Origin of the sequence: Novosphingobium olei (assembly GCF_012927405.1) — a bacterium.
Lineage (GTDB): Bacteria > Pseudomonadota > Alphaproteobacteria > Sphingomonadales > Sphingomonadaceae > Novosphingobium > Novosphingobium olei.
In genome coordinates this window covers 55800-112048 of record NZ_JABBGM010000003.1, presented here as the reverse complement: position 1 = coordinate 112048, position 56249 = coordinate 55800, and the positions used below count along the sequence as shown (strand labels likewise).

The following is a 56249-nucleotide window of genomic DNA, read 5'->3' as shown; positions in this document are numbered from 1 at the left end:
AACGACGACGTGCCCACCCTGCAGAAGTTCTCGACCGAAGCCTGCCGCGACAAGTTCGCCGTCGCCGCCGCCACGCCGCAGATCGTTTCGGCCTATGACGTCGATCTCAAGCAGGGCGGCGTCTCGACCGGCCTCACCAAGCGCACCAGCTATGTCATCGATCGCAAGGGCAAGGTCGTGCTGGTCCACTCCGACATGGACTATCGCGATCACGTCAAGCTGACGCTCGCCGCCGTCCAGAAGCTCAAGACCGCGCGCTAAACCGATTGCCGCCAGACACCCGTGACCCCGGATCAAGTCCGGGGTCACGCAGATGATGCGGCACCTGCAGCTTCCAGCCGGCCCACTGTATACCCACCCCCCTTTACAAGGCGCGCCGCTCCGCTAAGCGGCGTCCTTCGAATTTTCGAGCCGGAGTGCAACGACATGCGTGCCGAAGGGCAGGCCCACATCGACCGCATCAACGCCGCATTGGCGCTGGTGCGCAAGTTCCTCGACTGGGACCGCGCCGTGCGCCGTCTCGACGAGCTGAACGCGCGCGTCGAGGATCCCAAGCTGTGGGACGATCCGAAGAAGGCCGAGGAAGTGATGCGCGAGCGTCGCCGCCTCGAAGCCGCGATCGGCGCGGTCAACCAGATCGGCCAGGAAATGGCCGATGCGATCGAGTTCGTCGAACTGGGCGAGATGGAAGGCGATGACGATACCATCGCCGAAGGCCTCTCCACGCTCGCCGCGCTGGCCGAACGGGCCGACAACGACAAGATCCAGGCGCTGCTGGCGGGCGAGGCGGATGCCAACAACGCCTTCCTCGAAGTCCACGCGGGCGCGGGCGGCACCGAAAGCCAGGACTGGGCCGAAATGCTCCAGCGCATGTACACGCGCTGGGCCGAACGCCACGGCTACAAGGTCGAACTGCTCGATTACCACGCGGGCGAAGCGGCCGGGATCAAGAGCGCCACGCTGCTGATCAAGGGCGAGAACGCCTATGGCTATGCCAAGACCGAAAGCGGCGTGCACCGCCTCGTGCGGATCAGCCCGTATGACAGCTCGGCCCGCCGCCACACCTCGTTCAGCTCGGTCTGGGTCTATCCCGAAATCGACGACAATATCGAGATCGAGATCAACCCCGCCGACCTGAAGATCGACACCTACCGCGCATCGGGCGCCGGTGGCCAGCACGTGAACACCACCGATTCGGCGGTGCGCATCACCCACGTGCCTTCGGGCATCATCGTGGCGAGCCAGATCGACCGTTCGCAGCACAAGAACCGCGCCACCGCGATGGGCATGCTGAAGGCGCGGCTCTACGAAGCCGAGCTTGCCAAGCGCGAGGCGGCGGCCAGCGGCGAATACCAGGCCAAGACCGAGATCGGCTGGGGCCACCAGATCCGCTCCTACGTGCTGCAGCCCTATCAGCAGGTGAAGGACCTGCGCACCGGCGTGGTCTCGACCAACCCGACCGACGTGCTCGACGGCGCGCTCGATCCGTTCATGGCCGCGGCGCTTTCGCAGAAGGTCACCGGCGAAAAGGTCGACGTTTCGGACGACGATTGATGGTTGTCAGGCGCGGCAGGGCGGACATGCCCTTCCGGGCCGTGCCGAAATGTGGCGAGTTTTTGGCAAAGGGCGCGGCATCCTCTTTCGTTTGCGCGCAATTGCTCCTAAGCGGCAGGCAATCAGCGGACTTGCTGGCGGGGACCGCTGGCTGGCAGGTTTACGGTGCCCGGTGGCTCGGATCGGGCACAGCGGGGCAGGGTTGAAAGAAGGCTATGTCTGGTTTCAAGGGTTTGAGTCCGATTCTCTATGGTGGCCGCGAAGTGTGGCCGCTGGTCGAAGGCGGCAAGGGCGTCGCGGCGACCAACCACATGAGCTCGGGCGCCTGGGCGGCCGCTGGTGGCATCGGCACGGTCAGCGCGGTCAATGCCGATAGCTACGACGCCGAAGGCAAGATCGTGCCGCAGGTCTATGCCCAGCTCACCCGCAAGGAACGCCACGAACAGCTGATCCGCTATGCCATCGATGGCGCGGTCGAACAGGTGAAGCGCGCTTACGACATTTCGTCGGGCAAGGGCGCGATCAACATCAACGTGCTGTGGGAAATGGGCGGGGCGCAGGCCGTGCTCGAAGGCGTGCTGGAAAAGACCCGCGGCCTCGTCACTGGCGTCACCTGCGGCGCGGGCATGCCCTACAAGCTGTCGGAAATCGCGCAGCGCTTCAACGTGCACTACCTGCCGATCGTCTCGTCCGGACGCGCGTTCCGGGCGCTCTGGAAGCGCGCCTACAGCAAGGTGCCTGAGCTTCTTGCCGCCGTGGTCTATGAAGATCCGTGGCTCGCCGGCGGGCACAACGGCCTGTCGAACGCCGAAGACCCGAAGAAGCCCGAAGATCCCTATCCCCGCGTCAAGGCGCTGCGCGATGTGATGCGCGCCGAAGGCGTGTCGGACGATGTGCCGATCGTGATGGCGGGCGGCGTGTGGTTCCTGCGCGAATGGAACGATTGGATCGACAATCCCGAGCTTGGCAAGATCGCCTTCCAGTTCGGCACGCGGCCCTTGTTGACCGAGGAAAGCCCGATCCCGCAGGCGTGGAAGGACCACCTGCGCACGCTGGAGCCGGGCGACGTCCTGCTTCACCGCTTCTCGCCAACCGGCTTCTATTCCTCGGCCGTCCGCAATCCCTTCCTGCGCAGCCTCGAAGCGCGTTCGGAACGCCAGATCCCCTATTCCAAGGTCAGCGCGGGCGAACACACCGTCCAGCTCGATGTCGGGGTGAAGGGCAAGAACTTCTGGGTCACCCCCACCGATCTCGGCCGCGCGCGCGCCTGGCACGGTGCAGGCTTCACCGATGCGCTGCGCACGCCCGATGACACGATCGTCTTCGTGACCCCGGCCGAGCGCGAGGAAATCCGCAAGGATCAGGCCGATTGCATGGGCTGCCTGTCGCACTGCGGATTCTCGTCGTGGAAGGACCACGACGATTACACCACCGGACGCCTCGCCGATCCGCGCAGCTTCTGCATCCAGAAGACCTTGCAGGACATCGCCCACGGTGGCCCCATCGACGAAAACCTGATGTTCGCGGGCCACGCCGCCTACCGCTTCAAGCAGGATCCGTTCTATTCCAACGGCTTCACCCCCACGGTGAAGCAGCTCGTCGACCGCATCCTGACCGGCGATTGAGCGTGCGGCTGCCCCCTCTTCCCGTACGCGGAAGGGGGCGGCGCCCTTCGGGCGATTGACAGGAATCGCCATTCTAATTTAAAAGTCGTGTCGTTCGCTTCGGCGGACACAGCCTGGTGATCGGCACCCGCGCTTCTGCGGCTGGCCGGTCTGGGATGGCGTCGCATTACGCGCGCCAGCTGCAGGCCCCACAGCGTTTAGGCGGGATGATCCCGCGTGGTGGGTGCGGGCATGCAGGATTGATACGACAAGCACAGTTGCGCGCCCGCTCCCCGTGATCGGAGGAGAGTGATCGCATGTCCGCATTTGTCCGCAACGCATGGTACATGGCCGCCTGGAGCCAGGAAGTGCCGAACGACGGCTTCCTGCCGCGCACGCTGCTGGGCGAACCCTGGTTGATCCTGAAGGCCAGCGATGGCGCCCACGTCATGATGGCCGACCGATGCCCGCACCGCTTCGTGCCCTTGAGCCGGGGCAGGCGCGTCGGCGATGCCGTTGCCTGCGGCTACCACGGGTTGACCTTCGGCACCGATGGCGCCTGCGTGTTCAATCCGTTCGGTCGCGAAGTCCCGCCCGAAGCCCGGGTGCGCACGCTGCCTCTGATCGAACGCCACGGCGGCCTGTGGTTCTGGCCCGGTGATGCCGAAAAGGCCGATCCCGCCACGATCCCCGACTTCGCCTTCATCGACGATGAACACGATGCGCGCGATTGGCTGGTGATGGATGTCGGCTACGAACTGATCTCCGACAATCTGCTCGATCTCAGCCATGCCGAATTCCTCCACGTCGAAACCTTCGGCGTGAACGGGTCGCTGTTCGAATGCGGCAAGCAGACGGTCGAAACCGACGAGACCGGGGCGATCTGGAACAAGTGGGACATGGACTCCAGCCGCGCACCCGCCTGGACCGTGCCGATGCTGGGGGAAGGCGCACGGGTCGATCAGTGGCTCCACATCCGCTGGCACGCGCCGGCCTCGCTCGCGCTGTTCATCGGCCTTGCGCACGAAGGCACCGGACGCACGCAGCCGGTTGTGCCGCCGATGGCCAACCCGCACATCCTGACGCCGAAGAACGAGACGGAAACGCACTACTTCTTCACCCGCGGCCATGGTGCCGAAGCCGAAGCGATGGCGCGCAAGGTCTTCCTGGAAGAGGATGAACCCATGATCCGCGCGCAGCAGGCGGCCATGGCGGGGCAGGATTTTTGGGCGCTGCGTCCGGTGATCCTGCCGTCGGATGCCGCCGCGATCCGCGCGCGGCGCAAGCTGATGCAGATGCGCCGTGAAGAGGCTGCGCCGGACGCGGCTTAGCCGCACGCGGCTTAGCCGCACGCAGGCATGGGTTGCGTATGCAAGGTGCATCCGCAACCGCCTCCAACCCCTTTCCTACAGGCGGGCACGGCCCTAAAATCACGCCCGCCATCGGAAAGATGCCGTCTAATCAGCGGCTTGCCCGTCGCGCCTTGTGTCGGCGGGCGAAATCGCGATTTTCCTCTTTGAAGTCTGTCAACTTTGTCAACTTGGCGGATTTGGAAGGGCGCCTTTCGGTGTCTTTCGCCCGCGCTCGGCCCGCCGCGACTCAGTCGAATTCCCAGGCCCGCTCGCCGTGGCTGATGATGTCGAGCCCCTCGCGTTCCTCGTCCTCGGTCACCCGCATCGGGATCACCATGGCCACCATCAGCGAAGCGATCACCGTCGCCACCGCACTCCACAGCGCCACTACGCCCACGCCCACCAACTGGGCGATCAGCTGCCGGCTCATCCACATGCCTTCGGCATAGCCCGTGCCGCCCAGCTTGGGCGAAATGAAGACCGCCAGCAGGATCGAACCGGTGATCCCGCCCATCCCGTGCACGGCGAAGACGTCGAGCGAATCGTCGATTTCCAGCTTGAACTTCACCAGCAGGATCATCGGGTAGCACACCGCCACCGACGCCAGCCCCAGCAGGATGGCCGCGCCCGGCGCGATGAACCCGGCGGCCGGGGTCACCGTGGCAAGGCCCGCGATGGCGCCGGTGGCAAAGCCGATCGAGGTCGGTTTGCCCACAGCGATCCGCTCGACGAGGATCCACGCGAGCGCGGCGGTGCAGGCGGCCAGATGGGTGTTGATGATCGCGGCGGCCGCATCGTCGTTGGCGGCCAGCGCCGATCCGCCGTTGAAGCCGAACCAGCCGACCCACAGCAGCGCCGCGCCCGCCATGGTCAGCGCCGGGCTGTGCGGCAGCATCAGCGTCTTGGGAAATCCGTTGCGCTTGCCCAGCAGCAGCGCCACGACCAGCGCGGAAACGCCCGCCGTGGTGTGGACCACGATGCCGCCCGCGAAATCCAGCGTGCCGAACTTGCTGGCAAGCCAGCCGCCGCCCCACACCCAGTGCGCCACCGGGGCGTAGACGATCAGGCTCCACAGCGCGGCAAAGCCGACCACCCAGCCGAAGCGGGCGCGATCGACCCAGGCGCCGACCATCAGCGCCGGCGTGATCAGCGCGAAAGCCATCTGGAACAGCGCGAAGGCGCTTTCGGGCACGTCTGTCGCATTGCGCACGTTGCCCAGATTCAGCAGCATCCAGGCGTTGCCGCCGCCCAGCCAGCCGTTGCTGACATCGCCGAACGCCAGGGTGTATCCGCACACGACCCAGATGATCGAGGCCACCGCCGCGATCGCGCCGGTTTGGACCATCACGGCCAGGAAGCCCTTGGCGCGCACCAGCCCGCCGTAGAACAGGGTGAGGCCGGGCGCCGCCATCATCAGCACCAGCGCGGCCGAAACGAGGATCCAGGCGGTATCGCCGCTGTCGGCGATGTCGACGTCGCTGGTCAGGCCGGCGGTCTGCGCATGGGCCAGCAACGGAAACGCGACCAAAGCGGCAGCCAGTGCCGCGCCCAGAACCTTGCGCATGGTGATGACGTTCTCCCTCTTGCCCGGTGGCGGCAAGGCACACCGGACAGCCGACCCTCTCTGGTCGCGCGGTCTAGGCAACGATCTGGCGTGCCGCAAGTATTACGCGCACGATCGTTGTGTGTGATCGGGACAGGTCGGCGCCGGTCCGCGGGGAGCGTCAGGCCCAGCCTTCGAGCACCTGGTCGGGCGGGCGGTGACCATCGGCCCAGAAGCGGATGTTGGCGATGACCTTTTCGCCCGAGGCGATGCGCCCTTCGAAGGTCGCGCTGCCCATGTGCGGCAGGATCGCCACATTGTGGTGCGACAGCAGGCGCGGATCGACCGAGGGTTCATGCTCGAACACATCGAGCCCCGCGCCGCCGATGCGCCCTTCGACCAGCGCGGCAATCAGCGCCTCTTCCTCGATCAGGCGGCCCCGCGCGGTGTTCACGATGTAGGCGTGCGGCTTCATCAGCGCGATCCGCCGCGCATCGATCATGTGGTGGGTTTCGGGGCTGGCCGGGCAGTGCAGGCTCAGCACGTCCGCTTCTGCCACCAGCGCGTCGAGATCGGGTTCGAACCGCGCGCCGAGCATGTTCTCCAGCCCTTCGGGCAGGCGGTGGCGGTTGTGGTAGACCACGGCAAGCCCGAAGGCGCGGGCGCGGTGGGCCACCGCCTGACCGATCCGGCCCATGCCGACAATGCCGAGCACCTTGCCCCCAAGGCGGTGGCCGAGCAGCGTGGAGGGCGCCCAGCCTTCCCAGTTGCCCGCCCGCAGCACGCGGCCGCCGTGGTTGAGCCGGCGCATCACCGAAATGATCAGCGCCAGCGTCATGTCGGCGGTATCGTCGGTGAACACGCCGGGAGTGTTGGTGACGGGAATGCGCCGGGCACGGGCGGCGGCAAGGTCGATGTGTTCGGTCCCGGCGCCGAAGTTGGCGATCAGGCCGAACTGCGGGCCGGCGGCGGCGATCAGTTCGGCGTCGATGGTATCGGTAACGGTCGGCACCAGCACGTGGGCGCTGGCCAGCGCTGCGGCCAGCGCGGCGCGGTCCATCGGGGTGTCGGTGGTGTTGAGCGTCACGTCGAACAGCTCGGCCATCCGCGCCTCCGTTTCCGGCAGCAGACGGCGGGTCACCACGACGCGCGGCTTGCCGTCCACGCGGCGGGCGGGGCGATAATCGGCGGGGGCGGCAGACTGGCTCATCGTGGATCTTCGCTAAGCCGCTTGGCGAGTCCCGGTCAAGCCGCGACCTGCGTGTTGCGAAGTGCCCGATCGCGAAGACCGTGGAACAAGTCCGCAGCAGGGCATTGTCATGATCGATCAGCGGTGTATCGGATGGAATCGCATGCAAGCCTTCTCGATCGTGTCCAAGCGCCGTGCGCTGCTTCCTCTTTTCGCAGGTCTGTCGCTGGCGCTTGCCGCGGGCGCTCCGGCCCGTGCCGAGGACGACAGCGGCGTTCCCTACTGGGTGTCGCTGCGCAAGCAGCCGGCCAACCTGCGCGTGGGTCCGGGCCGCGAATACCGGATCAGCTGGGTCTACGTGCGGCCGGGCGTGCCGCTCAAGGTGCTGCGCGTGATGGGCGGCTGGCGCCTGATCCAGGACCCGGACGGCGCGCGCGGCTGGATGCTGGCGCAGTTCCTGACGCGCACCCGCACCGGCATCGTCAAGGGCGGAGAAGCCGCGATCCGCGAGAACAAGGACGGGTCCGGCAAGCTGATGTGGCGCGCCGCGCCCGGGGTCGTCGCCAAGCTGGACGATTGCGACAGCGGCTGGTGCAAGGCCGACATCGATGGCCGCAAGGGCTATATCGAAGCCGACAAGGTGTGGGGCGCAGGCAACCCCTGAGCTGCGATCCGCGCGCAAGGTGCCTGAAGTGGTAAGGTCAGCCCTTCGACAGGCTCAGGGCGGGCGGAGTTGTGAGGCGGCCCTTTGACAGACTGCTCAGGGCAAGCGGATTGCGCTAATCGTTTGCATTCCTAAACCGCACGCATCCCTTGACCGTCCGTGCTGAGCTTGTCGAAGCACTGCATTTCTTCGTCAGCGACGGGCCCGTGGCAAGCGGCTTCGGGCGAGGTGCCGGCAACCGCCCTTGCGAGCGATTGCCGGCCATCCGGATCAGACCAGTTCGACCGCGATCGCGGTGGCTTCGCCGCCGCCGATGCACAGGCTGGCAACGCCCTTCTTGAGGCCCTTGTGCTTGAGCGCGCCGATCAGCGTGGTGACGATGCGTGCGCCCGAGGCACCGAGCGGGTGGCCGAGCGCGGTGGCGCCGCCGTGGACGTTGATCTTGTCATGCGGGATGCCGAGATCGTGCATCGCAAACATGGCGACGCAGGCGAAGGCTTCGTTGACTTCGAACAGGTCAACGTCGGCAACGCTCCAGCCGGCCTTGGCGAGGACCTTCTGGATGGCGCTGACCGGCGCGGTGGTGAACTTGGCCGGTTCCTGCGCGTGCGCATCGATCGCGACGACCTTGGCAACCGGGGTCAGGCCCTTGGCCTTGGCGGTGCTTTCGCGCGTCAGCACGAGCGCGGCCGCGCCGTCCGAGATCGACGAGGACGAGGCGGCGGTGATCGTGCCGTCCTTGCCGAAGGCGGGCTTCAGCGTGGGGATCTTGTCGGGGCGGCCCTTGCCGGGCTGTTCGTCGGTATCGACGACGACTTCGCCGCTGCGCGTCTTGACCGTGACGGGCACCACTTCGCTGGCAAAGCCGCCATTGGCGATGGCCGCCTGCGCGCGCGACAGCGACGCAATGGCGTATTCGTCCTGCTGGGTGCGGGTCAGCTGGTATTCGTCGGCGGTGGCCTGCGCGAAGGTGCCCATGGCGCCGCCCTGATAGGCATCTTCCAGGCCATCGAGGAACATGTGGTCATAGGCCGTGTCATGGCCGATGCGTGCGCCCGAGCGGTGCTTCTTGAGCAGGTAGGGGGCGTTGGTCATCGATTCCATGCCGCCTGCCACGATCAGGTCGGCGCTGCCCGCGGCGATGGCTTCGGCAGCCATCATCACGGTCATCATGCCCGAACCGCAGACCTTGTTGACGGTGGTCGCTTCGACCGACTTGGGCAGGCCCGCCTTGATCGCGGCCTGGCGGGCCGGTGCCTGGCCAAGGCCGGCGGGCAGCACGCAGCCCATGTAGATGCGTTCGATGTCTTCTCCGGCAACGCCCGCGCGCTCGACCGCGGCCTTCACCGCCGTGGCGCCGAGATCGGTCGCCGCGACATCGGCGAAAACACCCTGCATGCCGCCCATCGGGGTGCGCGCATACGAGAGGATGACGACGGGATCGGCGGCGGAGAACTGGGCCATGGCGCGGGTTCCTTGGTGTGGTAGAACGACGGCCGAGTGGCCGATCATCTGGCGATCTAATGGTGCGGCGCAACAATTGCAAATGACAGGGCGACCGATCAGGGGGATGTCGTGAAGGGGCGGGCAGGGTGATCGCGGGCGTGGATGCTACCTCGGTGCAAGGGACGGCCGCGCTGATTGCGGGGGCCGGGGTGCTGGGCGCAATCGTCGGTTCGTTCCTTGGCGCCACGCTGGCGCGGCTGCCCGCGGGACGGTCGGTCGTGACCGGACGATCGGCGTGCGACGGCTGTGGCAAGACATTGAGCGCAAGGGAACTGGTGCCCGTGCTTTCGTGGCTGGCGCAAGGCGGCAAGTGCCGCGCCTGCGGTGCGCCGATCGGGGCGTGGCAGCTGGGGGCCGAAATCGGCGCGGCGCTGGTGGCGATGGGCGCGGTGGCGTTTGCGATGCAGGGCACGGTGCTGGCGGCCATGCTGCTGGGCTGGCAACTGCTGCTTCTGGCGCTGCTCGATGCCCGGCACATGTGGTTACCACGTATGCTGACCGCCTTGCTTGTCGCCAGCGGAGTCGCGGTGGCGGCGACACACGCCTACGCGATCGGGGATCTGCTGCCGCTGGAGCTGGCGCTGCTGGGTGGCGCGCTGGGCTTTGCGGCGCTGTGGCTGGTGGCCTTTGCCTATCGCCGAGTGCGCGGGCGCGAGGGGATGGGCGGGGGCGATCCGCCGCTGATGGGCGCGATCGGGGTGTGGCTGGGGCCGCAAGGGGTGATCCTGACAATTCTGGGCGGCACCCTGATCGGCCTTGTTGCGGTCCTTGCGCTTTTTGTGGCCGGGCGTAAACTATCTGCTGATAGCGTCCTGCCGCTCGGAACCTGCCTTGCCATTGCGGCCTGGCCGCTGTTCGTGTGGGGCGGCGGGGTCTGATACGAAAACGTTCTGAGAGACAAACGGGGAGCGAGCGATGGACGTGATGGGCAAGGACGCGATGCAGGGCATTCTCGACCGGCAGCGCAAGGCGTTCACCGCGGCCCGGCCCGAGGCGCTTTCGGTGCGCAACGACCGGCTGGAGCGCTGCTTCACGCTGATGAAGGAACATGGCGAGGACTTTGCCCGGGCGATGAGCGCCGATTTCGGCCATCGCAGCCACGAACAGTCGATGATGACCGACATCATGCCTTCGGTCAGCCTGTTGCGCTATTGCCAGAAGAACCTGAAGAAGTGGTCGAAGCCCGAGAAGCGGCACGTCAACTTCCCGCTGGGTCTGCTGGGTGCCAAGGCCGAGGTCCGCTACGAACCCAAGGGCGTGATCGGCGTCGTCGCGCCATGGAACTTCCCGGTGCAGCTGACCATGGGGCCGCTGATCCAGAGCTTTGCCGCGGGCAACCGGGTGATGATCAAGCCGTCCGAGTTTACTGAACGCACGTCGGACCTGATGGCCGAGCTGTTCCCCAAGTATTTTGCGGAAGAGGAAGTCGCGGTCGTGCTGGGCGGGGCGGACGTGGCGCAGGCGTTCTGTTCGCTGCCGTTCGACCACCTGCTGTTCACCGGAGCGACCGGCATCGGCAAGCACGTGCTGCACGCGGCGGCCGACAACCTGGTGCCGGTGACGCTGGAACTGGGTGGCAAGAGCCCGACGATCCTGTCGCGCAGCGCCGACATCAAGCGCAGCGCCGAGCGGATCGGCCTTGGCAAGATGATGAACGCTGGGCAGATCTGCCTTGCGCCCGACTACATGCTGGTGCCCGAGGAGCTGGAGGGCCAGGCGATCGACGCGGTGCGCGAAGGCGTGAGCGCGATGTATCCCACGCTGCTCGACAACGACGACTATACCTCGGTCGTCAATGCGCGGCACCGCCAGCGGCTGCAGGGCCTGATCGACGATGCGCTCGACAAGGGGGCAGAGGCGGTGGTGGTGAACCCCGGCAACGAGAACTTCGAGACCACCAACGGCAACAAGATGCCGCTGACCATCCTGCGTGGCGTGAACGACGGCATGAAGGTGATGCAGGAGGAGATCTTCGGCCCGGTGCTACCGGTGAAGACCTATCGCGGCATCGACGAGGCGATCGACTACATCAACGCGCACGACCGCCCGCTGGGGCTGTACTACTTCGGCGAGGACGAGGGCGAGCGCGAGCGGGTGCTGACCAGGACGATTTCGGGCGGGGTCACCGTCAACGACGTGATCTTCCACGTATCGGCCGACGACCTGCCGTTCGGCGGGGTGGGGCCTTCGGGCATGGGCAGCTACCACGGGCCGGAAGGCTTCAAGACGTTCAGCCACGCGCGTTCCGTCTATCGCCAGCCGAAGTTCGACCTCGCCAAGATGGCTGGGCTGAAGCCGCCCTATGGCGCGGCGACGCAGCGCACGCTGAAGATGCAGCTGAAGTAGGCGCGCCGGGGCACGGGGGCTTTCCGGGCGGCAGAAGGGCGGCCCTTGGACAGGCACAGGGCGGGCGGCTGGCTCCAGGGGGCGGTTGGCAGTGCACGGAAGGAGGCATGATTGCGGCCGTTGCCCACGCGGGCAGCGGCCGTAATCATGTGGACCAATGGTTAAAAGGGCAGGGGTTTGAGCGCATATTGCGGCGCACCCCACTTGCGCGTGAGGCACGGCGGGACTAGGGCGCGGTCCAAACAATTGCCCTGAACACCAGCAACGCGAGTCAGGCCCTTGGTCGATCAAACCGCCCTTCTGGCAGAATACCTTCCGATCCTGATCTTCCTCGGGATCGCGCTCGCACTTTCGACGGCATTCGTGTTCCTGCCGATGGGCGTTGCCCGGTTGACCGGCACGCACAATCCGAATGCCGAAAAGCTGTCGGAATACGAGTGCGGCTTCCCCGCGTTCGAGGATCCGCGCAGCCAGTTCGATGTGCGGTTCTACCTCGTCGCGATCCTGTTCATCATCTTCGATCTTGAAGCGGCGTTCCTGTTTCCCTGGGCGGTAAGCCTGAAGGAAACCGGCTGGGCCGGCTGGACGACGATGATGGTGTTCCTGGGCGAACTGGTGATCGGCTTCATCTACGCCTGGAAGAAGGGCGCGCTGGACTGGGAATGAGCAACATGGCCACCACTTCTTCTTCGCTGATCACCACGCCGCAGGGTGCGGTCACGGCGCCCGACCAGTCGTTCTTCGACAGCCTCAACGCCGAGGTCAACGACAAGGGCTTCCTCGTCACCTCGACCGAGGAGCTGTTCCAGTGGGCCCGCACCGGCTCGCTGTGGTGGATGACCTTCGGCCTTGCCTGCTGCGCGGTCGAGATGATCCACGTGAACATGCCGCGCTATGACATGGAACGCTTCGGCGTTGCCCCGCGCGCTTCCCCGCGCCAGTCGGACGTGATGATCGTGGCCGGCACGCTGTGCAACAAGATGGCCCCGGCGCTGCGCAAGGTCTACGACCAGATGTCGGACCCCAAGTACGTGATCTCGATGGGTAGCTGCGCCAATGGCGGCGGCTATTACCACTACAGCTATTCGGTGGTGCGCGGCTGCGACCGCATCGTGCCCGTGGACATCTACGTCCCCGGCTGCCCGCCGACCGCCGAGGCGCTGCTGTACGGCGTGATGCAGCTGCAGCGGAAGATCCGCCGCGCCGGCACGCTGGAACGCTGAGGGAAGGGGAGCCATGGCCGTTCTTCACTCCGCCCCGCGCTATGCCTCGTTCGAAGGCGTGCTCGACGAACTGACCGGTGCGCTGGGCGACATGGTCGTCGCATCGCGCGAGGAATATGGCGAGATCGTCATCAACGTGGTGCGCGAACGCGTCGAGGACGCGCTTCGCAAGCTTCGCGACGAACACCAGTTCCAGCAGCTGATGGACATTGCCGGCGCCGACTATCCGACGCGGCTCGATCGCTTCGACGTGGTCTATTGCCTGCTTTCGGTGACGCGCAACCTGCGCCTGATCGTCAAGACGACGACCGACGAGGCGACCCCGGTGCCGACCGTGACCACGCTGTGGCCCAACGCCGGCTGGTACGAGCGCGAAGTCTACGACATGTACGGCGTGCTGTTCGCCGGCAACACTGACCTGCGCCGCATCCTGACCGACTACGGTTTCGAAGGGCACCCCTTCCGCAAGGACTTCCCGCTGACCGGCTATGTCGAGCTGCGCTATTCCGAGGAAGACAAGCGCGTGGTCTATGAGCCGGTCGAGCTTGCGCAGGACCTGCGCCAGTTCGATTTCATGAGCCCGTGGGAAGGCGCCGACTACGTGCTGCCGGGCGATGAAAAGGCCGTGCCGCCGCCGCCCGCGCCTGCGCCGGTTGCAACTGCACCGGTAACGCGCGGGCCGGCCGAGGCGGACAAGCCGAAGACAACCGACACGCCCGCCCAGACCGGCGCTGGCGACAAGGCGAACGCCGAAGCGGCCAAGGACGGGGAAGGCAAGGACGGGGGCAAGGCTCCCGAAGCGCCCGCGCCGACCGAGAGCCGTCCCGACGCCGACAAGGGAGGCAAGGCATGAGCTTCTCGCTCGAACAGTCGCCCACCACCGGCGACGAGGTCATCACCAACTACACGATCAACTTTGGGCCCCAGCACCCGGCGGCGCACGGCGTGCTGCGCATGGTGATGGAGCTTGATGGCGAGATCATCGAGCGCATCGATCCGCACGTCGGCCTGCTGCATCGCGGCACCGAAAAGCTGATCGAGCACAAGACCTACCTGCAGGCGCTGCCGTACTTCGACCGGCTGGACTACTGCTCGCCGCTTGGGATGGAGCACAGCTACGTCCTCGCGGTCGAAAAGCTGCTCAACCTCGGAGTGCCGCTGCGCGCCCAGTACCTGCGCGTGCTGTTCGCGGAGCTGACCCGCATCTGCAACCACATGCTCAACATGGGGTCGCACGTGATGGACGTCGGCGCGATGACGCCGAACCTGTGGCTGTTCGAAATCCGCGAGGACTGCCTCAACTTCTTCGAACGCGCGAGCGGCGCGCGCATGCACTCGGCCTGGTTCCGCCCCGGCGGCGTCCACCAGGACGTGCCGGAAAAGCTGCTGGTCGATATCGGCGAGTGGATCGACACGCGCCTGTTCCCGCTGTTCGAAGACGCGATGAGCCTTGTCGTCGACAACCGCATCTTCAAGCAGCGCAACGTCGACATCGCGATCGTGAGCAAGGAAGACGCGCTGGCCTGGGGCTTCTCCGGCCCGATGATCCGCGCCGCCGGCATCCCGTGGGACCTGCGCAAGAGCCAGCCCTACGACGTCTATGACCGGATGGAGTTCGACATTCCCGTCGGCACCAATTCGGACTGCTACGACCGGTTCATGGTGCGCGTGGAAGAAGTGCGCCAGTCTGCCCGGATCATGAAGCAGTGCCTGGCGCAGATGCCGCAAGGGCCCATCGCCAGCACCGACCGCAAGGTTGTGCCGCCCAAGCGCGCCGAGATGAAGCAGTCGATGGAATCGCTGATCCATCACTTCAAGCTCTACACCGAAGGCTTCCACGTTCCGGCGGGCGAAGTCTATGTCGCCACCGAAAGCCCCAAGGGCGAATTCGGCGTCTATCTGGTCAGCGACGGCAGCAACAAGCCGTACCGCTGCAAGATCCGCCCGACCGCGTTTTCGCACCTGCAGGCGATGGACTTCATGTCCAAGGGCCACATGCTGCCCGACGCGACCGCCATTCTCGGCGCGATCGACGTGGTGTTCGGGGAGTGCGACCGTTGAGCAACCTCGACACTGCCAAGGCGATGATCGCCGCGTACAACGCGCAGGACGTCGACACCTACGTCAGTCACATGACCGACGATGCCTGCGAGGCGAACTATCGCGGGGATGTGGTGCGTGAGGGCAGGGAAGGCACGCGTTCCGGTCTTGCCGCCGCGTTCGCGCGCTGGCCGCAGAACCATGCCGAGATCAGGGAAGCGCAGGCCATCGGCAACTATGTGCTGATGCGCGAGCACGTGACGCGCGGCCCCGCCACCGATGGTTCGGCGCTGGTCGAACCGTTCGACGTGATCGCGGTCTATTCTTTCGAGGGCGACAAGTGCTCTCGCGTGGAGTTCATCCGGTGAAGCAAGATCCCACCCGCCAGCTTTCGATCCTCGCCTGCGTGACCGGGCTTCTGCTCGCCGCCGTGTGGTTCCTGGCCCTCGCCAACCAGGCCGATACGCCCGACTGGATGCCGATGATGATCGCGGCCATCGGCGGTTTCGAGCTGTTCCTGTTCGGCCAGGACTTCTGGATGAAGCGGGCAGGGGAGCGCTGAGGACTTATGGCTGATCGTCATCCCGAACCCGACAGCCCCGAGCTGCGCGCGCGCTGGGGCAACTTTGCCTGGACCGAGGCCAATGCGGCCAAGGCCAAGGAGATCATTACGCGCTATCCCGAAGGGCGCCAGCGCTCGGCGGTGATGCCGCTGCTCGATCTGGCCCAGCGCCAGGTCGGCGCGGAGGAGAACACGCAAGGGTGGCTGCCGCTGCCGGTGATGGAATACGTCGCCGCGCAGCTCGACATGCCGATCATCCGCGTGCTCGAAGTCGCGACCTTCTACACCATGTACAACATCCAGCCGGTCGGACGCTTCCACGTGCAGGTCTGCGGCACCACGCCGTGCATGCTGCGCGGCAGCGACGACGTCATGGCCGCGTGCAAGGCGAAGGGCATGAAGAAGGGGCATACCACCCCCGACGGCCTGTTCACGCTGACCGAGGTGGAATGCATGGGCAACTGCGCCTCGGCCCCGATGGTGCAGATCAACGACGACAATTACGAGGACCTCACCGCCGAGCGGGTGACGCACATCCTCGACGAGCTTGCCGCCGGCCGCCAGCCGAAGACGGGCACGCAAGAGCCGGGCCGCCACACGGTGGAGCCCGCCGGCGCACTGTCGAGCCTGACCGCGATGGTGAGCGAAAACCACGATTACCGAGGGGAGTGGTAAGATGTCCCTGCAGGACAAGGACCGCATCTTCACCAACGTCTACGGCTATCAGCCGTGGAACCTGAAGGCTGCGCAGGCGCGCGGCGATTGGGACAACACCAAGGCGCTGCTGGAACGCGGGCAGGACGCGATCATCCAGGAAGTGAAGGATTCGGGCCTTCGCGGCCGTGGCGGTGCGGGCTTCCCCACCGGCATGAAGTGGTCGTTCATGCCCAAGGAAAGCAAGGACGGGCGTCCGAGCTTCCTGGTGATCAACGCCGACGAATCCGAGCCCGGTTCGTGCAAGGACCGCGAGATCATCCGCCACGATCCGCACAAGCTGCTGGAAGGCGCGCTGGTCGCCGGGTTCGCGATGCGCGCGCGGGCGGCCTACATCTACATTCGTGGCGAATATATCCGCGAAGCCGAGACGCTGTTCGCGGCGCGTGACGAAGCCTATGCGGCGGGCCTGCTGGGCAAGAACGCCTGCGGTTCGGGCTATGACTTCGACGTCTTCGTCCATCGCGGCGCGGGCGCCTACATCTGCGGCGAAGAGACCGCGATGATCGAAAGCCTTGAAGGCAAGAAGGGCCAGCCCCGCCTGAAGCCGCCGTTCCCGGCAGGTGCGGGTCTCTATGGCTGCCCGACCACGGTCAACAACGTCGAGTCCATCGCCGTCGCCCCCACCATCCTGCGTCGCGGCGCGGGCTGGTTCTCGTCCTTCGGGAACGAGAACAACCGTGGAACCAAGCTCTTCCAGATCAGCGGCCACGTGAACAAGCCCTGCGTCGTCGAAGAGGCGATGTCGATCTCGTTCGAGGAGCTGATCGAGAAGCACTGCGGCGGCATTCGCGGCGGCTGGGACAACCTGCTGGCGGTGATCCCTGGCGGTTCCTCGGTGCCGCTGGTGCCGGGTGAGCAGATCCGCCACGTGGCCATGGACTTCGATGGGTTGAAGGCAGTCGGCTCGGGCCTTGGCACCGCCGCCGTCATCGTCATGGACAAGTCCACCGACATCGTCCGTGCGATCAGCCGCCTGTCGTACTTCTACAAGCATGAAAGCTGCGGCCAGTGCACGCCCTGCCGCGAAGGCACCGGCTGGATGTGGCGCGTGATGGAGCGCCTGCGCACCGGTGACGCCGACGTGGCCGAGATCGACATGTTGCAGGAAGTCACCAAGCAGGTCGAAGGCCACACGATCTGCGCCCTGGGCGACGCGGCCGCTTGGCCGATCCAGGGCCTGATCCGCCACTTCCGCCCCGAAATCGAACGCCGCATCACGGAGCGCGCGGGCGACGTGCGGGAGGCGGCGGAGTGAGGTTGAGAGATTTCCTGATCGGAGGGCTAGCTTTTCTGGGCGCTATCGTCCCAGCGGCAGCACAGTCCAACCGAGAAGCGGACATGGGTTCTTTGTTGACGCATCCCAAGCGCGCGCGGATCGATGATCTGCGCATGAGCGACGAAGAGCGCCCGCGGTATCTTCTCGAAGAATTCTCTCGGTGCGAGGTGGATCGGGACAAGACACGTGTTGCGGCTGCTCTGAAGCTGCCCCGTGGGCAGGATTCGAAGGCCTTGCAGCTGGCGGCTCGCGAAGATTGCCTTGAATATGGTGCGCTGAAGTTCTCGGACGTACTGTATCGTGGCACGCTTTTCGGTGAGCTTTATCGCCGTCAGAAGGGCAACCATGGGGACATGACGTTGCTGGTTCCCGTGGTGCCGCTAGACTGGTCCGCTCCGCCTCCGCCGCCGAGCGCCGGGGAAGATATCCTGTCGCACTATTTCCTTTTGTGGATGACCGATTGCGTGGCGAAGCGCAAACCGGCTGCCGTGGAAGGGGTGGTCTTGAATTCGGCTGGCAGCAAACAGCAGGCAGCAGCTTTTGCTGAGGTAATTCCTGAACTTGGACCATGTGTCCCGCAAAACCAGACGCTGACGCTGACTCGCGCCACGCTTGAGGCAGCATTTGGCGAATATCTTTACAGATCGCTTGTGCCGGCAATCAGCGCACCGGCAGGGAAGGCAGGGTAATGCCCAAGGTCAAAGTAGACGGCGTCGAACTCGAGGTCCCGCAGGGTGCTACGGTCCTGCAGGCGTGCGAGCTGGCCGGCAAGGAAATCCCCCGCTTCTGCTATCACGAACGGCTGAGCATTGCCGGCAACTGCCGCATGTGCCTGGTCGAGGTGAAGCCCGGGCCGCCCAAGCCGCAGGCAAGCTGCGCGCTTCCGGCGACCGAGGGCCAGGAAATCCGCACGGATTCCGAAATGGTCAAGAAAGCGCGCGAAGGGGTGATGGAGTTCCTGCTCATCAACCACCCGCTCGACTGCCCGATCTGCGACCAGGGCGGCGAATGCGACCTGCAGGACCAGTCGGTCGCCTATGGCCGGGGCGCCTCGCGCTATCACGAGCACAAGCGCGCGGTGACCGAGAAGTACATGGGGCCGCTGATCAAGACGATCATGACCCGCTGCATCCACTGCACCCGCTGCGTGCGCTTCTCGGAAGAGATCGCCGGCGTGGACGAAATCGGCGCGCTGTATCGCGGCGAGAACATGCAGATAAGCACGTACCTCGAAAAGGCTGCGCAGCACGAGCTGTCGGCCAACGTGATCGACCTTTGCCCGGTCGGCGCGCTGACCAGCCGGCCCTATGCGTTTGAGGCGCGTCCTTGGGAGCTCAAGAAGACGCTCGCCATCGACGTGTCGGACGCGCTTGGATCGAACATCCGGCTCGACAGCCGTGGCCGCGAAGTGCTGCGCGCCCTGCCGCGCGTGAACGACGACGTGAACGAGGAATGGCTGTCGGACCGTGGCCGCTACATGGTCGATGGCCTGACCCGCCGCCGGCTCGACAAGCCGTGGCTGCGCCGTGACGGCAAGCTCGTCGCCGCGAGCTGGACCGAGGCGTTCGACGCGGTGGCGAAGATCAATCCGGGATCGTCGGTCGCGGTGATCGCGGGCGACCTGGTCGATTGCGAGACGATGTTCGCGGCCAAGAAGCTGGCGGGCGCTCTGGGCTCGACCCTGCTCGAAGGCCGGCAGACCGGGCTTGCCTACGACGCGTCGAACCTCGCCGCGGTGAACTTCAATTCGACTCTTGCCGGGATCGAGGACGCCGATGCCGTGCTGATCGTCGGCTCGATGATCCGCGACGAGGCGCCGCTGCTCAACACCCGCCTGCGCAAGGCGGTGAAGAAGGGCGCCAAGGTGTTCATCGTCGGCCCCGAATGGGATCCGACCTATGCCGCGACGTTCCTGGGCGACGACCTGTCGATCCTCGGCAACCTGCCGCAGGCGCTGGTCGACGCGTTCGAAGGCGCTTCGAAGCCGGCCGTTATCCTGGGTGGCGCTGCGCTGGGCAAGGGCGCGCTGGGCGCCGGCCTCGCCTTCGCGGAGCGCTTCAAGCTGGTGCGGGATGGCTGGAACGGCTTCAACGTCGTCCACATGGCGGCGAGCCGCATGGGCGGGCTGATGCTGGGCTACGCGCAGAAGGGCGGCATTGCCGACCTCGTCGCGGCCAAGCCGAAGATGGTTATCTCGCTGGGCGCGGACGAGGTGGACTTCACCAAGTTTGCGGGCAGCATGATCGTCCACATCGGCCACCACGGTGACAAGGCGGCACATGCTGCCGACGTGATCCTGCCTGCCGCTGCCTTCAGCGAAAAGGACGGCACCTACGTCAACACCGAAGGCCGCGTGCAGTATTCGGAGAAGGCCGTGTTCGCGCCGGGCGAGGCCCGCGAGGACTGGACGATCCTGCGCGCGATGGCCGATGCGCTGGGCGTAACCGTCGGCTTCGACAGCTTCGACCAGCTGCGCGCCGCGATGGTTGCCGAAGTTCCCGCGCTGGGCACCGAAGGGCTTGCCGATTACGGCGCGCTGCCTGCGGCTCCTTCTGATGCCAAGGCGGAAGGCGTGATTGCGGGCTATCCGATCAAGGACCGTTACCTGACCAACGCCATCGGCCGGGCGAGCCCGACGCTGCAGCGCTGCTCGGCGGAGCTGGTCCACGGTGAAACCTTCGCGGAGGCCGCGGAATGACCGAGTTCTTCATGGGCCTCGGCCTCTCCTACGGGTGGGCCTGGGGCATCTCCACCGTGTGCGGCATCCTGCTGATCGCGCTGCCGCTGATGCTCGGCGTGGCGATGATCATCTATGCCGACCGCAAGATCTGGGCGGCCATGGCGCTGCGTCGCGGCCCGAATGTGGTCGGCCCGCTCGGCCTGCTGCAGTCGTTCGCGGATGGTCTGAAGGTGTTCCTGCAGGAAACCATCATTCCGGCGGCGGCGAACAAAGGCCTGTTCCTGATTGCGCCGATCATCACCTTCACCGTGGCGCTGATGGCGTGGGCGGTGATCCCGTTCAATTCGGGCGCGGTGCTGGCCAACGTCAACGTCGGCCTGCTCTACGTGCTCGCGATCTCCTCGCTCGGCGTCTACGGCGTGGTCATCGCGGGCTGGTCGTCGAACTCGAAGTACCCGTTCTTCTCGGCCATGCGCGCCTCGGCCCAGATGATCAGCTATGAAGTCTCGATCGGCTTCATCCTGATCTGCGTGGTGCTGTGGGCGGGCACGTTCAACCTGAATGACATCGTAAAGGCGCAGCAGGGCCACGTCTGGATCATCAACGGCTTCGTGGCGAACCCGCTGCTGTTCCCGATGTGGGTGATGTTCCTGATTTCGGGCATGGCCGAAACCGCGCGCGCGCCGTTCGACCTGACCGAGGCGGAATCCGAGCTCGTCGCCGGCTACCAGACCGAATATTCTTCAATGAGCTTCGCGCTCTACTGGCTGGGCGAATATGCCAACGTGCTGCTGATGTGCGCGCTCAACGCCACGCTGTTCTGGGGTGGCTGGCTGCCGCCGCTCGACCTGCCGATCCTCTACATCGTGCCGGGCTTCGTGTGGCTGCTGCTCAAGATCCTGTTCTTCTTCTTCGTGTTCAGCTGGGTGAAGGCGACGGTTCCGCGCTATCGCTATGACCAGCTGATGCGCCTGGGCTGGAAGGTTTTCCTGCCCGTCTCGCTGCTGTTCGTCTTCGTGATCAGCGGCTACCTCATGGCTACCGGACACTTCGCATGACCGCCGCTCAGCTCATCAAGAGCTTCACCCTGTGGGAGTTCGTGAAGGCGCACTGGCTGACCTTGAAGTATTTCTTCAAGCCCAAGGCGACGATCAACTACCCGTTCGAGAAGAACCCGCTGTCCCCGCGCTTCCGCGGTGAGCACGCCCTGCGCCGTTATCCCAACGGCGAGGAGCGCTGCATCGCGTGCAAGCTGTGCGAAGCGGTGTGCCCGGCGCAGGCGATCACCATCGAGGCCGAGCCGCGCGAGGACGGCAGCCGCCGCACCACGCGCTACGACATCGACATGACCAAGTGCATCTACTGCGGCTTCTGCCAGGAAGCCTGCCCGGTGGATGCCATCGTCGAAGGGCCGAACCTCGAATTCGCGACCGAAACGCGCGAGGAACTGCTCTACGACAAGGCCAAGCTGCTCGCGAACGGGGACAAGTGGGAGCGCGCGATCGCTGCCAACCTTGAAGCCGACGCACCGTACCGGTAGGGGGCCGCGCAAACGTGACAAACAGGCAGCAGGACCCGTTCGTGTCGAGCGCAGTCGAGACACCTTCTCAACGCCTCTCGACTTCGCTCGAGGCGAACGGAGGTAGGAAATCATGATTCAGGCATTTGCCTTCTACCTCTTCGCGACGCTGATGATCGCCTCTGGCGCGATCACCATCCTCGCCCGCAATCCGGTGCACTCGGTGCTCTGGCTGATCCTCGCGTTCTTCAACGCGGCGGGCCTGATGGTCCTTGCCGGGGCCGAATTCATCGCGATGCTGCTGGTCATCGTCTACGTCGGCGCGGTCGCGGTGCTGTTCCTGTTCGTCGTCATGATGCTCGACATCGACTTCGCCGAACTGCGCGCCGGTTTCATCAACAATTTTCCGCTGGGTTTCGTGCTGGCGGTGGTGCTGCTGGCCGAGCTGGTGCTGGGCGTGGGTGCCTATCGTGCAGGGTCACTGCCGTTGGGCGTGGCTGACGGTGCGGGCGCGGCAACCGCCGGCCTGTCGAACACGGCGGCCATCGGCGCGCTACTCTACAGCCGCTACCTGTTCCTGTTCGAAGCGGCCGGCGTGATCCTGCTGGTGGCCATGATCGGCGCAATCGTGCTGACCCATCGCCAGCGCAGCGGCGTTCGCGGCCAGAACATCTCGAAGCAGGTCGCGCGTCGTCCCGAGGACGCCACGATCAACGTGCAGCCGGAAGTGGGCAAGGGGGTCCAGCTCTGATGATCGGCATCGAACATTATGTCGTGGTCAGCGCGATCCTTTTCGTGCTCGGCGTGCTCGGCATCTTCCTCAACCGCAAGAACGTCATCATCATCCTGATGGCGATCGAACTGATCCTGCTGTCGGTGAACCTGAACCTGGTGGCCTTCAGCGCGGCGCTGCACGATCTGGTCGGCCAGATCTTCGCGATGTTCGTGCTGACCGTGGCGGCGGGTGAGGCGGCCATCGGCCTTGCAATCCTCGTCATCTACTTCCGCGGACGCGGCACCATCGCCGTCGACGACGTCAACCGGATGAAGGGATAAGAGACGTGCATCCTATCCTGATCATCGTGTTCCTGCCGCTGCTGGCAGCGATCGTCGCCGGGCTCGGCAACAAGAAGCTGGGCTTCGTGCCGAGCAAGGTCGTGACCACTGGCGCGCTGTTCATCAGCTGCGCGCTGTCGTGGCCGATCTTCCTGTCGTTCCTGAACGGCAGCGCAGAGGCCAGCGTCGTGCCGGTGCTGCAGTGGGTGAAGTCGGGTGACCTCGACTTCCAGTGGGCGCTGCGCGTCGATACGCTCACCGCGGTCATGCTGGTGGTTATCACCAGCGTCTCGGCGCTCGTCCACCTGTACTCATGGGGCTACATGAGCGAGGAGCCGGACCAGCCGCGCTTCTTTGCGTACCTCTCGCTGTTCACCTTCGCCATGCTCATGCTGGTGACGGCGGACAATCTGGTGCAGATGTTCTTCGGCTGGGAAGGGGTGGGCCTTGCCTCGTACCTGCTGATCGGCTTCTGGTTCCGCAAGCCCAGCGCCAACGCCGCCGCGATGAAGGCCTTCGTGGTCAACCGCGTGGGCGACCTTGGCTTCATGATGGGCATTTTCGGGGTGTTCCTGGTGTTCGGCACCGTGTCGATCCCGACCATCCTGCAGACGGCACCTGGCGTGCTGAACGGTTCGACCATCGGCTTCCTGGGCTATCGCCTGGATACCGCGACGGTGCTGTGCATCCTGCTGTTCATCGGCGCGATGGGCAAGTCGGCGCAGCTTGGGCTGCACACCTGGCTGCCCGACGCGATGGAAGGCCCGACCCCGGTGTCGGCGCTGATCCACGCCGCGACGATGGTGACCGCCGGCGTGTTCATGGTCTGCCGCCTGTCGCCACTGTTCGAATGCAGCCCGACCGCGCTCGGCTTCGTGACGTTCATCGGCGCCGCGACCTGCTTCTTTGCCGCCACGATCGGCACGACGCAGACCGACATCAAGCGCGTGATCGCGTATTCGACCTGTTCGCAGCTGGGCTACATGTTCTTCGCCGCGGGCGTCGGCGCCTATGGCGCGGCGATGTTCCACCTCTTCACCCACGCGTTCTTCAAGGCGCTGCTGTTCCTTGGCGCGGGTTCGGTCATCCACGCGATGCACCACGAACAGGACATGCGGTATTATGGCGGCCTGCGTAAGCACATCCCGTTGACCTTCTGGGCGATGACGATGGGCACGCTGGCGATCACCGGTGTCGGCATCGTCGACGTTGCGGGCTTCGCCGGTTTCTATTCGAAGGACGCGATCCTCGAAGCAGCCTTTGCGCGTGGCACCGAACTGTCGCACTTCGCCTTCTTCATGGGCATCTTCGCTGCGCTTCTCACCAGCTTCTACAGCTGGCGCCTGGTGTTCCTGACCTTCTTCGGCAAGCCGCGGTGGGAGCAGAGCGAGCACATCCAGCATGCGGTGCACGATGCGCATGGGCACGGTCATGATGACCACGCCCACGACCATGCGCACGGGCATGACGATCATGCGCACGCGCATCACGACGCGCATGGCGATGGCACGGCAGGCTACCACCCGCACGAAAGCCCGTTCAACATGCTGGTGCCGCTGGGCATCCTTTCGCTGGGCGCGATCTTCGCGGGCATTGTCTTCAACCATGCCTTCGTCAGCGAAGGCGAGGGCGAGTTCTGGAAGGGTGCGCTGGTGTTCCACGAACACCTGATCCACGCGATGCATGGCGTGCCGCACTGGGTGAAGTGGGCGCCGTTCACGGTGATGGCGACCGGCCTGCTGATCGCGTGGTACGGCTACATCAAGAACACGCGCTTCCCGGCGGCGTTCGTCGACCAGTTCGGCTTCCTCTACAAGTTCCTGCTGAACAAGTGGTACTTCGACGAGCTCTACCACTTCCTGTTCGTCCGTCCGGCCCTGTGGCTCGGCCGCGTATTCTGGAAGGTGGGTGACCAAGGCATCATCGACCGCTTCGGCCCGAACGGCGCGGCCTGGGTCGTCGCCAAGGGGAGCAAGGCCGCGGTCAAGCTCCAGTCCGGATATCTCTACAGCTATGCGCTGGTCATGCTCGTCGGACTTGTCGGGGCGATCAGCTGGGTGATTGCACGATGAGCGGCTTCCCTATCCTTTCGCTGATGCTGCTGGTGCCGCTGGTCGGTGCGGTGGCGTGCCTCAAGGCGGGGCGTGAACAGGCGCGGATGATCGCGCTGGTGACGACGCTGGTCGATCTGGCGCTGGGCGCGGTCCTGTGGGCCAATTTCGACACCGGCGGCGCGCAGTGGCAGTTTACCGAGCGGGCCAACCTGTTCGCAGGTTTCAGCTGGGCGCTGGGCATCGACGGCATCGCGCTGGTGCTGATCGCGCTGACCGTGTTCCTCATGCCGATCTGCATCGGCGCCAGCTGGAACTCGATCGAGAAGCGCGCCGGCGAATACTACGCCGCCTTCCTGCTGATGGAAACGCTGATGATCGGCGTCTTCGCGGCGCAGGACTTGTTCCTGTTCTACATCATGTTCGAAGCCGGCCTGATCCCGATGTACCTGATCATCGGCATCTGGGGTGGCGCGGATCGCATCTACGCCAGCTACAAGTTCTTCCTCTACACGCTGCTCGGCTCGGTGCTGATGCTGATCGCGATGTTCTGGATGGTGAACGCCGCCGGCACGACCGACATCCCGACGTTGATGCAGTACAACTTCCCGCCGCACGCGCAGACCTGGCTGTTCCTGGCCTTCTTTGCCAGCTTTGCGGTGAAGATGCCGATGTGGCCGGTCCACACCTGGCTGCCCGACGCGCACGTTCAGGCACCGACCGCAGGTTCGGTGATCCTGGCAGGCGTGCTGCTCAAGATGGGCGGCTACGGCTTCATCCGCTTCTCGCTGCCGATGTTCCCGGTTGCCTCGGCGCAGTTCGCGCCGCTGGTCTGGGGCCTGTCGATGGCGGCGGTGGTGATCACCTCGCTGATCGCGCTGGTGCAGCACGACATCAAGAAGCTGATCGCCTATTCCTCGGTGGCGCACATGGCGATCGTGACGATCGGCCTGTTCGCCTTCAACGTGCAGGGCCTCGAAGGCTCGATGCTGATTATGCTCAGCCACGGTCTGGTCGCGGGCGCGCTGTTCCTTGGCGTGGGCGTGATCTACGATCGTCTGCACACCCGCGAGATCGACCGCTACGGCGGACTTGCGATCAACATGCCCTATTTCGCGCTGTTCTTCCTGCTGTTCACGATGGCCTCGATCGGCCTGCCGGGCACCAGCGGGTTCGTCGGCGAATTCCTTTCGCTGATGGGCGTGTATCAGGCGTCGAGCTGGGTGGCGCTGGTCTGCACCACGGGCATCATCCTGGGCGCGGCCTACATGCTCTATCTCTATCGCCGGGTGATCTTCGGCGAACAGAAGAACGCCGACGCAGCCGCGATGCCCGATCTGGACACGCGCGAATGGCTGATGATGGTTCCGCTGGGCCTCGTCGTGCTGTGGATGGGCGTCTATCCGGAATCGTTCCTCGCGCCGATGCGCAAGGATATCGCCATGCTCGATGCCCGCGTTGCCGTTGCCGCGCCGAAGGGCGATGCGCAGGTCAAGAAGGGCGCTGCCAAGCCCGCCGCTGAACATGAAGCCGCAGAGCACAATGACGCGCAGGGGGAGGCGCACTGATGGAACTCGTCCGCTCTCTCCAGCTGGTTGCCGGCGAGGAAGTCCTGAGCATTGCGGGGCTGATCCTGCTGCTGTGGGCCGCCTGGGCCGGTGACAAGGCCGCGCGCGCAATCTCGATCGCGACGGTGGCTGCGCTGACCGTTGCCGCGCTGATCGCCGCGCCCGCCCTGTGCGGCGCCGCGATGGGGGCCGATACGATCGCGTTCGGCGGCCAGTATCGCGCCGACGCCTTCTCGGCCTTCGGCAAGCTGCTGATCTATGCTTCGGCGGCGGTCACGCTGATCGTCGCGCCTGCGTTCTTCGACCGCTTCAAGGCGATGCGCGCCGAATTCCCGCTGCTGGTGCTGTTCGCGGCGCTGGGCATGGGGATCATGGTTTCGGCCACCGACCTGCTGACGCTGTACATCGGTCTGGAGCTCAACAGCCTCGCCTCGTACGTGCTGGCCGCGATCCTGCGCAAGGACGAGCGTTCGGCGGAATCGGGCCTCAAGTACTTCGTGCTCGGCTCGCTCGCCTCGGGCATTCTGCTCTACGGCGTCAGCCTGACCTACGGCTTCACCGGCACCACCAGCTTTACCGGCATCCATGCCGCGCTGGCCGCTGGCACGCTGTCGACCGGCGCGGTGTTCGGCATGGTGTTCGTGCTGGCCGGCATGGCCTTCAAGATCAGCGCCGCGCCGTTCCACATGTGGACCCCTGACGTCTACGAAGGCGCGCCGACCCCGGTGACGACTTTCTTCGCCACCGCATCGAAGGTTTCGGCACTGGCGCTGCTGATGCGGATCAGCCTGGTTGCGTTTGGCGCCGTGCCGCAGGCGTGGCAGCAGATCGTGATCTTCGCCGCGATCCTTTCGATCGTGATCGGCGCGCTGGGCGCGATCGGGCAGGCCAACATCAAGCGCCTGATGGCCTATTCGTCGATCAACAACGTCGGCTTCATCCTGATCGGCCTTGCCTGTGCGAACCAGCCGGGTGCGGCGGCGATGCTGATCTACATCGCGATCTATGTCGCCATGTCGGTGGCGGGCTTCGTGGCTATCCTGATGCTGCGCGACGAAGATGGCGAGCCGGTGGAATCGATCGCCGACCTCGCCGGGCTTTCCAAGACCCGCCCGGGCCTTGCCGCGGCGCTGGCTGCGGTGATGTTCAGCCTTGCCGGCATCCCGCCGCTGTTCGGCTTCTGGGGCAAGTTCGTGGTGTTCCAGGCCGCCGTGCAGGCGAACCTCGTCGCCCTGGCAGCGATCGGCATCGCGGCTTCGGTGATCGGCGCGTTCTACTACCTCAAGGTGGTGAAGGTGATGTATTTCGACGAGGCCGCCGACAAGGTGCGCGGAAAGTCGGAGCTTGCCCATGGCGTGCTGCTGGTGATCGCGTCGGTGTTCATCTCGCCGCTCGGCTACCTGCTGACGAACTGGCTGCACACGCTGGCAGGCAACGCCGCGGCCGCGCTGTTCCACTTCTGATGCCCAACGTCTGATGATCCGGGCTAGGCAGGGCGCATGATCGAGACGGTCGCGGAGATCGGCTCGACCAACGCGGCCCTGCTGGCCCGGCTTGCCGCGGGCGAGGCGGCGCCAGAGGCCGCCTGGCTCGTCGCTGACCGACAGGTTGCCGGCCGCGGCCGCGCCGGTCGCATCTGGTCCGATGGGTTCGGTAACTTCATGGGATCGACCGTTGCGCACCTGCGCAGCGGCGATCCATTGCCGCAGACGCTGGCGCTGGTGGCCGGGCTTGCCGCGCATCGGGCGGTCATGGCGCTGGCGCCTTCGCTGCAGGATCTGGTGCTCAAGTGGCCCAATGACCTGCTGGTGGGTCAGGCGAAGCTCGCCGGGATCCTTCTCGAACGGCAGGGCGATGCCGTTGTCGTCGGCATCGGTGTGAACCTGTCGCAGGCGCCACAGCTTCCCGACCGCCAGACGGCCGCGCTGTCCGCGCTCGGCTTTCCGATCGAGCGCGACGCCTTCGCCACCGCGCTGGCGCAGGAATGGAGCTGGGCGCTCACGCGCTGGCACTGCGGCGAATGGCCGGTGCTGCGGCAGGAGTGGTTGGCCCGCGCCATGCCGGTCGGCAGCCTGATCAGCGTGAACGACCGAGAACATGGCCTGCTGATGGGCGCGTTCGGCGGGATCGATGCCGATGGCGTCGCGCTTCTCCGCTTGGCGGATGGCGCGACCCGTGCCATCCACGCCGGCGATATCGATCTGGTCGGCTGAAACGCCGCCGAACCGGTCGCGAGAGGGAAAAGTCTGATGCTGCTGGCAGTCGATGTGGGCAACACCAACGTGGTCTTTGCGCTGTTTGACGGGCGGGAGATCAAGGGCCGCTGGCGCGTTGCCACCGATCCGCGCCGCACGGGCGACGAATACGCCGTGTGGCTGCTGCAACTGCTGCAACTCGAAGGCTACGGTCGAGACGTTGTGAAGCAGATCGTCATCTCCACGGTTGTCCCGCGCGCGCTGCACAATCTCAAGGTTCTGGCGCAGAAGTATTTCGGCATCGACGCGCTTGTCGCGGGCGAGGGGCTTGCGAGTTACGGCTTCGTCGCCGATGTCGATGAACCGCGCTCGCTGGGCGCCGATCGTGCGGTCAACGCGATTGCCGCCCACGCCAAGTACGCAGGCGATCTGATCGTCGTCGATTTCGGCACCGCCACGACCTTCGATCACATCGACTTCATGGGATCGTACAAGGGCGGCATCATCGCGCCGGGGATCAACCTTTCGCTCGATGCATTGGTGAGTGCGGCGGCCAAGCTGCCGCGCATCGCCATCGAAGCGCCGGCCAGCCGCAGCGTGATTGGCCGCAACACCGAAGACCAGATGCACATCGGCGTGTTCTGGGGCTATGTCGCGATGATGGAGGGGCTGATTTCCCGGATGCGCAGCGAGATCGGTCGCCCTGCGCAAGTCGTGGCGACAGGTGGCCTTGCCGTCCTGTTCGGTGACCACACCGGAATTTTCGACCACGTCGATGCCGATCTCACGCTGGAGGGCATCGCCCTGCTGGGTGAGCGCGCGGCATCGCTGGCCTGAACGAGAAGGATACCGTTTTGAGGGAGTTGATGTGAAGCCCGGCAAGGAACTGCTTTTCCTCGCGCTCGGCGGTTCGGGCGAAATCGGGATGAACGTCAACCTCTACGGTTGCGATGGCAAATGGCTGATGGTCGACCTCGGCATGACCTTCGCCGATCCGTACTATCCGGGGGTGGACCTGGTCTTTGCCGATCTCGAGTTCATCGAGGAGCGCGCCAGGGATCTGATCGGCATCGTGCTGACCCACGCGCACGAAGACCATATCGGCGCCGTGCCCTATTTCGCGCAGGAACTGGGCGTGCCGCTTTACGCAACGCCCTTCACCGCGCGCCTGGTGAAGGAGAAACTGGTCGAGGCCGGGCTCGACAAGACCGTCGAGCTGAACGTGGTGCCCAACGAGGCGGCGTTCAGCCTGGGTCCGTTCGACATCCGCTACGTGCCGCTGGCGCACTCGATCGCCGAGGGCAACGCGCTGGTGATCGACACGCCCTATGGCCGCGTGTTCCATACCGGCGATTGGAAGCTCGATGACGAACCCCGCATCGGCACCCCGGCGACTGAAGAAGAATTGACCGCGATCGGCGACGAAGGCGTGCTCGCGCTCGTCTGTGATTCGACCAACGTGTTCAATCCGAACCCGTCCGGTTCGGAAGGCGCGGTGCGGGCCGGACTGCTCGAAAGCGTCGAGCAGATGAAGGGCCGCCGCGTGGTGGTGACGACCTTCGCCTCCAACGTGGCGCGGCTGCAAACGCTGGGCGAAGTGGCCGAGGCGACCGGGCGGCAGCTTTGCGTTGCCGGGCGCTCGCTCGACCGCATCATCGCGGTGTCGAAGGCCTGCGGCTATCTTGAGGATTTCCCCGATATCGTCTCGATGGACCAGGCGATGGACCTTCCGCGCGGCGAGGTGCTGATCCTTGCCACGGGCGGACAGGGCGAACCCCGGGCCGCATTGTCGCGCATCGCGGGCGACCAGCATCCGATCAAGCTTGAGAAGGGCGACGTCGTGCTCTTCTCCAGCCGCCAGATTCCGGGCAACGAACTGTCGATCGGGCGCATCCAGAACCAGCTCGTCGAAAAGGGCGTGCTGCTGGTGACGGACCGCCAGTCGATGATCCACGTCTCCGGCCATCCGGGCAGGCCCGAACTGGTTGCGCTCTACGACTGGTTGCGCCCCCAGATCCTCGTGCCGGTGCACGGCGAGATGCGGCACATGAGCGAGCAGGCGCGGCTCGGCAAAGCCGAAGGCATCGCCAAGACCATCGTGCAGAAGAACGGCGATCTGGTTCGCCTGGCTCCCAACGGGCCGCACAAGCTGACCGAGGTGCGCGCCGGGCGTCTGGTGCTCGATGGTGATATCATCGCGCCTGCTGATGGTGAGGCGATGGGCGTGCGGCGCAAGCTGGGGCAGGCCGGCATCGTCGCCGTGTCGCTGGCCGTGTCGCGCGATGGAAAGCTGGTGTCGCCGGTGCAGGTGGCCCCGGTCGGCCTGCCGCTCGACGAGGATCTGCAGGACTTCGTGATCGAGGCGGAAAGCGATGCGGCCGAAGCCGTGCGTACCCTCAAGGGCGATCGCAAGCGGGATCGGGTAGCGGTTGCCGAAGCGGTGCGCTTGGCGGTAAGGCGGGCCGCGCAGCGCTGGTCCGGCAAGAAGCCGGTGGTCCAGGTTCTGCTGCGCGAAGCCTGAATCGTTTCAACAGACTCCAGCAGACAGGGCATTGCCATGAAGTGGACGTCGATCGTCGCGATCTATTCGCTGTTCTGGGTCTTTTCCGCGTTCCTGGTGATGCCCTTTGGCGTGCGCACCGCCGACGAACTTGGCGTCGAGAAGATACCCGGCCAGGTCCATTCGGCACCCGCCAACTGGCGCCCGGGCCGCGTGGCGCTGCGCGCGACGATCCTTTCGGCGGTGCTGTTCGGGCTGTACTACGTCAACTACGTCAACCGGTGGATCACGATCGACGATCTCGACGTGTCGCGGCTGTTGGGTATCTGACGGCCCTGTCCGGGGTCGCGTCGCGGTCTCAGACGCCTTCGAGCGCGTAACCGGCCGAGCGAACGGTGCGGACCGGATCGGCTGCTCCTGGCAGCGCGATGGCCTGGCGCAGGCGGCGGATGTGCACGTCGACGGTGCGCAGTTCGATGTCCGAGCCCGATCCCCAGACCGCATCGAGCAACTGCCCGCGCGAAAAGACGCGGCCGGGATGCTCCATGAAGTGCTTGAGCAGGCGGAATTCGGTCGGCCCGATCTTGAGCGCTTCGCCCTGGCGCATCACGCGGTGCGCCGTGGGATCGAGAGTCAGGTCGCCCACGGTGATCGTCTCACCGGCAAGGGCCGGGCGCACGCGGCGCAGCACCGCGCCGACGCGGGCGATCAGCTCGCGCGGGGAGAAGGGCTTGGTGACATAGTCATCGGCCCCGGTTTCGAGACCGCGAACGCGGTCGTCCTCGTCATGGCGCGCGGTCAGCATGATGATCGGCACGTGCGCGGTCGACTTGTTGCGGCGCAGGCGGCGACACACCTCGATGCCGCTGGTCCCGCCGATCATCCAGTCGAGCAGGACCAGATCGGGGGTGTCCTCGGCCGCGAGCAGCAAAGCCTCGTCGCCGTCATCGGTGGTGCGGACATCGTAGCCCTCGCCACGGAAGCGATATTCGACCAGCTCGGCCAGCGCAGTATCATCTTCGACGAGAAGCAGCTTGGGAGCCGACACACAATCCTCCGTGACAGTCCTATTGCCAAGACACGGGAAATGTTACTGCCGTGTGACGAAGATCAGACCTTAGGCGCGGGCACGTCCTCGCGTTCGGGAAGATTGAGGCCGGTTGCCGCGTAGTAGACCATCTCGGCGATATTGGTCGCCTGATCGCCGATGCGTTCGATGTTGCGCGCAACGAACATCAGCTGCGCCACCGAGCTGATCGTGGCGGGATTTTCCACCATGTACGACACGAAGTTGCGGAACACGCTGTCGTAGAAGGCGTCGACCTTGGCATCGCGCTGCACGATCTCGGCCGCGGCCGAAGGATCGCGCGCGGCGAACGCGGTCAGCACATCGTGTACCATGTCGGCAGCGAGTTCGTTCATCGCCGGCAGCAGGGTCAGCGGCTCGAACCGCTTGCGCCCCTCGATGTGGCCCACGCGCTTGGCGATGTTCTTGGCATAATCGCCGATCCGCTCGATCACGCCCGCGATCTTGAGCGCGGTGATCACCTCGCGCAGGTCGTCCGCCATCGGCGCACGCAGCGCGAGCACGCGGATGGCGAGCCGGTCTACCTCTGCCTCGAGCTGGTCGATCCGCTTGTCGCGCGTGATCACGCTGGCGGCGAGTTCCTCGTTGCCGTTGACCAGCGCGTCCATCGCCTCGGTCACGGAAAGCTCGGCCAGGCCGCCCATTTCCGCCACCAGTCCGCGCAGGCGGGTGATGTCTTCGTCGAATGCCTTGACGGTATGTTCGGCCACCATGCTGTTCCTTACCCGTAGCGCCCGGTGATGTAGTCCTTGGTGCGCTCTTCACGCGGGTTCGTGAAGATGTCGGACGTGGTGCCATATTCCACGATCTTGCCAATATGGAAGAACGCGGTGCGCTGCGAAACGCGGGCAGCCTGCTGCATCGAGTGGGTGACGATGACGATGGCGTAGCGTCCGCGCAGTTCGTCGATCAGCTCCTCGATGCGCGCGGTGGCGATCGGATCGAGCGCCGAGCAGGGCTCGTCCATCAGGATCACTTCGGGATCGACCGCGATGGCGCGCGCGATGCACAGGCGCTGCTGCTGGCCGCCCGAAAGCGCGGTGCCGCTGTCCGACAGGCGATCCTTGACTTCGTCCCACAGACCCGCACGTTGCAGCGAGGTTTCGACGATGCCGTCCAGCTCGCTCTTGCTGCCGGTGATGCCGTGGATCTTGGGGCCATAGGCGATGTTGTCGTAGATCGACTTGGGGAACGGGTTCGGCTTCTGGAACACCATGCCCACGCGCGCGCGCAGCTGCACCACGTCCATGCCCGAACGATAGATGTCCTCGCCATCGAGCAGGATTTCGCCTTCGACGCGCGCGCCGGCGATCGTGTCGTTCATCCGGTTGAGCGAGCGCAGGAAGGTCGACTTGCCGCACCCCGACGGGCCGATGAAGGCCGTGACGTAGCTCTTGGGAATGTCGATCGACACATCGTCGATGGCACGCTTGGCGCCATAGAACACCGACACGTTCTTCGCGCTGATCTTCGCTTCGGCGACCGGATCAGGGAAAGTCGGCGTCGGGGCGGGGCTGAGGGCAGGGGTGTTCATGTTACCACCGTTTCTCGAAGCGGTTGCGCAGGTAGATCGCAAGGCCGTTCATGATGAGCAGGAAGACGAGCAGCACGACGATCGCGGCGCTGGTGCGTTCGATGAAGCCGCGGTCGATTTCGTCGGACCACAGGAAGATCTGCACCGGCAGCACGCTCGACGGTGCGGTGAAGCCCGAAGGCGGGCTGGCGACGAAGGCGCGCATGCCGATCATCAGCAGCGGCGCGGTTTCGCCGAGCGCGCGCGCCATGCCGATGATCGTGCCGGTCAGGATGCCGGGCAGGGCGAGCGGCAGCACATGGTGGAATACCACCTGCACCGGGCTGGCACCCATCGCCAGCGCGGCGTCGCGGATCGATGGGGGCACCGCCTTGATCGCGTTGCGGCCGGAAATGACGATCACCGGCATCGTCATCAGCGCCAGCGTCATGCCGCCGATCAGCGGAGCCGAACGCCAGTTCGGGAACAGGCCGAGGAACACGGCGAGGCCGAGCAGGCCGAAGATGATCGAGGGCACCGCGGCGAGGTTGTTGATCGAGATTTCGATCAGGTCGGTCCAGCGGTTCCGCGTCGCGTATTCTTCAAGGTAGAGCGCGGCGAGCACGCCCACCGGGAAGGCGAGGCCCAGCGTGACGAGCATCGTCAGCATCGAACCCTTGAGCGCGCCCCAGATGCCCACCGCCTGAGGGCTGGTGGCGTCCGAGCGGGCAAGGAAGCCCCAGTCGAAGGCACGGACCAGCTGGCCCTTGCGGCCCAGGTTGTAGGCGGCGTCCTGCAGCGCCCTTTCCCCGCCGCCGCGCTGCGCGGCGGCCAGATCGTCGCTCGCCGGCAGCGAAACGTCGATCTTGTCTTCGTTCAGCAGGTCGGGGTGCGCAATGATCCGCGCGCCGAGATCGCGCCAGGCGCCGCTGGCCAGATAGGTCGATCCGTCCTTGCCGAGCGCTGCATCGGCCGCACTGTCGACCAGCATCGGCAGCCCTGCGGATTCGAGCGCGCCGAGCGGGTCGGCCTGCTGCAGGCGCGAGGCATCGACCAGCAGCTGGCCCTTGAGCGGCACTTCGAAGCGCAGTTCGGCACGCTTGAACCCGGCAACGCCGTTCGAGGTCATCGAGATGAGCAGGAAGGCCAAGACGAGCGCCGAGAAGACGATCGCGCCAAGCCCGAGCAGGCGGAAATTGCGCTCGGCGCGATACCGCTTGGCAAGCCCTGCCTGCATGCGCGCGCGGCGTTGCGCCTGGATGCTGTCGAAGCTGTCGCTCATGGTGCCGGTCACTCGTAGGCTTCGCGGTAGCGCTTGACGACGCGCAGGGCGATGAAATTGAGGGTGAGGGTGACGAGGAACAGCACCATGCCCAGCGCGAACGCCGACAGCGTCGCGGGATGGTCGAAGCTGCCTTCGCCGGTCAGCATGGCCACGATCTGGAACGTGACCGTGGTCATCGACTGGAACGGGTTGGCGGTCAGGTTGGCCGAAGCGCCTGCGGCCATGACCACGATCATCGTTTCACCGATCGCGCGGCTGATCGCCAGCATCACGCCGGCCACGATGCCGGGCAGGGCGGCAGGCACCAGCACCTTGCTGATCGTCTCGGCCTTGGTCGCGCCCATGGCGAGGCTGCCGTCGCGCAGCGCCTGCGGCACCGCCGCGATCGAATCGTCAGCCATGGATGAGACGAACGGAATGATCATCACGCCCATGACAAGGCCTGCGGCCACCGCGCTTTCGGTCGAGGCGCTGGAGATGCCGATGGCTTGCGCAAAGTCGCGCACGGCGGGCGCCACGGTCAGCGCGGCGAAATAGCCGTAGACCACGGTCGGTACGCCGGCGAGGATTTCGAGCAGCGGCTTCATCACCTTGCGCACGCCGTTGGTGGCATACTGCGTCAGGTAGATCGCGCTCATCAGGCCGAGCGGGATTGCCACGATCATGGCGATGATCGCGCCGATGTAGATCGTGCCCCAGAACAGCGGGATGGCGCCGAACTGCTTGCCGTCGGGCGTGCCACTGCTCATCGGGTCGGGCGCCCAGTGGGTGCCGAACAGGAAGTCGATTGGCGACACCATCGAGAAGAAGCGCGCGGTTTCGAACACCAGGCTGACGATGATGCCAAGCGTGGTCAGGATCGCGACGAGCGAGGCCACCAGCAGCAGGCTCATCACCGCGCGTTCCACGCGGGTGCGGGCGGTGAAATCTGGCTTCAGGCGCAGGAATGCAAACACGCCGCCGGCAAAGGCGATCACCAGCGTGGCGACCAGGCCGATGATCTCATAGCGCAGGATCGCCGCGCGATAGGGTGCGACAAGCCCCTGTGCATCGACATTGAACACCGCAGGTGCCGCGCCCGTGGCGACCGAGCGGGCTTCGGCCAGCATCGAATCGCGCTCGAACCCGAAGGCGGGCAGCACTGACGCGGCAGGGTCGGCCAGCACGCTCGTCGTGACGAGGTTGGGGCTCAGCGCATTCCAGGTCAGCGCGAAGAGAAGGGCAGGGACCGCGATCCACAACGCCACGTACCAGGCGTGGAAGCCCGGCAGCGAGTGGATGCGGCCCTTCGGCGCTGCCCGGCGAAAGGCCCAGGCGCGCGAACGTGCCGCCAGCCAGCCGACGAGACCCAGCCCGAAGGCGAGCAGGAGCAGGATGGCTGGCGACATGACGTGTTCGGTATCCTTACTTCAGTTCCGCGCCGTCGAGCACGGGCAGGTCGGAAACGGCCTTGGCGCTCTTGGCAAGAACGTCTTCGGGCGCAACCACCATGCCGAGCTTGGCGAGCGTACCGCCCTTGCCCCACGCCTTTGACCATTCGGTGACATAGGCCTGCAGGCCGGGGATGGCCTTGAGGTGCGCCTTCTTCACATAGATGTAGAGCGGGCGGGCGCCGGGGTAGCTGAAGTCCGCGATCGACTGGTAGGTCGGCACGATGCCCGACATGGTCAGGCCCTTCAGCTTGTCGCTGTTCTCTTCAAGGTACGAGAAGCCGAAGATGCCGATGGCCTTCGGATTGGCCTCGATCTTCTGGACGATCAGGTTGTCGTTTTCACCCGCGTCGACATAGGCGCCGTCTTCGCGAACTTCGCCGCAGATGGCGTCATGCTTGTCCTTGTCGCTGTCCTTCAGCGCCTTCATTTCCGGATTGGCATCGCAACCCTTGGTCAGGATCAGCTCCTTGAGCGCATCGCGCGTGCCCGAGGTCGACGGCGGGCCGTAGACAAGGATGGGTTCGTCGGCGAGCGCCGGGTTCACGTCCTTCCAGGTCTTGGCGGTGTTGGGCTTGCCATAGGGGTTCTTGGCGAGCGCCTTGTAGACGTCCTCGGGGGTCAGGGCCATGCCGGGGCCGTTCTTGCCTTCGGCGAAGGCAACGCCGTCCAGGCCAACCTGGATCTCGACGATCTCCTTGACGCCGTTCTTCTGGCAGTCCTCGAACTCGGACTTCTTCATGCGGCGCGAAGCGTCTTCGATGTCGGGGTGCTGCGGGCCGACGCCGGCGCAGAACAGCTTCATGCCGGCGCCCGTGCCGGTCGATTCGATGATCGGCGACTTGATCGAGGCGTCCGACTTGGCGAGCTGCTCGGCAACGGCCTTGGCGAACGGATAGACGGTCGAAGAACCGACGGCGCGCACCTGATCGCGGCTGCCGCCACCCTGCGAGCCACAGCCGGCGAGCGAGAGAGCGGTGAGGGCGACAGTGGCAAGAGCGAGATTGTGCTTGGTGATCATGGTGGAAACCTTTCCATCCGCGTGGACGAGGCGGCCAATGCGACGATTTTGTGACTGTTCCGTGACAAATGCCGGCGGGGCGGAAAATCCTGTCATCAAGCTGATGCCGCCAGTGCAAGGCGGATGGCGACGGTTGTCCCTACTCCCAGCGTGCTCGAGATGTCGAGATCGCCGCGATGGCGTTCCACGATATGCTTCACGATCGCAAGGCCAAGGCCGGTGCCACCCGCCTGACGGCTTCGACCGGGATCGGTGCGGTAGAAGCGGCGGGTAAGGTACGGAATGTGGTCCGGATGGATGCCTTCGCCGTGATCGGTGACGGTCAGCAGCACATCGCGCCCTTCCACCGCGACCGCGACTTCGACCGGCTTGTCGGGCGCACCGTACTTCAGCGCGTTGTCGATCAGGTTGCGCACCACCTGGTCCAGCTGCTGGCGATCGCCGGTGACGTTCGCCGACGCCGCAGACACCGTCACGCGCTCCTCGCCGACGGTGGCGCCGACTTCTCCGACGATGCTTTCGGCCAGTTGGCCAAGGTCGATCCGATCGGTCGGCACATCGTGCTTTTCCGCCTCGATCCGCGACAGGCTCATAAGGTCTTCGACCAGGCTCTGCAGCCGCTTCGCCTCGCGCAGCACAGTTGCATGGAATCGCGCGGTGGTTGCCTTGTCCACCTTGGCATCGGGGTCGGACAGCGTCTCGATGTAGCCGATGATCGAGGCGAGGGGCGTGCGCAACTCGTGGCTCGCATTGGCGACGAAATCGGTATGGGCGCGGCTGATGTCCGCTTCGGCGGTGCGGTTGACCAGCTCGATCAGCGAAAAGCGCGAATCGATCGCCACCCGGTTCACCTGCCAGATCGATCGCGCGCCGGTCAGGCCGCGCACCATCGCGCTGCCCTCAGGCTGATCGAGCAGCTTGATCGCCGCCGGGTGGCGCAGGGCAACGCGCGCATCCTGTCCAACGACATGCGGGCCCAGCGCTTCGCGCGCAGCGGCATTGGCAGCGGCGATACGCTGGTTGTCGAGCATCAGCACCGGCACGCTGAACGGTTCGACCAGTTCCACCATCGCCTGGCGGCTGACGGTCCCTTCATCGGGGCCGCGCGTCTCGACCGTCGGCTCGGGACGCGATAGCCAGATCGAACCGAGCCACAGAATCAGGACCGAAACCGCAAGCCAGAAGTTGGCGCCGGCGACGATCATCGCCGCCGACGTGCCGATAGCCACGGCGATACCCGACCAGGGAAGCTTGGGACGCTGCATCATGCCCGCCCAATAGCATGAATGTTACGGAGGGATGACGCAGCGTGATCGAAACCGTGGAGAACCATGGTGTCGCCACCGGTCCGGGCGCCGGGCTCGTCATACATCAGTCAAGAACGTGCAAAATTCCGACACAATCTGTAACAATAGTGTCACCGAAGCGTCATAGGCGGCCGATCGAGCTTGAACCGAGGAACTCGAGAATGCGCATGAGCCTGAAGGCCACGATCCTTATCGCCACGGCCTCGGCCGCTTTCGCCAGCCCCGCCATGGCGCGCGATGATGCGCAGGCCTGGGGTGCGGGCACTGCCAATGTCGATCTCGGCGGCGGCTTCCGTGCCAGCAGCGAGACCGTGCTGCGCTTCAGCGACAACCGTGGCGGTCTCTATGAAATCGAGGAGAACCTGATGGTCGGCTACAAGCCGTCCAAGCAGGTGACCGTGTGGCTTGGCTACACGCACAATCCTCAGTACGATCACGGCGATTTCACCCTCATGGAGCGTCGTTTCCGCCAGCAGGTCAACGTCGACAACTTCGCCGCGATCGGCAAGCTCAAGCTGTCGGGCCGCGTCCGGCTAGAAGAGCGCTGGCGCGAAGGCCAGGGCGGCCCGGCATGGCGCCTGCGCCCGTTCATCAAGGCGAGCGTGCCCGTCGCCGGCAAGGTCAACCTTGTTGCCAGCCACGAAAGCTTCATCGATCTCAATACCAACAGCTTCCAGCGTATCGGTGGCGAAGAGCGGATGCGCAACTTCGTCGGCCTTGCCGCCCCGCTGTCCAAGAAGTTCGGGATCGAGGCAGGCTACCTGCTGCAGCACGGGTTCGTGCGCAATGGTCCCGACAACCACGATCACGTGTTCTCGGTCGCGCTCACCGGCAACTTTTGAGCGAGGGCCCTTTCTGATCGGTGGGGGGGCTGCCTCAACGGCGCGGGGCGAGGCGCAGCTTTGCCTCGCCCTTGAGCCATACTGTCAGCGCCAGCAGCCGCGAACGCCAGTCCATGGCGACATGGCGCGCGGCCCAGCCGATATAGCGCACGCGATCGCGGCTGACCGTTTCGTTGCTGAGCGTGCCCGCCGCCTCGGCCTTGATGCACATCGAATCCGGGTGCATCCGGTAGGACGAGACCACCTCGTCGAGCAGCCAGACGTCGTGGCGTGCCAGGATCTTCATCAGCAGCGCCGTCTCCTCGTACATGCCGTGCCACAGCGCGCCGTCGCCGCGCGTCGCCAGCAGCACATCGCGGCGCAGCGCGATGCTGCACGGCGGCGGGTGGCGCGTGTCCCAGCGGATCAGGTCGCGCAGCATGACCTGCCCGGCAAGGCGACCGGGCGGGAAGGGGGCGAACGAGGATTCCATCTCCTCCTTGCCGATGGTCATGTCCCACGCCCAGTAGAGCGTGCGCGCGAACACCATGGCGACGTCCGCCTCGCGCTCGAGAATGCCCGTCATCCGTGACAGCGCCCAGGGGCGAAGCACGTCGTCGTGGTCTAGAAACACGATATGACGCCCCCGCGCCGCGTCCACGCCCAGTTTGCGCGCAGCGGCAACGCCATGGTTGCGCCCGTCGGGGTGGCTCAGCGTCCTGATGCGCGGATCGTTTGCCGCATGGCGCGCGGCGATCGCGGGGCTTTCGTCACTCGATCCGTCATTGACCAGCACCAGCTCCCAATCGGAGCAGTCCTGCGCCAGCACGCTGCCGATCGCCTCTTCGATGAAGTTGGCGCCGTTCAGATAGCAAACGATGACGCTGACCCGCGGTGCAGGGCCGGTTGGCAAAGAAGAGGCGGGATCAAGCGGCGAATGCGCCACGCATGGACTTTCTGCCAGACTTGGAGAAGACCCTGCTTATCCCTGCCGGCAAAGGCGTGCAACGCCCGCGCGCTCGCGCCATGCTGCCAGGCGCGACGAGCGCACGCGGATCAGTGGCGGCTGCCGTTCGCGGCCTTGGTGTCGGCAGCGTTGTCGTCCAGCTTGTCGATCAGCCAGTCCAGGCTGTCATCCTCAGGCAGGCTGAACACGCTGGTCAGGCAGGCCTTGAGCGTTTCGGAAGTGCCCGATGCCTCGGCCGCAATGCCAATTCTCTTCAACGTGTCTTCCCTCATCGACAAGGCCTCGAGTTCGTCGGCGAACCGGTTGACGAGCGCGACGTCTTCGCTGCTGTTAAGACCGATCGCAGCGCTTCGAAGGCGCTGGGCCGATCGAGAGAGGCGAGAGCCCATGTCGAGAAACCTGTCATGATCACCGCACGTCCCAGTCTGCGGTTTCAACCAATATGGCATGACCGTGTTCCGTTACTTGTAGGCAATTTGTCTCATTTCGGAGATGTTTCGACTAAGCACATGCAACATCATTGGCAGAATTTGCCAATTGGGCTCGTGAATTTGGTGAAATGGTGACCCCTACGGGAATCGAACCCGTGTTTCAGCCGTGAGAGGGCCGCGTCCTGACCGCTAGACGAAGGGGCCGAGCCGGGGGCGCATCTCGCCCGCCGGGAAGGCAGCTAGTGGTGACCCCTACGGGAATCGAACCCGTGTTTCAGCCGTGAAAGGGCCGCGTCCTGACCGCTAGACGAAGGGGCCACTGGGCTAGCGCCGCTGGGCAGGTCCGCGCCTCTATTGGCATCATGCCGGGGCGTCAAGCGTCGATTTCGTGAAAATGTCATCCATCCGCAAAGGCGGCATCCTCGACGTGCAATTCGGCGGCGGGACGGCTGCCCCAGTCGTCGATCCGCACCCGCCCGGCGAGCCAGAACTGCCGCCCGCGATGGCCGTGGAGCAGGGCCTGGCCCAATTCGGTCTGCGCTGCCCGAAAGGCCATGGCCTTGAACGATCGCCCGTCGGCGCCGCTCGCCACCATGCGCAGGTGGTCCGCGCCGACCACGTCGCATTTAACCAGCCGAACTGGACCGACTGCCACGCGCGGGCCCGGCCAGCCGACCCCGAACGGTCCTGCCGCCTCCAGCGTCTCGACCAGGTGCGGCGTCAGGCCGCCCGGATTGAGCGACAAGTCGAGCAACAGCGATTGCGCCGCCCGCGCCTCGCCCACGTCGCGCGCCAGCCGTTCGTCCAGCCAGTCGGACAGCCGTTCCAGCTGTGCGGGATCGATGGTCAGGCCGCAGGCCATGGCATGCCCGCCGCCCGCCACCAGCATCCCCGCCTCGCGCGCTGCGATGATCGCGGCGCCAAGGTCCACCCCGGCGATGGAGCGGCCCGAACCCTTGCCCATGCCCGCCTCGTCGGCGTCGAGCGCGATGACCAGCGTAGGCTTTCCGGTCTTTTCCTTGATCCGCCCGGCCACGATCCCGATCACGCCGGGATGCCAGCCTGCACCGGCGCAGACCACCACGGCGCGGTTGTGCTGCGCGTCGATCTGCGCCTCGGCGGCTTCCTGCACGGCCTGTTCGATCGCGCGGCGTTCGTCGTTGAGCGCGGACAGCCGCGTCGCGATGTCGCGCGCCTCGTCGGGATCGTTCGTGGTCAGCAGACGCACACCCAGCGACGAATCGCCGATCCGCCCGGCGGCATTGATTCGCGGTCCCAGCGCAAAGCCCAGGTCCGAACACGTCGGCGCGCGGTTCAGCCGGCTCGCATCGATCAGCGCGGCCAGCCCGACGTTTTCGCGCCGGGCCATCACCTTCAGCCCTTGCGCCACCAGCGCGCGGTTGAGTCCCTTCAACTGCGCCACGTCCGCTACCGTGCCCAGCGCGACAAGATCGAGCAGGCCGAGCAGGTCCGGGGCAGGGCGGTCCTTGAACCAGCCGCGTTCGCGCAGCGCGCGCACCGTCGCGATGGCGAGCAGGAAGGCAACGCCCACCGCCGCAAGGTGGCCGTGGGCGGCCGCTTCGTCGATTTCGTCCAGCCGGTTGGGATTTACCAGCGCGGCGGCGCGGGGAAGTTCGGGCGAACATTTGTGATGGTCGACCACGATCACATCGACGCCGGTGGCGTGCGCGGCGGCCAGCGCCTCGTGCGCCATGGCCCCGCAATCGACCGTCACGATCAGCTGCGACCCTTCGTTGGCCAGTCGCACCAGCGCCTCGCCCGACGGGCCATAGCCTTCGAGCAGGCGGTCCGGGATATAGGGCTGCGCGGGCAGGCCAAGATCGCGCAACAGGCGTATCAGCAGCGCCGCGCTGGTCGCCCCGTCGACATCGTAGTCGCCATAGATCGTCACCTGTTCGCGCCGCTCGATCGCGTCGGCCAAGCGCCGGGCCGCCACGTCCATGTCGCGGAAGATCGATGGGTCGGGCAGGAAGTCGCGCAGCGTCGGGCGGCGATGGCGGTCGAGATCGTCGGGCGCCACTCCGCGCGACAGCAGCAGCTTGTCGACCAGCCCGTCATTCAGGTCGAACCGCGCGCCAAGGTCCATGTTGCCGCCACGCCAACGCCAGGCGAGGCCGGATAGGGAATGGGTGATGGAGGTCACAGGGATCATGTGGCTTCCGCGCTAGACCAATCCTGCCGCTGCGGAAAGGCCGGCGCGTCTTGCGCCAGATCACAGCGCGTTGACTCGATGTCGTGTCCTATGGTCGCATCGGGGTGGTCGCAGTCCACCAGAGAGACCGTCCGAGTCTCGGGCCTGTTCGGAAGGAGACGGATTTGATGCGACATCACAACTGGATTCGGCGTGCGGCAGGACTTTCTGCCGCCACCCTGCTGCTGGGCGTTGGTCTTGGCGGGGTCCTTCAGGCGCAAAGATCGACCGGGCCGGTCGCCCGGTACGAAATGCGTGCCGGCACGGTTTCGGGCATGGGAGGGATGGCTGCGATGGGCCGTGGTGGCGGTATGCGCGCGGCCATGAGCATGGCGTTCGGTGGCGGCAGGTCCAGTGCGAACCACGAACTGTGGCTCGATCTCGGCTCCAGCCGCGCGCCGACGGGCGCCTCGCCCCAGGCCGATCACTTCATGCCGGCCGGCGCCAAGCTGGGTGTATCGGTGCCGTTGAAGACGCCGGTGTCCACGCCGACCGTGCCCGAAAAGCCGGGCGAGCGTGATTTCCAGCGACCCAAGGGACGGATGCTGATCTTCTGGGGATGCGGCGAACACGTCGGGCCGGGGCAGCCGGTGGTGATCGACTTTGCCCGGATCGCGGCGGGGCAGATGCCGCCGGGGCTGTGGTCCACCGCCGTTCCGACAGAGCGCTATGTCAGCCCGGCCAGCAGCCGGACCTGGGGCCACTGGCCCGCCGACGACGGCAAGAGCGTCCAGCCCGAAAGCTCGCTGCTCGGCGCGCATCGCGTGGCGGGCAACTATACGCCCACGATGAACTTCACGCTGTCGCACGATTTCATGGGCGCGTTGAAGGCCGGATCGACCGCCAATCCAAGCGGGTCGGTACTGTTGCGGTGGAATTCCCTGCCCGATGCCACGGGCTACCACGCCTCGCTGATCGGCGGCAAACAAGGCGGGCGCGGCGGTGAAATGACCGACATCGTCTGGTGGTCGTCCAGCGCCACGCGCGAATTCGGCGGCGGACTGGCGGACTGGCTCACGCCCGCCACGGTCGCGCGGCTGGTGGCCAATCGCACGGTGCTCTCGCCGCAGACGACCACCTGCACGGTCCCGGTCGAAGTGAAGCAGGCCGCGCCCGATTTCATGATGACCTCGCTCTATGCCTATGGCCCGGAAGAAAGCTTTGCCTTCCCGCCCAGGCCCAAGGATCCCAAGGCCGTCTGGAACATCGAATGGAGCGCGCGCATTCTGCATCGTTCGATGACCTCGTTCCTTGCCGGAATGCCCGGGATGGATGGCATGGCCATGGGTGACGATGGTGCTGCCGATGGCCGGGATTCGAAGCAGAAGCAGTGCCCGCCGCGCAAGAAGAAGGGCGGCTTCGGCGGTCTTGGCGGATTGATCGGCAGCGCCGTTGGCCTGCCCGGCACGAACGACGGCTGCTGAAGACGGTGACGGCAGGCGCGCAGGATCCCAGACTGCTCGTGGTCTGGCACAGCCGCACCGGCGCGGCTCGGCAGGCGGCCCAGGCCGTCGCCGATGCCGCAGGTGCCTGTGCCATCCTCGTCCACGCAGAGGCGGCAACTGCCGACATGATGCGCGCGGCGTCTGCCTATGTCTTCGTCTGTCCCGAAAACCTCGGCACGATGTCGGGGGGCATGAAAGAGTTCTTCGATCGCACCTACTATCCGCTGCTCGGGCAGGTGGAAGGTCGCGGCTTTGCCACGATCATCGCCGCCGGTTCGGCGGGGCAGGGGGCCGAGGCACAGATCAACCGGATCGTCACCGGTTGGCGGTTGCGCCGCGTCCAGCCGGGCCTGATCATCAATACTGGAGCGCAGACCCCGCAGGCTATTCTTGGTCCGAAACGGATCAGCCGCGACGATATTTTGCGATGTCATGAATTGGGACAGGGACTGTCCGCCGCTCTCGATATCGGCATGTTTTGATATAAGGATCGTTTCTGACGTGGCGTTGCCCTGCAATTAGCCGGCACAGTGATAGACGAACGGGCAGGGGTCGAAGGAGCAGGCGTGGCTGGGATCGCACAACGAGTGGGTGGCAACCCTCTGGCAGCGCTGTTCTTGGCCGCCGGGGAACGCCCGGATGCATCCCGGATCGATGAACTGGCCCGCAGCGGGGGCGACTTTTCGATTTCGCACCGGGGAAAGGACCCGGCAAACTGGGTGGAACTGCTGCGCGATGGGCTCACGTTCGACCTCATCGGGCTGTCACCGGAAGAGTCGTGCGCGGTCGAGATCGATCAGGTCCGGCTTCTGGGGCTGCCGGCTGACGTTAATCTCGCCATGCTGGAGCCAGTTTGTCTGGCTGCCGGACCGCATCTCGCCGGCGCGGAACACCTGCTGCCGATCGTGCGGGGCGCGGCGCAATTGTTAACCTCTTTATCGCAAAAACTGGCGGTAAAGGCCGTTTTGTGGACGCCATCCGGCTCAGCTGTTTCCCCCGAATGGTTTGCCAAGGCATGCAATGCGTGGATCGCGGGCGGGCCTTTTCCAGCCTTTGCAATGACCTCGTTCGTCAGAACTAGCTCCGATATGACGAGCCGGGGACTTGCGTTTCTGATTGGTCAAGAATTCAAACTCTACTCCTCGAGCGGGATCTTGCAGGAGGAGGATGTTCGCGTGTCAGTGCGGCTTGTCGATTGGCTGGTAGCCCATGGCAAGGTCGAAAGGCCACGCGAAGTCGTCCTTCCCGGCGTCGGGGCTGTCCGGCTGGAGCCGGGCGCCGACGGCCTGATCCACGCTCGGAGCGTATGAGCGGGCGGGGCCGTTCCTCGCTTCCGTTCCGGGCGGTCAACCAGCCCGGGCAGCCTGGCTACAATCCGGGCCTGCAGCGCCACCACGTGCTGCCCCGCCAGCTGGCCGCGACCCCGGGCCTGGTCGCTATGATCGAGGAACTGGGCGAAGAGCTCGGCATCGACGATTTTCGCCGCAACGGGCTGTTGCTTCCGGCAACGGACCAGGAAGCGCAACGCATGGCGCTGCCGCTGCACCGCGGGCCGCATCGCGAATACAGCGATCTGGTGATCGAGCGCGTCGGGCAGGTCGAAAGCCGCTGGCAGCGCATGCGTCGAACCAACCAACGAATGGCGACGAGGGAGGCCCTGATGCGGATGGACTGCCTGCAACGCGCACTGCGCCGGCGCCTTCTCGACCCCGCGCGCTGGCAGGGGCCGGCGCTGCACCGCCGCGACCCAAACCGCATCGTCGCCGACGCGTCGGTCGACTACGCGCACCTCGATGCGATGGCGGCGCAGCTCTGGGCCGAGACTGCGCCGCTGGATTGAGCTTTCAGCGCAGGAACGGCGCGCTGTTGGCCGAAAGCGCGGCGGCGGCTTCGCGGTACTCGGCCTCGAACCGGGCAACGCGGGTTTCGACCGATTCCACTGCGTGGATCGCGCCGATGCCCTGGCCCGAACCCCAGATGTCCTTCCACGCCTTGGCCTCGGTATTGCCGCCCGAGCCGAAGTTCATCTTAGAAGGATCGCTCTGCGGCAGGTTGTCGGGATCGAGTCCGGCCGCGACGATGGAGGGGCGCAGGTAGTTGCCGTGCACGCCGGTGAACAGGTTCGAATAGACGATGTCGTCGGCGTGGCCTTCGACGATGGCGTTCTTGTAGCCTTCGGGCGCGCGGGCTTCCTCGGTCGCGATCCAGGCCGAGCCGATGTAGGCGAAGTCCGCGCCCAGGGCCTGCGCGGCAAGGATCGAGCGGCCATGCGCGATCGAGCCCGACAGCGCCACCGGCCCATCGAACCAGCTGCGGATTTCCTGCATCAGCGCGAAAGGCGAAAGCGTGCCGGCATGCCCGCCCGCACCGGCGGCGACCGGGATCAGGCCGTCGGCGCCCTTTTCGATCGCCTTGTGCGCGAAGCGATCGTCGATCACGTCGTGCAGCACGATCCCGCCCCAGCGGTGTGCGGCGGAATAGACTTCCTCGCGCGCGCCGAGCGAGGTGATCAGCATCGGCACTTGCCACTTTTCGCACAGCGCCATGTCTTCATCGAGGCGGTTGTTGGTCTTGTGGACGATCTGGTTGACCGCGAAAGGTGCCGCCGGGCGATCGGGATTGGCGCGGTTGTGCGCGGCCAGTTCCTCGGTGATCTGGTGCAGCCATTCGTCCAGCTGGCTGATCGGACGGGCGTTGAGCGAGGGGAAGGAGCCGACGACGCCCGCCTTGCACTGGGCGATGACCATCTCCGGCCCCGAAATGATGAAAAGGGGCGAAGCGATGACCGGCAGGCGGAGCTTGGAAAACAGCGGCGGCAGCGACATCGTCAACTTCTCCCATCGAGCCCGTTAAGCGGGCGATTAAGAAGCGCTAACAAGCCGCGCCGCTGCTGTCAAAGGCTCCCGCAAGGGCAGCCCGGCCGCACCAGGTCAGGCCGTTTCGAGCAGGTGCTCCACGCCATAGACCCTGGCCGCGGTCCCGGCGAACAGCGCGCGCTTTTCGCCGGCGGAAGCCCCGGCGGCGAGCCGCTTGAACGCGTTCCACAGCGTGCGGTAGTCCGCGCCCCAGCGATCGACCGGGAAATTGCTTTCGAACATCGCACGCGATGGGCCGAAGGCATCGATGCAAGTTTCGATGTAGGGGCGCCACATCCCGGCCAGGACTTCCGAGCCGATCCCCGCAGCGGGGCCCTTGTCGGGCATCATGCAGAACGCCATGGCGAGGCCGCCGAGCTTGACCGACACGTTCTGGCATTCCGCCAGCGTGCGGATCTTGGCGCGCCAGGTGTCGAAGCGTTCGGGCAGCTTGCCCTTGTAGCTGCCGATCCCGAGCGGTGTGCCGCAATGATCGAGCACGATCGGCTGGTCGGGGAAGGCGCGGGCGAGGTCGATCACGTCGTCAAGCTGGGGTTCGACCACCCAGGCATCGAAGGTGAGGCCCATGGCGCCCAGATGCTTGAACCCCGCGCGGAAGGCATCGCTGTGGTAGAGCCCTTCGGTCGCGTGGAACGGGGGGCCGAGCACGTCGGGATCGGCATCCCAGGCGCCCTGGTGGCGAATGCCCTTGAAACGCCCGTTCCCCGCGGCGACGAGCGCTTCGAGCACGCCCTTCGCGCCATCGCCCAGCGTCATGTCGGCATGGCCGATGATCCCGGCGCAGGGGCGGTAGTTGCCATAGAGCCCGCTTGCCCCCTGCGCGGCGACGCCGTTCACGTATTCGACCTCGCCCACCGGCTTGTAGGCCTGGTCCGCGCCGGACCGGTAGAACGCGCCGCACTCCATGAACACGGTGCCGATGACGTTGTGGCCCGATTGCGTATCGGCCAGCAGTTCGTTGAACGTGTAGTACGGCGCGAGCGTCAGCGCCTCGATGAACGGATGGCGCGGCTGGGGAAAGGAATCGATCAGCGGGCGCAGATCCCACAGGTGATGGTGCGGATCGATGATCGGCAGGTCTGGTTCGAGAATGGCTTCAGGCATGGCTCTCTCTCTTGTCGTCGGCCTCTGACGGGCGCGCGGGGACAACTATGCAGAAGGGGCGGGGCCTCGCCAAGGGAAACCAGCGGCGTCTTGCCGTGCGGCATTTCGGGAGGCCCGGGGGGCTCCAAGTTGACAAAGTTGACAGTGTTCTGGGGAAAAGTGTCAACTTGGTAAGTGGTTGATTTATAGAGATAGTTGGAAAGAGCCTATCCTCGCGCACCGCCGATATCTGACGCACGCGTCAGGAAACCGGGTCGGAGCGGGGCGGTAATGACGGCACATCGAGCGGTGGTTATGGTACGCGCGATGGGGCGTTGTAGGACAGCGGGCTGCGCCCGGCAGAGCAGACCACCAAACCTCGAGATCAGACGCGTGCACCCGTTGCGGGCGGCCAGGAAGTCATCGTGGAGGACAACAAAGGCTCATTTGGCTTTCCACTTCACCGGGATGCGAAGGTATGTGACGCCGTTCGCCTCGGCCTGATCGAAGTGGCCCGCGCGGATGTTTACCTGGATCGAGGGCAGCAGGAGCTTGGGCACGGACAGTCGCGCGTCACGCTGGTTGCGCATCGCGACAAATTCGTCCTCGCTCACCCCATCATGGACGTGGACGCTCGATCGGCGCTGCTCGCCCACGGTCGTCTCCCAGCGATAGTCATTGCGACCCGGTGCCTTGTAATCGTGGCAGAGGAACAGGCGCGTCGTGTCCGGCAGGCTCAGCAGACGCCGGATCGAGCGGTAAAGCGTGCGGGCATCGCCGCCAGGGAAGTCTGCGCGGGCGGTGCCGTAGTCGGGCATGAACAGCGTATCGCCGACGAACGCGGCATCGCCGATAAGATAGGCGACGTCGGCCGGAGTGTGCCCGGGGACGTGCAGCACTTCGACTTCCAACTCGCCAATGGGGAATCGATCGCCATCTTCGAACAGGCGATCGAAATCTGAACCATCCGTCTTGAGGTCGTCCATTGCGAACACGGGGCGGAAGATTTTCTGCACGTCGCGAATATGGGCACCGATCCCGATCCATGCGCCGGTATGCGCCTTGATGAAGGGGGCGGCCGACAGGTGATCGGCATGGGCGTGGGTCTCCAGCACCATTTCTATCCGCCAGCCCTGCTCGCGTGCGAAGGCGAGGATGCGCTCGGCCGAACGCGTATCGGCCACACCGCTCGGCATGTCAAAATCGAGAACCGGATCGATCACGGCCGCAGTCCGCGTTGCGGGATCGCCGACCAGATAGCTGATCGTGTTGGTTGGCTCGTCGAAGAACGCCTTGATGACGGGTTGGACCATGATTTCCTCCGTTAGCTCTTGCTAATATATTAGAAGATTCTACATAAGCAATGCCTAATGGAGTGACTATGATGCTGAAGCCGCCGATGGATCTGGCGACATTCGAAGCGAAGGCGGCGCAAGTTGCCGATACGCTGAAGGCAATTGGCAACACGCGCCGGCTGATGCTGCTGTGCAAGCTGGTCGAGCATGGCGAGGTGACGGTTGGCGATCTGGCCCGCGATGTCGGGCTGTCTCAATCGGCCTGTTCCCAGCATCTCGCCAAGATGCGGCAGGAAGGCCTCGTGACCTACCGGCGCGAAAGCCAGACGCTTTGGTACACAATTTCGGATGAGCGCGTCGAGACGCTGCTCGGCACGCTTTACCAACTCTATTGCAAGGACTGATGCGATGATGCTCGCTGCCTTATCTCCTGCCGATACGCGCGCTGCGATGGATGTCGGTGCGCGCCTGATCGACATTCGCGGTGCCGATGAATTTGCCCGCGAGCGTATTCCCGGTGCGATGAACCTGCCGCTTGACCGCATCAGCGATCTTCCATGTGACAGTCGCGCGGTCGTGTTCCACTGCAAGTCGGGGATGCGTACTGCTGCCAATGCGGCACAACTCTTTGCAGCAGCGAGAGGTGCGCCGGCCTATATCCTGGGGGGTGGCATCGAGGCGTGGCGACAGGCGGGACAGCCCGTCGTCGCCGATCGCTCGCAGCCGCTGGAGATCATGCGACAGGTTCAGATTACTGCCGGTGCGCTGGTGCTGATCGGCGTGTTGCTGGGCATGTTCGTTGCTTCTGGCTTCCTTGCGCTGTCCGCATTCGTTGGCGCCGGGCTGGTGTTCGCGGGCGTCACGGGGTGGTGCGGGATGGCCAACCTGCTGCGTCTCATGCCCTGGAACCGGCGCAAGGTCGCCTGAGGCAATCATGGACACCGCTGCCCTACTTGCCGCGCTGGCATCCGGTGGCCTGATCGGTCTGATCCTCGGTCTTGTCGGCGGAGGAGGATCGATCCTGGCCGTGCCACTGCTGATCTATGTCGTCGGCGTGGGATCGCCGCACGCCGCAATCGGGACGGCCGCGGTGGCCGTCACGGTCAACGCGCTGGCCAGCCTCGTCGGCCATGCGCGTGCAGGCCGCGTGAAGTGGCGCTGCGCAAGCGTCTTTGCGGTTTCCGGCATGATCGGTGCCGCGCTGGGAGCCGAATTGGGCAAGGCGTTCGACGGCAAGCGGCTGCTTGTCCTGTTCGGGCTGCTGATGATCGGTGTAGGGCTGTCCATGCTGCGCAAGCGTCGCACGGCTGAAGCCCCCGATGTGCGGCTGACCCGGCAAAGCGCCGCAACGCTGCTGCCGCGTCTGGTTCCGATCGGGCTGGGTGTCGGGCTTGCGGCTGGCTTTTTCGGAATCGGTGGTGGCTTCCTGATTGTACCCGGGCTGGTCCTGGCGACCGCGATGCCGCTGCCCTTCGCGATCGGCACGTCGCTGGTCGTGGTCAGTGCGCTGGGGTTCGCCACCGCCACGTCCTATGCCCTGTCAGGGATGGTCGATTGGCGCGTGACGGCGTTGCTGGTCGTGGGCGGTGTCGTCGGGACGATCGGCGGCATCTCGCTGGGCAAGCTGCTTGGCAGCCGGAAGGGGCTGCTCGAACGGGGCTTTGCCGCCGCTGTGATCGCGATTGGCGCCTATATCACTTCGTCGTCAATCTAGGCGTCAAAGAAGATTTGCCACCTCCCCGAGACGAGCCCGGGGAGGGGCTGTGTTGCCTTAGCTTGCCGCGTTGGCGGCGCTGAGGATGGCGCGGACGCTGGCGGTGGCGACGTCTTCGTCGATGCCGACGCCCCAGATCGCGCGGCCATCGGGGGTGACGCATTCGACGTAGGCGGCGGCGCGCGCGTCGCTGCCGCCGGTGAGGGCGTGTTCGGTGTAATCGCGCACATCAAGCTCGATGCCGAAGCCGTCCTTGAGCGTGGCGACGACCGACGAGATCAGGCCATTGCCGCGACCGCTGACCGACTGGACCTTGCCATCGACCTCGATCTTGCCGGCGAAGACGCGCGTGCCGTCGGGCGCGCGGCTTTCGTCGTAATCTACCAGCTGGAAGCGCTGCGCGCCTTCGAGGCGGTAGGTCTTGCGGAACACGCTCCAGATGTCGGCCGCCTGCAGTTCGCGGCCCAGTTCATCGGCCAGTTCCTGCACGTGGCGGCTGAAGTGCGCCTGCATCTTCTTGGGCAGCTTGAGGCCCTGATCCTGTTCGAGCACCCAGGCAAAGCCGCCCTTGCCTGACTGGGAGTTGACGCGGATCACCGCTTCGTAGCTGCGGCCGAGGTCGGCCGGGTCGATCGGCAGGTAGGGGACGGCCCAGAGATCGTCGTTGCGCTTTTCCTGCGCGGCGAAGCCCTTCTTGATCGCGTCTTGGTGGCTGCCCGAAAACGCCGTGAACACCAGTTCGCCGCCATAGGGGTGGCGCGGGTGGACGGGCAGCTGGTTGCAGTATTCGACCGTCTGGATGACTTCGTCGATGTCCGAGAAATCGAGGCCCGGATCGACGCCCTGCGTGTAGAGGTTGAGGCCGACGGTGACGAGGCAGCAGTTGCCGGTGCGCTCGCCATTGCCGAACAGGCAGCCTTCGACGCGGTCGGCCCCGGCCATCAGCCCCAGTTCGGCGGCGGCGACGCCGGTGCCGCGATCGTTGTGGGTGTGCAGGCTGATGATCGCGCGATCGCGGTTCGGCAGGTTGCGGCAGAAGTATTCGATCTGGTCGGCGTAGATGTTCGCCGTCGCCGCTTCGACCGTGGCCGGCAGGTTGAGGATGATCGGCTTTTCGACCGTGGGCTGCAGCACTTCCATCACCGCTTCGCAGCATTCGATGCTGAAATCGACTTCGGCGGTGGAGAAGGTTTCGGGGCTGTATTCGAAGTGCCAGTCGGTCTGCGGGAAACGGGCCGCCTGATCGCGCAGGAAGGTGGCGCCGGCGCGGGCGATCTCGCGGATTTCGGCCTTTTCCATGCCGAACACCACCTGGCGCCACAGCGGCGAGACGGCGTTGTAGACGTGGACGATCGCTTGGCGTGCGCCGGCGAGGCTTTCGAAGCTGGTCTTGATCAGGTCTTCGCGCGACTGGGTCAGCACCTGGACGAAGACGTCGTCGGGGATGCGCCCCTCATCGACGAGGCCGCGGATGAAGTCGTACTCGGTGGCGCCCGCGCTGGGGAAGCCGACCTCGATTTCCTTGAGGCCGACCTTGAGCAGCAGGTCGAAGAAGCGGGCCTTCTTTTCCGCGTCCATCGGATCGATCAGCGACTGGTTGCCGTCGCGCATGTCGGTCGACAGCCAGCGCGGGGCCTTGTCGATGACGCGGTTGGGCCACTGGCGATCGGGCAGGTGGATCTGCGGGAACGGGCGATACTTGACCGAAGGGTCCTTGAGCATGGTCATGGGTCTGCAACTCGAAGCTGGAATTGGAAGCGTCTGGTGTGGTCCGTAACCCCTGGGCGCCGTGCGCGCCGATCAGGACCGACGCATCAGCTCACGCCCAAGGGCGGGTAAGTCGCAGGGTAAGGTCCAGCAGGCCGGTCATGGGCGAAGCCTATGGTGAATCGGGCGGCGATTGTCCACAGTGAAGTGGAAAAGGGATGAGGGAATGAGCATGTCCGAAAGCATTGAACCGTTCGTCGTGCAGGTGCCGCAGAGCGAGATCGACGATCTCAACCGCCGGCTCGACCTGGCGCGCTGGCCGGAAAAGGAGACGGTGGGCGACTGGACGCAAGGGACGCCGCTCGCCGCGCTGAAGGACCTCGTCGCCTACTGGCGCGACCGGTACGACTGGCGCGCTTGCGAGAGCTGGCTCAACCGGCTGGGGCTGTTCAGCACCAAGATCGACGGGCTCGACATCCGCTTCCTGCACGTGCGTTCGGCCGTGGAGGGCGCGCGGCCGTTGATCCTGACGCATGGCTGGCCCGGCTCGATCCTGGAGTTTCGCGGGGTGATCGAACCGCTGACGAATCCGGAAAGCGGCAGGGCGGAGGACGCGTTCCACCTCGTGATCCCGTGCCTGCCGGGCTTCGGCTTTTCGGGGAAGCCCGAGCAGACCGGCTGGGGCATCGAGAAGATCGCAAGGGCCTGGGGCGAGCTGATGGCGCGGCTGGGCTATGACCGGTGGTATGCGCAAGGCGGCGACTGGGGCGCGGGCGTGACCACGCAGATCGCGATGCAGAACGTTGCGGGGTGCGCGGGCATCCACGTCAACATGCCGATCGCGCAGCCCGACAAGGACGATCTCGCCAATCCCGATGCCGCGGACCTGCGCGCGCTGACCGCGCTGAAATACTACCAGGATTGGGATTCGGGATATTCCAAGCAACAGGCCACGCGACCGCAGACGGTGGGCTATGGCCTGGTCGATTCGCCCGTGGGACTGGCGGGCTGGATCTACGAGAAGATGTGGGCGTGGACCGACAACGCCGGTGCGCCGGAAGATGCGCTGAGCCGCGATGCCATGCTCGATAACATCATGCTCTACTGGCTGACGGCGGCCGGCGCCTCTTCGGCAAGGCTTTACTGGGAAAGCTTCGGCAATTTCGGGGCGGGGCCGATGACCATTCCGGTGGCGGCGAGCGCCTATCCCAAGGAAGTGCTGCCGACGCCGCGCAAGTGGTTCGAACGGCATTGCGAGCGTCTGGTGCACTGGGGCACGCTCGACAAGGGTGGGCACTTCGCCGCGTGGGAGCAGCCGCAGGCGTTCGTGCGCGAACTGCGCACGGCCTTCGCGTTGATGGATTGAGCGGCGGCGGGAAGGGTTTCAGCCGCAGCGCAGGGCGACGATGCGGTCGGCATCGTCGAGCACGATGTTGAGTCGTTCGGACACGTAGTCGGTGGTGACGGCGCGGCCCGGGCGGACCCAGCGGACAGGGTCGCCGCCCGCGAACTGGGCGACGCTGGCGCGGATCTGCGGACTGTCGGTGCGCTGCAGCAGGGCGGAGAGCGCGCTGGCGCCGCACGGATCGTCCTCAGACGCCGAGGCAGGCGCGGAAGGCAGGAGCGGCGGGCCTTGGGTGGCTTCGTCCCGGGGGCCGGGCCCGCAGCCTGCGGCAAGCACGCAGAGCAGGCCAGCGCTGCTCGACCTTGTCAGGAATCGGACCATCTTAAAAACCTGCCCCCGTTCTCTCCATTATGGAGATATCTGGGCAAGCCCTAAGTATCCATTACCTCGGTCGAGCGCGGATGGTCGTTGGTGGAATGCGACCGGGAGCCGCAGGTGCAGGCTCCCGGCGCGGTGTCGATCAGTTCTTGGTCTTGTCGACCAGCGCGTTGGCGCCGATCCAGGGCATCATGGCGCGCAGCTTGGCGCCGGTTTCCTCGATCTGGTGGCGCTTGGCGGCGATGCGCGAAGCCTTCAGCTCGGGCTGGCCGGCGCGGTTGTCGAGCACGAAGTCCTTGACGAAGCGGCCCGACTGGATGTCGGCGAGAACGCGCTTCATTTCCTTCTTGGTTTCTTCGGTGATGATGCGCGGGCCGGTCTTGATGTCGCCGTATTCGGCGGTGTTCGAGATCGAGTAGCGCATGTTGGCGATGCCGCCTTCATACATCAGGTCGACGATCAGCTTCAGTTCGTGAAGGCATTCGAAGTAGGCCATTTCCGGCGCGTAGCCGGCTTCGACCAGCGTTTCGAAACCGGCCTGGACCAGCGCGGTGGTGCCGCCGCACAGCACGGCCTGTTCACCGAACAGGTCGGTTTCGCATTCTTCGCGGAAGTTGGTTTCGATGATGCCCGAACGGCCGCCGCCGACGCCCGAGGCGTAGGCAAGGGCGATGTCGTGGGCGTTGCCGGTGGTGTCCTGGTGGATAGCGACGAGGCACGGCACGCCGCCGCCACGCTGGTATTCGCTGCGGACGGTGTGGCCCGGGCCCTTGGGCGCGATCATGATCACGTCGATATCGGGGCGCGCTTCGATCAGGCCGAAGTGGATGTTGAGGCCGTGGGCGAAGGCCAGCGCCGCGCCGGGCTTCAGGTTGTCGTGCAGGTCCGCCGCGTAGATCGCCGCCTGATGTTCGTCGGGGGCGAGGATCATGATGATGTCGGCCCACTTGGCCGCTTCGACGTTCGACAGCACCTTGAAGCCGGCCCCTTCGGCCTTCTTCGCGGTGGCCGAACCTTCGCGCAGCGCGATGGCGACTTCCTTGACGCCGCTGTCGCGCAGGTTCTGCGCGTGGGCGTGACCCTGCGAGCCGTAGCCGAGCACGGCGATCTTCTTGTCGGTGATCAGGTTCAGATCACAGTCGGCGTCGTAATAAACCTTCATCTCAGTTCCGTTCTCTATAACGTTG

At 65.5% G+C, this 56249-nt stretch carries 56 protein-coding genes and 2 tRNA genes (1 of these 58 only partly in view); 37 read left to right on the top strand and 21 right to left on the bottom strand.

Annotation, left to right across the window (positions count from 1 at the left end):
• From HHL27_RS08360 to HHL27_RS08345, 4 genes are all read left to right on the top strand, one after another.
• Window positions 1-261, top strand: the 3' portion of a protein-coding gene (locus tag HHL27_RS08360) for a peroxiredoxin (protein ID WP_169492949.1). The gene continues 303 nt to the left of window position 1, outside the view; the window shows 261 of its 564 coding nt (coding positions 304-564); the start codon falls outside the window, past its left edge; it ends in the stop codon at window positions 259-261.
• A gap of 165 nt (window positions 262-426) precedes the next feature.
• The gene (gene prfB / locus HHL27_RS08355; protein ID WP_169492948.1) at window positions 427-1554 is read left to right on the top strand and encodes a peptide chain release factor 2; all 1128 of its coding nucleotides are present in this window, start codon (window positions 427-429) and stop codon (window positions 1552-1554) included.
• 215 nt (window positions 1555-1769) lie between these two features.
• Window positions 1770-3179, top strand: coding sequence for an NAD(P)H-dependent flavin oxidoreductase (locus HHL27_RS08350; RefSeq protein WP_169492947.1), 1410 nt, complete (start codon window positions 1770-1772; stop codon window positions 3177-3179).
• A 296-nt stretch (window positions 3180-3475) separates the two neighbouring features.
• Window positions 3476-4489 carry an aromatic ring-hydroxylating oxygenase subunit alpha gene (locus HHL27_RS08345; protein ID WP_169492946.1) on the top strand — a complete coding sequence of 338 codons (1014 nt, stop codon included), beginning with the start codon at window positions 3476-3478 and terminating at the stop codon, window positions 4487-4489.
• 268 nt (window positions 4490-4757) lie between these two features.
• Here the strand turns inward: HHL27_RS08345 and HHL27_RS08340 are convergent, their stop codons facing one another.
• Together HHL27_RS08340 and HHL27_RS08335 are read right to left on the bottom strand one after the other, a co-directional pair.
• Window positions 4758-6074 (bottom strand): ammonium transporter, encoded by a 1317-nt coding sequence (locus HHL27_RS08340; protein WP_169492945.1) that lies wholly within the window; start codon window positions 6072-6074, stop codon window positions 4758-4760.
• A 160-nt stretch (window positions 6075-6234) separates the two neighbouring features.
• Entirely contained in the window at window positions 6235-7263 is a 1029-nt protein-coding gene (locus HHL27_RS08335) for a 2-hydroxyacid dehydrogenase (RefSeq protein ID WP_169492944.1), read from the bottom strand.
• Window positions 7264-7405: 142 nt separating this feature from the next.
• On the opposite strand from HHL27_RS08335, the gene HHL27_RS08330 reads away from it, so the two are divergent.
• Window positions 7406-7906 carry an SH3 domain-containing protein gene (locus HHL27_RS08330; protein ID WP_169492943.1) on the top strand — a complete coding sequence of 167 codons (501 nt, stop codon included), beginning with the start codon at window positions 7406-7408 and terminating at the stop codon, window positions 7904-7906.
• A gap of 270 nt (window positions 7907-8176) precedes the next feature.
• On the opposite strand, the gene HHL27_RS08325 is transcribed toward HHL27_RS08330, so the two are convergent.
• Complete coding sequence (locus tag HHL27_RS08325; RefSeq protein ID WP_169492942.1) at window positions 8177-9370, bottom strand: acetyl-CoA C-acyltransferase; 1194 nt, start codon at window positions 9368-9370, stop codon at window positions 8177-8179.
• A 140-nt stretch (window positions 9371-9510) separates the two neighbouring features.
• On the opposite strand from HHL27_RS08325, the gene HHL27_RS08320 reads away from it, so the two are divergent.
• From HHL27_RS08320 to HHL27_RS08210, 23 genes are all read left to right on the top strand, one after another.
• The gene (locus HHL27_RS08320) at window positions 9511-10290 is read left to right on the top strand and encodes a prepilin peptidase (protein ID WP_338114852.1); all 780 of its coding nucleotides are present in this window, start codon (window positions 9511-9513) and stop codon (window positions 10288-10290) included.
• A gap of 37 nt (window positions 10291-10327) precedes the next feature.
• A complete protein-coding gene (locus HHL27_RS08315; protein WP_240959589.1) occupies window positions 10328-11758 on the top strand; it encodes a coniferyl aldehyde dehydrogenase in 1431 nt (476 codons plus the stop codon).
• Between the two features lie 279 nt (window positions 11759-12037).
• Window positions 12038-12424 carry an NADH-quinone oxidoreductase subunit A gene (locus HHL27_RS08310; RefSeq protein ID WP_169492941.1) on the top strand — a complete coding sequence of 129 codons (387 nt, stop codon included), beginning with the start codon at window positions 12038-12040 and terminating at the stop codon, window positions 12422-12424.
• Window positions 12421-12981 carry a NuoB/complex I 20 kDa subunit family protein gene (locus HHL27_RS08305; protein WP_169492940.1) on the top strand — a complete coding sequence of 187 codons (561 nt, stop codon included), beginning with the start codon at window positions 12421-12423 and terminating at the stop codon, window positions 12979-12981. The genes HHL27_RS08310 and HHL27_RS08305 overlap by 4 nt, the downstream gene beginning before the upstream one ends.
• A gap of 13 nt (window positions 12982-12994) precedes the next feature.
• A complete protein-coding gene (locus HHL27_RS08300; RefSeq protein ID WP_169492939.1) occupies window positions 12995-13834 on the top strand; it encodes an NADH-quinone oxidoreductase subunit C in 840 nt (279 codons plus the stop codon).
• A complete protein-coding gene (locus tag HHL27_RS08295; protein ID WP_169492938.1) occupies window positions 13831-15042 on the top strand; it encodes an NADH-quinone oxidoreductase subunit D in 1212 nt (403 codons plus the stop codon). The genes HHL27_RS08300 and HHL27_RS08295 overlap by 4 nt, the downstream gene beginning before the upstream one ends.
• Window positions 15039-15389, top strand: a complete 351-nt coding sequence (locus HHL27_RS08290) for a nuclear transport factor 2 family protein (RefSeq protein WP_169492937.1) — start codon at window positions 15039-15041, stop codon at window positions 15387-15389. The genes HHL27_RS08295 and HHL27_RS08290 overlap by 4 nt, the downstream gene beginning before the upstream one ends.
• Window positions 15386-15583 (top strand): hypothetical protein, encoded by a 198-nt coding sequence (locus tag HHL27_RS08285; RefSeq protein ID WP_169492936.1) that lies wholly within the window; start codon window positions 15386-15388, stop codon window positions 15581-15583. Before HHL27_RS08290 ends, HHL27_RS08285 begins: the two co-directional genes overlap by 4 nt.
• Window positions 15584-15589: 6 nt before the next feature.
• Window positions 15590-16258, top strand: coding sequence for a complex I 24 kDa subunit family protein (locus HHL27_RS08280; RefSeq protein WP_169492935.1), 669 nt, complete (start codon window positions 15590-15592; stop codon window positions 16256-16258).
• 1 nt (window position 16259) lies between these two features.
• The gene (nuoF, locus tag HHL27_RS08275; protein WP_169492934.1) at window positions 16260-17555 is read left to right on the top strand and encodes an NADH-quinone oxidoreductase subunit NuoF; all 1296 of its coding nucleotides are present in this window, start codon (window positions 16260-16262) and stop codon (window positions 17553-17555) included.
• An 83-nt stretch (window positions 17556-17638) separates the two neighbouring features.
• A complete protein-coding gene (locus HHL27_RS08270; RefSeq protein WP_169492933.1) occupies window positions 17639-18265 on the top strand; it encodes a hypothetical protein in 627 nt (208 codons plus the stop codon).
• On the top strand, window positions 18265-20274 hold the full coding sequence (gene nuoG / locus HHL27_RS08265; RefSeq protein ID WP_169492932.1) for an NADH-quinone oxidoreductase subunit NuoG: 2010 nt from the start codon (window positions 18265-18267) through the stop codon (window positions 20272-20274). Before HHL27_RS08270 ends, nuoG begins: the two co-directional genes overlap by 1 nt.
• Complete coding sequence (gene nuoH, locus HHL27_RS08260) at window positions 20271-21314, top strand: NADH-quinone oxidoreductase subunit NuoH (protein ID WP_169492931.1); 1044 nt, start codon at window positions 20271-20273, stop codon at window positions 21312-21314. The genes nuoG and nuoH overlap by 4 nt, the downstream gene beginning before the upstream one ends.
• Entirely contained in the window at window positions 21311-21796 is a 486-nt protein-coding gene (gene nuoI / locus HHL27_RS08255; RefSeq protein ID WP_169492930.1) for an NADH-quinone oxidoreductase subunit NuoI, read from the top strand. Before nuoH ends, nuoI begins: the two co-directional genes overlap by 4 nt.
• Window positions 21797-21908: 112 nt before the next feature.
• A complete protein-coding gene (locus tag HHL27_RS08250; protein ID WP_169492929.1) occupies window positions 21909-22526 on the top strand; it encodes an NADH-quinone oxidoreductase subunit J in 618 nt (205 codons plus the stop codon).
• Window positions 22526-22831 (top strand): NADH-quinone oxidoreductase subunit NuoK, encoded by a 306-nt coding sequence (nuoK, locus tag HHL27_RS08245; protein ID WP_169492928.1) that lies wholly within the window; start codon window positions 22526-22528, stop codon window positions 22829-22831. The genes HHL27_RS08250 and nuoK overlap by 1 nt, the downstream gene beginning before the upstream one ends.
• Before the next feature lie 5 nt (window positions 22832-22836).
• A complete protein-coding gene (gene nuoL, locus HHL27_RS08240) occupies window positions 22837-24903 on the top strand; it encodes an NADH-quinone oxidoreductase subunit L (RefSeq protein WP_169492927.1) in 2067 nt (688 codons plus the stop codon).
• Window positions 24900-26450 (top strand): NADH-quinone oxidoreductase subunit M, encoded by a 1551-nt coding sequence (locus HHL27_RS08235; protein ID WP_169492926.1) that lies wholly within the window; start codon window positions 24900-24902, stop codon window positions 26448-26450. Before nuoL ends, HHL27_RS08235 begins: the two co-directional genes overlap by 4 nt.
• Window positions 26450-27913, top strand: a complete 1464-nt coding sequence (gene nuoN / locus HHL27_RS08230) for an NADH-quinone oxidoreductase subunit NuoN (protein WP_169492925.1) — start codon at window positions 26450-26452, stop codon at window positions 27911-27913. The genes HHL27_RS08235 and nuoN overlap by 1 nt, the downstream gene beginning before the upstream one ends.
• 36 nt (window positions 27914-27949) lie before the next feature.
• Window positions 27950-28663: a biotin--[acetyl-CoA-carboxylase] ligase gene (locus HHL27_RS08225; RefSeq protein WP_169492924.1), complete on the top strand. Its 714-nt coding sequence runs from the start codon at window positions 27950-27952 to the stop codon at window positions 28661-28663.
• A 36-nt stretch (window positions 28664-28699) separates the two neighbouring features.
• Window positions 28700-29482: a type III pantothenate kinase gene (locus HHL27_RS08220; RefSeq protein WP_169492923.1), complete on the top strand. Its 783-nt coding sequence runs from the start codon at window positions 28700-28702 to the stop codon at window positions 29480-29482.
• Between the two features lie 88 nt (window positions 29483-29570).
• Window positions 29571-31166 carry a ribonuclease J gene (locus tag HHL27_RS08215; protein WP_206069500.1) on the top strand — a complete coding sequence of 532 codons (1596 nt, stop codon included), beginning with the start codon at window positions 29571-29573 and terminating at the stop codon, window positions 31164-31166.
• A gap of 36 nt (window positions 31167-31202) precedes the next feature.
• Window positions 31203-31475: a DUF1467 family protein gene (locus HHL27_RS08210; RefSeq protein ID WP_169492921.1), complete on the top strand. Its 273-nt coding sequence runs from the start codon at window positions 31203-31205 to the stop codon at window positions 31473-31475.
• A gap of 28 nt (window positions 31476-31503) precedes the next feature.
• Here the strand turns inward: HHL27_RS08210 and phoB are convergent, their stop codons facing one another.
• The 7 genes from phoB to HHL27_RS08175 form a co-directional block, all read right to left on the bottom strand.
• Window positions 31504-32193 (bottom strand): phosphate regulon transcriptional regulator PhoB, encoded by a 690-nt coding sequence (phoB, locus tag HHL27_RS08205; protein WP_169492920.1) that lies wholly within the window; start codon window positions 32191-32193, stop codon window positions 31504-31506.
• Window positions 32194-32255: 62 nt separating this feature from the next.
• Window positions 32256-32945 carry a phosphate signaling complex protein PhoU gene (phoU, locus tag HHL27_RS08200; RefSeq protein WP_169492919.1) on the bottom strand — a complete coding sequence of 230 codons (690 nt, stop codon included), beginning with the start codon at window positions 32943-32945 and terminating at the stop codon, window positions 32256-32258.
• Window positions 32946-32953: 8 nt separating this feature from the next.
• Window positions 32954-33766, bottom strand: coding sequence for a phosphate ABC transporter ATP-binding protein PstB (gene pstB, locus HHL27_RS08195; protein WP_169492918.1), 813 nt, complete (start codon window positions 33764-33766; stop codon window positions 32954-32956).
• Between the two features lies 1 nt (window position 33767).
• Window positions 33768-35027: a phosphate ABC transporter permease PstA gene (gene pstA / locus HHL27_RS08190; protein WP_169493273.1), complete on the bottom strand. Its 1260-nt coding sequence runs from the start codon at window positions 35025-35027 to the stop codon at window positions 33768-33770.
• Window positions 35028-35035: 8 nt separating this feature from the next.
• Window positions 35036-36418, bottom strand: coding sequence for a phosphate ABC transporter permease subunit PstC (pstC, locus tag HHL27_RS08185; protein WP_169492917.1), 1383 nt, complete (start codon window positions 36416-36418; stop codon window positions 35036-35038).
• 16 nt (window positions 36419-36434) lie between these two features.
• Window positions 36435-37481 (bottom strand): substrate-binding domain-containing protein, encoded by a 1047-nt coding sequence (locus HHL27_RS08180; RefSeq protein WP_169492916.1) that lies wholly within the window; start codon window positions 37479-37481, stop codon window positions 36435-36437.
• Between the two features lie 95 nt (window positions 37482-37576).
• Window positions 37577-38746 (bottom strand): sensor histidine kinase, encoded by a 1170-nt coding sequence (locus tag HHL27_RS08175; RefSeq protein WP_206069476.1) that lies wholly within the window; start codon window positions 38744-38746, stop codon window positions 37577-37579.
• Window positions 38747-38955: 209 nt separating this feature from the next.
• Between HHL27_RS08175 and HHL27_RS08170 the strand changes: the two genes are divergently transcribed.
• On the top strand, window positions 38956-39630 hold the full coding sequence (locus HHL27_RS08170) for a DUF2490 domain-containing protein (protein WP_240959587.1): 675 nt from the start codon (window positions 38956-38958) through the stop codon (window positions 39628-39630).
• A 34-nt stretch (window positions 39631-39664) separates the two neighbouring features.
• Here the strand turns inward: HHL27_RS08170 and HHL27_RS08165 are convergent, their stop codons facing one another.
• The 5 genes from HHL27_RS08165 to recJ form a co-directional block, all read right to left on the bottom strand.
• On the bottom strand, window positions 39665-40555 hold the full coding sequence (locus HHL27_RS08165) for a glycosyltransferase (protein WP_169492913.1): 891 nt from the start codon (window positions 40553-40555) through the stop codon (window positions 39665-39667).
• A gap of 110 nt (window positions 40556-40665) precedes the next feature.
• Window positions 40666-40965, bottom strand: a complete 300-nt coding sequence (locus HHL27_RS08160) for a hypothetical protein (protein ID WP_169492912.1) — start codon at window positions 40963-40965, stop codon at window positions 40666-40668.
• 171 nt (window positions 40966-41136) lie between these two features.
• Window positions 41137-41211, bottom strand: a tRNA-Glu gene (locus HHL27_RS08155).
• A 39-nt stretch (window positions 41212-41250) separates the two neighbouring features.
• Window positions 41251-41325 (bottom strand) — tRNA-Glu (locus HHL27_RS08150).
• Window positions 41326-41404: 79 nt separating this feature from the next.
• Window positions 41405-43180, bottom strand: coding sequence for a single-stranded-DNA-specific exonuclease RecJ (recJ, locus tag HHL27_RS08145; RefSeq protein WP_169492911.1), 1776 nt, complete (start codon window positions 43178-43180; stop codon window positions 41405-41407).
• A gap of 167 nt (window positions 43181-43347) precedes the next feature.
• Here recJ and HHL27_RS08140 point away from each other — a divergent pair, with 167 nt between their 5' ends.
• The 4 genes from HHL27_RS08140 (at window position 43348) to HHL27_RS08125 (ending at window position 46504) form a co-directional block, all read left to right on the top strand.
• A complete protein-coding gene (locus tag HHL27_RS08140; protein WP_240959585.1) occupies window positions 43348-44643 on the top strand; it encodes a hypothetical protein in 1296 nt (431 codons plus the stop codon).
• A gap of 5 nt (window positions 44644-44648) precedes the next feature.
• On the top strand, window positions 44649-45146 hold the full coding sequence (locus HHL27_RS08135; protein WP_338114851.1) for a flavodoxin family protein: 498 nt from the start codon (window positions 44649-44651) through the stop codon (window positions 45144-45146).
• Window positions 45147-45230: 84 nt separating this feature from the next.
• Window positions 45231-45974, top strand: coding sequence for a hypothetical protein (locus HHL27_RS08130; protein ID WP_169492910.1), 744 nt, complete (start codon window positions 45231-45233; stop codon window positions 45972-45974).
• Window positions 45971-46504: an AHH domain-containing protein gene (locus HHL27_RS08125; RefSeq protein WP_169492909.1), complete on the top strand. Its 534-nt coding sequence runs from the start codon at window positions 45971-45973 to the stop codon at window positions 46502-46504. Before HHL27_RS08130 ends, HHL27_RS08125 begins: the two co-directional genes overlap by 4 nt.
• A 4-nt stretch (window positions 46505-46508) precedes the next feature.
• On the opposite strand, the gene HHL27_RS08120 is transcribed toward HHL27_RS08125, so the two are convergent.
• The 3 genes from HHL27_RS08120 to HHL27_RS08110 form a co-directional block, all read right to left on the bottom strand.
• A complete protein-coding gene (locus HHL27_RS08120) occupies window positions 46509-47489 on the bottom strand; it encodes an NAD(P)H-dependent flavin oxidoreductase (RefSeq protein WP_169492908.1) in 981 nt (326 codons plus the stop codon).
• A gap of 105 nt (window positions 47490-47594) precedes the next feature.
• Complete coding sequence (locus HHL27_RS08115) at window positions 47595-48644, bottom strand: amidohydrolase family protein (protein ID WP_169492907.1); 1050 nt, start codon at window positions 48642-48644, stop codon at window positions 47595-47597.
• Window positions 48645-49066: 422 nt separating this feature from the next.
• Complete coding sequence (locus tag HHL27_RS08110; RefSeq protein ID WP_169492906.1) at window positions 49067-49936, bottom strand: MBL fold metallo-hydrolase; 870 nt, start codon at window positions 49934-49936, stop codon at window positions 49067-49069.
• A gap of 68 nt (window positions 49937-50004) precedes the next feature.
• Between HHL27_RS08110 and HHL27_RS08105 the strand changes: the two genes are divergently transcribed.
• The 3 genes from HHL27_RS08105 to HHL27_RS08095 are packed head-to-tail and all read left to right on the top strand — an operon-like array spanning window position 50005 to window position 51632.
• Window positions 50005-50322, top strand: coding sequence for an ArsR/SmtB family transcription factor (locus tag HHL27_RS08105; RefSeq protein ID WP_169492905.1), 318 nt, complete (start codon window positions 50005-50007; stop codon window positions 50320-50322).
• 4 nt (window positions 50323-50326) lie between these two features.
• Window positions 50327-50845: a rhodanese family protein gene (locus HHL27_RS08100; protein WP_169492904.1), complete on the top strand. Its 519-nt coding sequence runs from the start codon at window positions 50327-50329 to the stop codon at window positions 50843-50845.
• Between the two features lie 7 nt (window positions 50846-50852).
• Window positions 50853-51632, top strand: a complete 780-nt coding sequence (locus HHL27_RS08095) for a sulfite exporter TauE/SafE family protein (RefSeq protein ID WP_169492903.1) — start codon at window positions 50853-50855, stop codon at window positions 51630-51632.
• A gap of 57 nt (window positions 51633-51689) precedes the next feature.
• Here HHL27_RS08095 and leuA read toward each other — a convergent pair whose 3' ends face one another.
• Window positions 51690-53360 carry a 2-isopropylmalate synthase gene (gene leuA / locus HHL27_RS08090; protein ID WP_169492902.1) on the bottom strand — a complete coding sequence of 557 codons (1671 nt, stop codon included), beginning with the start codon at window positions 53358-53360 and terminating at the stop codon, window positions 51690-51692.
• A 211-nt stretch (window positions 53361-53571) separates the two neighbouring features.
• Between leuA and HHL27_RS08085 the strand changes: the two genes are divergently transcribed.
• Window positions 53572-54705, top strand: a complete 1134-nt coding sequence (locus tag HHL27_RS08085; protein WP_169492901.1) for an epoxide hydrolase family protein — start codon at window positions 53572-53574, stop codon at window positions 54703-54705.
• An 18-nt stretch (window positions 54706-54723) separates the two neighbouring features.
• Here HHL27_RS08085 and HHL27_RS08080 read toward each other — a convergent pair whose 3' ends face one another.
• Complete coding sequence (locus HHL27_RS08080; RefSeq protein ID WP_169492900.1) at window positions 54724-55065, bottom strand: I78 family peptidase inhibitor; 342 nt, start codon at window positions 55063-55065, stop codon at window positions 54724-54726.
• Between the two features lie 139 nt (window positions 55066-55204).
• Window positions 55205-56224: a ketol-acid reductoisomerase gene (ilvC, locus tag HHL27_RS08075; RefSeq protein ID WP_169492899.1), complete on the bottom strand. Its 1020-nt coding sequence runs from the start codon at window positions 56222-56224 to the stop codon at window positions 55205-55207.
• Window positions 56225-56249: the final 25 nt, after the last annotated feature.

Bases quoted from the DNA above. Each gene is read 5' to 3' on its own strand.
- prfB (WP_169492948.1), top strand. From the start codon at position 427: ATGCGTGCCGAAGGGCAGGCCCACATCGACCGCATCAACGCCGCATTG.
- HHL27_RS08350 (WP_169492947.1), top strand. From the start codon at position 1,770: ATGTCTGGTTTCAAGGGTTTGAGTCCGATTCTCTATGGTGGCCGCGAA.
- HHL27_RS08345 (WP_169492946.1), top strand. From the start codon at position 3,476: ATGTCCGCATTTGTCCGCAACGCATGGTACATGGCCGCCTGGAGCCAG.
- HHL27_RS08340 (WP_169492945.1), bottom strand. From the start codon at position 6,074: ATGCGCAAGGTTCTGGGCGCGGCACTGGCTGCCGCTTTGGTCGCGTTT.
- HHL27_RS08335 (WP_169492944.1), bottom strand. From the start codon at position 7,263: ATGAGCCAGTCTGCCGCCCCCGCCGATTATCGCCCCGCCCGCCGCGTG.
- HHL27_RS08330 (WP_169492943.1), top strand. From the start codon at position 7,406: ATGCAAGCCTTCTCGATCGTGTCCAAGCGCCGTGCGCTGCTTCCTCTT.
- HHL27_RS08325 (WP_169492942.1), bottom strand. From the start codon at position 9,370: ATGGCCCAGTTCTCCGCCGCCGATCCCGTCGTCATCCTCTCGTATGCG.
- HHL27_RS08315 (WP_240959589.1), top strand. From the start codon at position 10,328: ATGGACGTGATGGGCAAGGACGCGATGCAGGGCATTCTCGACCGGCAG.
- HHL27_RS08305 (WP_169492940.1), top strand. From the start codon at position 12,421: ATGAGCAACATGGCCACCACTTCTTCTTCGCTGATCACCACGCCGCAG.
- HHL27_RS08300 (WP_169492939.1), top strand. From the start codon at position 12,995: ATGGCCGTTCTTCACTCCGCCCCGCGCTATGCCTCGTTCGAAGGCGTG.
- HHL27_RS08295 (WP_169492938.1), top strand. From the start codon at position 13,831: ATGAGCTTCTCGCTCGAACAGTCGCCCACCACCGGCGACGAGGTCATC.
- HHL27_RS08280 (WP_169492935.1), top strand. From the start codon at position 15,590: ATGGCTGATCGTCATCCCGAACCCGACAGCCCCGAGCTGCGCGCGCGC.
- nuoF (WP_169492934.1), top strand. From the start codon at position 16,260: ATGTCCCTGCAGGACAAGGACCGCATCTTCACCAACGTCTACGGCTAT.
- HHL27_RS08270 (WP_169492933.1), top strand. From the start codon at position 17,639: ATGGGTTCTTTGTTGACGCATCCCAAGCGCGCGCGGATCGATGATCTG.
- nuoG (WP_169492932.1), top strand. From the start codon at position 18,265: ATGCCCAAGGTCAAAGTAGACGGCGTCGAACTCGAGGTCCCGCAGGGT.
- nuoH (WP_169492931.1), top strand. From the start codon at position 20,271: ATGACCGAGTTCTTCATGGGCCTCGGCCTCTCCTACGGGTGGGCCTGG.
- nuoI (WP_169492930.1), top strand. From the start codon at position 21,311: ATGACCGCCGCTCAGCTCATCAAGAGCTTCACCCTGTGGGAGTTCGTG.
- HHL27_RS08250 (WP_169492929.1), top strand. From the start codon at position 21,909: ATGATTCAGGCATTTGCCTTCTACCTCTTCGCGACGCTGATGATCGCC.
- nuoK (WP_169492928.1), top strand. From the start codon at position 22,526: ATGATCGGCATCGAACATTATGTCGTGGTCAGCGCGATCCTTTTCGTG.
- HHL27_RS08235 (WP_169492926.1), top strand. From the start codon at position 24,900: ATGAGCGGCTTCCCTATCCTTTCGCTGATGCTGCTGGTGCCGCTGGTC.
- nuoN (WP_169492925.1), top strand. From the start codon at position 26,450: ATGGAACTCGTCCGCTCTCTCCAGCTGGTTGCCGGCGAGGAAGTCCTG.
- HHL27_RS08225 (WP_169492924.1), top strand. From the start codon at position 27,950: ATGATCGAGACGGTCGCGGAGATCGGCTCGACCAACGCGGCCCTGCTG.
- HHL27_RS08220 (WP_169492923.1), top strand. From the start codon at position 28,700: ATGCTGCTGGCAGTCGATGTGGGCAACACCAACGTGGTCTTTGCGCTG.
- HHL27_RS08215 (WP_206069500.1), top strand. From the start codon at position 29,571: ATGAACGTCAACCTCTACGGTTGCGATGGCAAATGGCTGATGGTCGAC.
- HHL27_RS08210 (WP_169492921.1), top strand. From the start codon at position 31,203: ATGAAGTGGACGTCGATCGTCGCGATCTATTCGCTGTTCTGGGTCTTT.
- phoU (WP_169492919.1), bottom strand. From the start codon at position 32,945: ATGGTGGCCGAACATACCGTCAAGGCATTCGACGAAGACATCACCCGC.
- pstB (WP_169492918.1), bottom strand. From the start codon at position 33,766: ATGAACACCCCTGCCCTCAGCCCCGCCCCGACGCCGACTTTCCCTGAT.
- pstA (WP_169493273.1), bottom strand. From the start codon at position 35,027: ATGAGCGACAGCTTCGACAGCATCCAGGCGCAACGCCGCGCGCGCATG.
- pstC (WP_169492917.1), bottom strand. From the start codon at position 36,418: ATGTCGCCAGCCATCCTGCTCCTGCTCGCCTTCGGGCTGGGTCTCGTC.
- HHL27_RS08180 (WP_169492916.1), bottom strand. From the start codon at position 37,481: ATGATCACCAAGCACAATCTCGCTCTTGCCACTGTCGCCCTCACCGCT.
- HHL27_RS08175 (WP_206069476.1), bottom strand. From the start codon at position 38,746: ATGCAGCGTCCCAAGCTTCCCTGGTCGGGTATCGCCGTGGCTATCGGC.
- HHL27_RS08170 (WP_240959587.1), top strand. From the start codon at position 38,956: ATGAGCCTGAAGGCCACGATCCTTATCGCCACGGCCTCGGCCGCTTTC.
- HHL27_RS08160 (WP_169492912.1), bottom strand. From the start codon at position 40,965: ATGGGCTCTCGCCTCTCTCGATCGGCCCAGCGCCTTCGAAGCGCTGCG.
- recJ (WP_169492911.1), bottom strand. From the start codon at position 43,180: ATGATCCCTGTGACCTCCATCACCCATTCCCTATCCGGCCTCGCCTGG.
- HHL27_RS08140 (WP_240959585.1), top strand. From the start codon at position 43,348: ATGCGACATCACAACTGGATTCGGCGTGCGGCAGGACTTTCTGCCGCC.
- HHL27_RS08125 (WP_169492909.1), top strand. From the start codon at position 45,971: ATGAGCGGGCGGGGCCGTTCCTCGCTTCCGTTCCGGGCGGTCAACCAG.
- HHL27_RS08120 (WP_169492908.1), bottom strand. From the start codon at position 47,489: ATGTCGCTGCCGCCGCTGTTTTCCAAGCTCCGCCTGCCGGTCATCGCT.
- HHL27_RS08115 (WP_169492907.1), bottom strand. From the start codon at position 48,644: ATGCCTGAAGCCATTCTCGAACCAGACCTGCCGATCATCGATCCGCAC.
- HHL27_RS08110 (WP_169492906.1), bottom strand. From the start codon at position 49,936: ATGGTCCAACCCGTCATCAAGGCGTTCTTCGACGAGCCAACCAACACG.
- HHL27_RS08105 (WP_169492905.1), top strand. From the start codon at position 50,005: ATGATGCTGAAGCCGCCGATGGATCTGGCGACATTCGAAGCGAAGGCG.
- HHL27_RS08100 (WP_169492904.1), top strand. From the start codon at position 50,327: ATGATGCTCGCTGCCTTATCTCCTGCCGATACGCGCGCTGCGATGGAT.
- HHL27_RS08095 (WP_169492903.1), top strand. From the start codon at position 50,853: ATGGACACCGCTGCCCTACTTGCCGCGCTGGCATCCGGTGGCCTGATC.
- leuA (WP_169492902.1), bottom strand. From the start codon at position 53,360: ATGACCATGCTCAAGGACCCTTCGGTCAAGTATCGCCCGTTCCCGCAG.
- HHL27_RS08085 (WP_169492901.1), top strand. From the start codon at position 53,572: ATGTCCGAAAGCATTGAACCGTTCGTCGTGCAGGTGCCGCAGAGCGAG.
- HHL27_RS08080 (WP_169492900.1), bottom strand. From the start codon at position 55,065: ATGGTCCGATTCCTGACAAGGTCGAGCAGCGCTGGCCTGCTCTGCGTG.
- ilvC (WP_169492899.1), bottom strand. From the start codon at position 56,224: ATGAAGGTTTATTACGACGCCGACTGTGATCTGAACCTGATCACCGAC.